This is a genomic window from Paenibacillus cymbidii (assembly GCF_004764705.1).
Lineage (GTDB): Bacteria > Bacillota > Bacilli > Paenibacillales > NBRC-103111 > Paenibacillus_AN > Paenibacillus_AN cymbidii.
In genome coordinates this window covers 1-57,671 of the sequence record NZ_SHLX01000006.1, presented here as the reverse complement: position 1 = coordinate 57,671, position 57,671 = coordinate 1, and the positions used below count along the sequence as shown (strand labels likewise).

General features: G+C 56.7%; 45 protein-coding genes and 2 pseudogenes (1 of these 47 running past the window's edge). 30 read left to right on the top strand and 17 right to left on the bottom strand.

Annotated elements, in window-relative coordinates:
* The 4 genes from EXY20_RS10130 to EXY20_RS10115 form a co-directional block, all read left to right on the top strand.
* A protein-coding gene (locus EXY20_RS10130) for an ABC transporter permease (protein ID WP_407944909.1) crosses the window boundary here: on the top strand, positions 1-248 show its final stretch. 706 nt of this gene lie to the left of the window's left edge; the window shows 248 of its 954 coding nt (coding positions 707-954); its start codon lies beyond the left edge, outside the window; it ends in the stop codon at positions 246-248.
* A gap of 61 nt (positions 249-309) precedes the next feature.
* Entirely contained in the window at positions 310-1,125 is an 816-nt protein-coding gene (locus EXY20_RS10125) for a carbohydrate ABC transporter permease (protein WP_135550835.1), read from the top strand.
* A gap of 51 nt (positions 1,126-1,176) precedes the next feature.
* Complete coding sequence (locus tag EXY20_RS10120) at positions 1,177-2,724, top strand: extracellular solute-binding protein (RefSeq protein WP_135550436.1); 1,548 nt, start codon at positions 1,177-1,179, stop codon at positions 2,722-2,724.
* Between the two features lie 89 nt (positions 2,725-2,813).
* Positions 2,814-4,307, top strand: a complete 1,494-nt coding sequence (locus EXY20_RS10115; protein ID WP_135550434.1) for a discoidin domain-containing protein — start codon at positions 2,814-2,816, stop codon at positions 4,305-4,307.
* Positions 4,308-4,379: 72 nt separating this feature from the next.
* Here EXY20_RS10115 and EXY20_RS10110 read toward each other — a convergent pair whose 3' ends face one another.
* A complete protein-coding gene (locus EXY20_RS10110) occupies positions 4,380-5,126 on the bottom strand; it encodes a carbohydrate binding domain-containing protein (protein WP_135550432.1) in 747 nt (248 codons plus the stop codon).
* Between the two features lie 93 nt (positions 5,127-5,219).
* Positions 5,220-6,221: a protoglobin domain-containing protein gene (locus EXY20_RS40405; RefSeq protein WP_135550429.1), complete on the bottom strand. Its 1,002-nt coding sequence runs from the start codon at positions 6,219-6,221 to the stop codon at positions 5,220-5,222.
* A 126-nt stretch (positions 6,222-6,347) separates the two neighbouring features.
* On the opposite strand from EXY20_RS40405, the gene EXY20_RS10100 reads away from it, so the two are divergent.
* The 9 genes from EXY20_RS10100 (at position 6,348) to EXY20_RS10060 (ending at position 18,668) form a co-directional block, all read left to right on the top strand.
* Entirely contained in the window at positions 6,348-6,743 is a 396-nt protein-coding gene (locus EXY20_RS10100) for a VOC family protein (RefSeq protein WP_167859165.1), read from the top strand.
* Positions 6,740-7,435, top strand: a complete 696-nt coding sequence (deoC, locus tag EXY20_RS10095) for a deoxyribose-phosphate aldolase (protein ID WP_135550425.1) — start codon at positions 6,740-6,742, stop codon at positions 7,433-7,435. The genes EXY20_RS10100 and deoC overlap by 4 nt, the downstream gene beginning before the upstream one ends.
* A 140-nt stretch (positions 7,436-7,575) precedes the next feature.
* Positions 7,576-8,604 carry an alpha/beta hydrolase family protein gene (locus tag EXY20_RS10090; RefSeq protein ID WP_135550423.1) on the top strand — a complete coding sequence of 343 codons (1,029 nt, stop codon included), beginning with the start codon at positions 7,576-7,578 and terminating at the stop codon, positions 8,602-8,604.
* A gap of 741 nt (positions 8,605-9,345) precedes the next feature.
* Positions 9,346-10,518, top strand: a complete 1,173-nt coding sequence (locus EXY20_RS10085) for an exo-alpha-sialidase (protein ID WP_135550421.1) — start codon at positions 9,346-9,348, stop codon at positions 10,516-10,518.
* 249 nt (positions 10,519-10,767) lie between these two features.
* Complete coding sequence (locus tag EXY20_RS10080) at positions 10,768-11,598, top strand: ABC transporter permease (RefSeq protein ID WP_135550833.1); 831 nt, start codon at positions 10,768-10,770, stop codon at positions 11,596-11,598.
* Between the two features lie 27 nt (positions 11,599-11,625).
* Positions 11,626-12,513, top strand: a complete 888-nt coding sequence (locus EXY20_RS10075; RefSeq protein WP_207671246.1) for a carbohydrate ABC transporter permease — start codon at positions 11,626-11,628, stop codon at positions 12,511-12,513.
* Between the two features lie 57 nt (positions 12,514-12,570).
* Positions 12,571-14,184, top strand: a complete 1,614-nt coding sequence (locus EXY20_RS10070; RefSeq protein WP_135550419.1) for an extracellular solute-binding protein — start codon at positions 12,571-12,573, stop codon at positions 14,182-14,184.
* 41 nt (positions 14,185-14,225) lie between these two features.
* On the top strand, positions 14,226-16,478 hold the full coding sequence (locus EXY20_RS10065) for a helix-turn-helix domain-containing protein (RefSeq protein WP_167859136.1): 2,253 nt from the start codon (positions 14,226-14,228) through the stop codon (positions 16,476-16,478).
* A gap of 177 nt (positions 16,479-16,655) precedes the next feature.
* Positions 16,656-18,668 (top strand): LamG-like jellyroll fold domain-containing protein, encoded by a 2,013-nt coding sequence (locus EXY20_RS10060; RefSeq protein WP_167859135.1) that lies wholly within the window; start codon positions 16,656-16,658, stop codon positions 18,666-18,668.
* On the opposite strand, the gene EXY20_RS10055 is transcribed toward EXY20_RS10060, so the two are convergent.
* Positions 18,663-19,703, bottom strand: coding sequence for a LacI family DNA-binding transcriptional regulator (locus EXY20_RS10055; protein ID WP_135550413.1), 1,041 nt, complete (start codon positions 19,701-19,703; stop codon positions 18,663-18,665). The genes EXY20_RS10060 and EXY20_RS10055 overlap by 6 nt on opposite strands.
* Positions 19,704-20,182: 479 nt before the next feature.
* Here EXY20_RS10055 and EXY20_RS10050 point away from each other — a divergent pair, with 479 nt between their 5' ends.
* Together EXY20_RS10050 and EXY20_RS10045 are read left to right on the top strand one after the other, a co-directional pair.
* Positions 20,183-21,157, top strand: coding sequence for a sialidase family protein (locus tag EXY20_RS10050; protein ID WP_135550411.1), 975 nt, complete (start codon positions 20,183-20,185; stop codon positions 21,155-21,157).
* Between the two features lie 120 nt (positions 21,158-21,277).
* Positions 21,278-22,201: a dihydrodipicolinate synthase family protein gene (locus tag EXY20_RS10045; protein ID WP_135550409.1), complete on the top strand. Its 924-nt coding sequence runs from the start codon at positions 21,278-21,280 to the stop codon at positions 22,199-22,201.
* A gap of 583 nt (positions 22,202-22,784) precedes the next feature.
* Here EXY20_RS10045 and EXY20_RS10040 read toward each other — a convergent pair.
* The 3 genes from EXY20_RS10040 to EXY20_RS10030 form a co-directional block, all read right to left on the bottom strand.
* Entirely contained in the window at positions 22,785-25,019 is a 2,235-nt protein-coding gene (locus tag EXY20_RS10040) for a hypothetical protein (protein WP_135550407.1), read from the bottom strand.
* Positions 25,020-25,057: 38 nt separating this feature from the next.
* A complete protein-coding gene (locus tag EXY20_RS10035) occupies positions 25,058-27,727 on the bottom strand; it encodes a right-handed parallel beta-helix repeat-containing protein (RefSeq protein WP_135550405.1) in 2,670 nt (889 codons plus the stop codon).
* A 103-nt stretch (positions 27,728-27,830) separates the two neighbouring features.
* Positions 27,831-29,177, bottom strand: a complete 1,347-nt coding sequence (locus tag EXY20_RS10030) for a DUF455 family protein (RefSeq protein ID WP_135550403.1) — start codon at positions 29,175-29,177, stop codon at positions 27,831-27,833.
* A gap of 134 nt (positions 29,178-29,311) precedes the next feature.
* Between EXY20_RS10030 and EXY20_RS10025 the strand changes: the two genes are divergently transcribed.
* A complete protein-coding gene (locus tag EXY20_RS10025; RefSeq protein WP_135550401.1) occupies positions 29,312-30,187 on the top strand; it encodes an AraC family transcriptional regulator in 876 nt (291 codons plus the stop codon).
* A gap of 432 nt (positions 30,188-30,619) precedes the next feature.
* Entirely contained in the window at positions 30,620-31,342 is a 723-nt protein-coding gene (locus EXY20_RS10020; protein ID WP_135550829.1) for an AAA family ATPase, read from the top strand.
* 539 nt (positions 31,343-31,881) lie between these two features.
* Here EXY20_RS10020 and EXY20_RS10015 read toward each other — a convergent pair.
* On the bottom strand, positions 31,882-32,343 hold the full coding sequence (locus EXY20_RS10015; RefSeq protein WP_135550399.1) for a GNAT family N-acetyltransferase: 462 nt from the start codon (positions 32,341-32,343) through the stop codon (positions 31,882-31,884).
* A gap of 163 nt (positions 32,344-32,506) precedes the next feature.
* Between EXY20_RS10015 and EXY20_RS10010 the strand changes: the two genes are divergently transcribed.
* Together EXY20_RS10010 and EXY20_RS10005 are read left to right on the top strand one after the other, a co-directional pair.
* Positions 32,507-33,376 carry an ankyrin repeat domain-containing protein gene (locus EXY20_RS10010; protein WP_135550396.1) on the top strand — a complete coding sequence of 290 codons (870 nt, stop codon included), beginning with the start codon at positions 32,507-32,509 and terminating at the stop codon, positions 33,374-33,376.
* A gap of 21 nt (positions 33,377-33,397) precedes the next feature.
* Entirely contained in the window at positions 33,398-33,790 is a 393-nt protein-coding gene (locus EXY20_RS10005; protein WP_135550393.1) for an ankyrin repeat domain-containing protein, read from the top strand.
* 7 nt (positions 33,791-33,797) lie between these two features.
* Here the strand turns inward: EXY20_RS10005 and EXY20_RS10000 are convergent, their stop codons facing one another.
* From EXY20_RS10000 to EXY20_RS09975, 6 genes and pseudogenes are all read right to left on the bottom strand, one after another.
* The gene (locus tag EXY20_RS10000) at positions 33,798-34,169 is read right to left on the bottom strand and encodes a DUF4180 domain-containing protein (RefSeq protein ID WP_135550391.1); all 372 of its coding nucleotides are present in this window, start codon (positions 34,167-34,169) and stop codon (positions 33,798-33,800) included.
* A 123-nt stretch (positions 34,170-34,292) separates the two neighbouring features.
* The gene (locus tag EXY20_RS09995) at positions 34,293-35,312 is read right to left on the bottom strand and encodes an SGNH/GDSL hydrolase family protein (RefSeq protein ID WP_135550389.1); all 1,020 of its coding nucleotides are present in this window, start codon (positions 35,310-35,312) and stop codon (positions 34,293-34,295) included.
* A 51-nt stretch (positions 35,313-35,363) separates the two neighbouring features.
* Positions 35,364-36,644, bottom strand: coding sequence for a DegT/DnrJ/EryC1/StrS family aminotransferase (locus tag EXY20_RS09990; RefSeq protein ID WP_135550387.1), 1,281 nt, complete (start codon positions 36,642-36,644; stop codon positions 35,364-35,366).
* Positions 36,645-36,978: 334 nt separating this feature from the next.
* Positions 36,979-37,182, bottom strand: a pseudogene (locus EXY20_RS40615) (helix-turn-helix domain-containing protein); the annotation flags it as partial.
* 538 nt (positions 37,183-37,720) lie between these two features.
* Positions 37,721-38,584 (bottom strand): phytanoyl-CoA dioxygenase family protein, encoded by an 864-nt coding sequence (locus EXY20_RS09980; RefSeq protein WP_167859134.1) that lies wholly within the window; start codon positions 38,582-38,584, stop codon positions 37,721-37,723.
* 121 nt (positions 38,585-38,705) lie between these two features.
* Positions 38,706-39,572 (bottom strand): AraC family transcriptional regulator, encoded by an 867-nt coding sequence (locus EXY20_RS09975; protein WP_167859133.1) that lies wholly within the window; start codon positions 39,570-39,572, stop codon positions 38,706-38,708.
* Positions 39,573-40,362: 790 nt separating this feature from the next.
* On the opposite strand from EXY20_RS09975, the gene EXY20_RS09970 reads away from it, so the two are divergent.
* The 10 genes from EXY20_RS09970 (at position 40,363) to EXY20_RS09925 (ending at position 53,874) form a co-directional block, all read left to right on the top strand.
* Positions 40,363-41,943: an extracellular solute-binding protein gene (locus EXY20_RS09970; RefSeq protein WP_167859132.1), complete on the top strand. Its 1,581-nt coding sequence runs from the start codon at positions 40,363-40,365 to the stop codon at positions 41,941-41,943.
* A gap of 102 nt (positions 41,944-42,045) precedes the next feature.
* Entirely contained in the window at positions 42,046-42,996 is a 951-nt protein-coding gene (locus tag EXY20_RS09965; RefSeq protein ID WP_235885543.1) for an ABC transporter permease, read from the top strand.
* Positions 42,993-43,877, top strand: coding sequence for a carbohydrate ABC transporter permease (locus EXY20_RS09960; RefSeq protein WP_235885541.1), 885 nt, complete (start codon positions 42,993-42,995; stop codon positions 43,875-43,877). The genes EXY20_RS09965 and EXY20_RS09960 overlap by 4 nt, the downstream gene beginning before the upstream one ends.
* Before the next feature lie 53 nt (positions 43,878-43,930).
* Positions 43,931-45,424: a hypothetical protein gene (locus tag EXY20_RS09955; protein WP_135550379.1), complete on the top strand. Its 1,494-nt coding sequence runs from the start codon at positions 43,931-43,933 to the stop codon at positions 45,422-45,424.
* A gap of 36 nt (positions 45,425-45,460) precedes the next feature.
* Entirely contained in the window at positions 45,461-47,626 is a 2,166-nt protein-coding gene (locus EXY20_RS09950; RefSeq protein ID WP_167859131.1) for a helix-turn-helix domain-containing protein, read from the top strand.
* A 252-nt stretch (positions 47,627-47,878) separates the two neighbouring features.
* On the top strand, positions 47,879-49,948 hold the full coding sequence (locus tag EXY20_RS09945) for a bifunctional aldolase/short-chain dehydrogenase (protein WP_135550375.1): 2,070 nt from the start codon (positions 47,879-47,881) through the stop codon (positions 49,946-49,948).
* 87 nt (positions 49,949-50,035) lie between these two features.
* Positions 50,036-50,410: a sensory rhodopsin transducer gene (locus tag EXY20_RS09940; RefSeq protein WP_135550373.1), complete on the top strand. Its 375-nt coding sequence runs from the start codon at positions 50,036-50,038 to the stop codon at positions 50,408-50,410.
* A gap of 58 nt (positions 50,411-50,468) precedes the next feature.
* The gene (rhaB, locus tag EXY20_RS09935; protein WP_135550371.1) at positions 50,469-51,974 is read left to right on the top strand and encodes a rhamnulokinase; all 1,506 of its coding nucleotides are present in this window, start codon (positions 50,469-50,471) and stop codon (positions 51,972-51,974) included.
* Between the two features lie 162 nt (positions 51,975-52,136).
* On the top strand, positions 52,137-53,015 hold the full coding sequence (locus tag EXY20_RS09930; RefSeq protein ID WP_207671245.1) for a prenyltransferase/squalene oxidase repeat-containing protein: 879 nt from the start codon (positions 52,137-52,139) through the stop codon (positions 53,013-53,015).
* A 94-nt stretch (positions 53,016-53,109) separates the two neighbouring features.
* A complete protein-coding gene (locus tag EXY20_RS09925; RefSeq protein ID WP_135550367.1) occupies positions 53,110-53,874 on the top strand; it encodes a DeoR/GlpR family DNA-binding transcription regulator in 765 nt (254 codons plus the stop codon).
* A 143-nt stretch (positions 53,875-54,017) separates the two neighbouring features.
* Here EXY20_RS09925 and EXY20_RS09920 read toward each other — a convergent pair whose 3' ends face one another.
* The 3 genes from EXY20_RS09920 to EXY20_RS09910 all read right to left on the bottom strand — a co-directional run bounded on the left by EXY20_RS09920 (position 54,018) and on the right by EXY20_RS09910 (position 56,285).
* Positions 54,018-54,203 carry a hypothetical protein gene (locus tag EXY20_RS09920; RefSeq protein WP_135550365.1) on the bottom strand — a complete coding sequence of 62 codons (186 nt, stop codon included), beginning with the start codon at positions 54,201-54,203 and terminating at the stop codon, positions 54,018-54,020.
* Between the two features lie 178 nt (positions 54,204-54,381).
* Positions 54,382-55,515, bottom strand: a complete 1,134-nt coding sequence (locus EXY20_RS09915; RefSeq protein ID WP_135550363.1) for an AbrB family transcriptional regulator — start codon at positions 55,513-55,515, stop codon at positions 54,382-54,384.
* Positions 55,512-56,285 (bottom strand): MBL fold metallo-hydrolase, encoded by a 774-nt coding sequence (locus EXY20_RS09910; RefSeq protein ID WP_235885539.1) that lies wholly within the window; start codon positions 56,283-56,285, stop codon positions 55,512-55,514. The genes EXY20_RS09915 and EXY20_RS09910 overlap by 4 nt, the downstream gene beginning before the upstream one ends.
* Positions 56,286-56,418: 133 nt before the next feature.
* Between EXY20_RS09910 and EXY20_RS09905 the strand changes: the two genes are divergently transcribed.
* Positions 56,419-57,339 (top strand): TetR/AcrR family transcriptional regulator, encoded by a 921-nt coding sequence (locus EXY20_RS09905; protein WP_135550360.1) that lies wholly within the window; start codon positions 56,419-56,421, stop codon positions 57,337-57,339.
* Between the two features lie 141 nt (positions 57,340-57,480).
* Here EXY20_RS09905 and EXY20_RS09900 read toward each other — a convergent pair.
* Positions 57,481-57,671 (bottom strand): annotated as a pseudogene (locus EXY20_RS09900) (IS256 family transposase); the annotation flags it as partial.

The following is a 57,671-nucleotide window of genomic DNA, read 5'->3' as shown; positions in this document are numbered from 1 at the left end:
TCATCATGTTCATCCTGAATGTCGGCCAAGTACTGGAGATCGGCTTCGAGAAGGTATTTTTGCTGTATAACGCGGCGACCTACGAAACGGCGGACATTATCAGCACTTATGTCTATCGGGTCGGCATCATCCAGGGCAACTTCAGCTACGCTACGGCAATCGACTTATTCACCGGCGTCATCAGTCTGGTCTTTCTTCTGAGCGCCAACACCATAAGCAGAAAGCTCGGAGACGAGAGTCTGTGGTAAAGGAGACTTCCCATTGCCCGCCAGAAAAACAAGCTTATTTCCGATTGTAAACGGAATCCTCATGCTCGTCGTCGTCGTCGCCACGTTGTATCCGTTTATCTATATGGCCTCGGTCTCCGTCAGTCAAAACGTGTTCGTCATGAAAGGCGAAGTTACGCTATGGCCGAAAGGCGTCAATTTCGATACTTACAAGTTGATACTTGGCGACGGGAGAATACTGACCGCATACAAAAACACCATTATATATACCGTTCTGGGCACTTTGCTCGCCCTGCTGGTTACATCGATGGGAGCATTCGCCTTATCCAAGAGGAACTTCTGGTTCCGCAAAGGCTTCCTGATCATGATCGTCTTCACCATCCTGTTCAACGGCGGCATGATTCCGACTTTTCTGGTCGTCAAGGAGCTCGGTCTGATCGATACCGTTTGGGCGATGGTGTTGCCCGGCGTCGTAAGCACATGGAATTTGATCGTCATGCGCACGTTTTTTTCTAATATCCCGCAGGATCTGGAGGAATCCGCACGAATAGACGGACTGAACGATATCGGCATCTTTGCCAGAATCGTCTTGCCGCTATCCAAGCCTGTCCTGGCGACAATCGGATTGTTCTATGCGGTGGGCCTGTGGAACAACTTCTATCTGCCGCTGCTGTATTTGCGCGACGAGAGCTTGTTTCCGCTGCAGGTCATTCTCCGAAACCTCGTGATCATCGGGTCTTCGAACATGAGCGAAACGACCCGGGCGGATTCGATCGTGGTTGAAGAATCGTTGAAATATACCGTCATTATGGTTTCAACCGTTCCCATTCTCTTGTTGTACCCGTTCCTCCAGAAGTATTTCGTCAAAGGAGTCATGATCGGGGCAATCAAGGGTTGATCATACAAGTTCACAGTGGGAAAATAATTCATCTGAAGGGGGAAGTGTGGAATGAAGAAATCGCTGGTTTTGTTTATGGCCGCCGTTCTTGCGCTCACGCTTGCAGCCGGCTGCTCCGGCAGCAAACAGCAATCGAACGCGCCCGGCGGAGCGCCGGCATCGAATTCGGCGAAGCCGTCGGAATCGCCGCAGCCTGGCGGGAAAGAGCCGATGAAAGCAATAACGCTTTCGATGCTGACGGAAAGCCACCCGACTTGGCCTTACAAGAAAGATTGGCTAATCTGGGACATGTACAAAGAAAAGACGGGTGTCACGCTCGACGTGCAGCTTCCTTCCGGCAAATTGTCGGAAACATTGAACCTGGTCGTCGCCTCGGGGAATATGCCGGACCTGATGTACATGACGACCCATCAGGAGGCGAACCGGTTCGGTCAGCAAGGCGCGCTCGCGAATATTCTCGATTATGTCGATCTTATGCCGAACTTCAAGGCGTGGATGAAGAAATATCCTGCCGCCGTCGAGCAAGCGAAGTCCTACGACGGGAAAATGTATATGTTCCCGAACGAAGGCTTCGGCGAGACCAACCGGATGATCTGGCATTATCGCGAAGATATTTTCAAAAAGCACAATATTGCCCCGCCCAAAACGTTTGACGAGCTCTACAACGTTCTCAGGCAATTGAAACAGCTCTATCCGAACAGCTATCCGCTCGCCTGGCGGGACGGTTTGGACAAACTGCTCAACATGGGACCGGAATTCAACACATGGTACAAGGAATATTACGATTTCGACAAGAAAGAATGGCGCTACGGACCGACAGAACAAAACTACAAATCGCTTGTTGAATACTTGCATAAATTTTACCAGGAAGGCTTGATTCCTCCGGAGTGGCTTTCCATCGATACGAAGCAGTGGCAGGACATCATCTCTACCAATAAAGCCTTCATCACAATCGATTATATCGGCCGTATCGACTTTTTCAACAGTGCGCTGCGTGCGGAGAATCCGGCGTTCAACCTCGCATTCATGGAACCGCCGGCCGGTCCGAACGGGAAGCAACTGAACGCATCCGTGCATTTTCTGGAATCCGGGCTGACGGTAGCCTCCACCTCGAAAAAAATACCGGAAGCGATGAAATATATCGACTTCTATTATTCGGAGGAAGCGAGGAATATGGCCAGCTGGGGAAAAGAAGGCGTCACCTATGTCGTCGAACAAGGCGTCAAGAAAATCAAATCCGATTATAAGGATATCGCGGATTTGCGAACGAAAACGGGGCTGGCAACGAACGGTGCCTATACGTGGATCGATTACGACGCGCATTTGTCCGTCGCTACGCCGGAGCTTCAAGCGGCTTACAAAAAAGCAAGGCAATTCGACGCGCCGTTCCAGCCGAATCCGCCGCTGAACGAAAAAGAAACGGAATCGGTAAACCTGACCGGCGAAGCGATCAAAAAGCACCGCGACGAAAATATCGCCAAATTCATTCTCGGGCAAAGAAGCTTAACCGAGTGGGACGCCTATGTAAGCGAGGCGAACAAGCTGGGGATCGACAAGATGCTGGATATTTACAAAACGGCCTATAACCGCATTAAATGATTGTTGCCGACTTCGATGCAGCCCTCCTAATCGGGGGCTGCATCGAAAGGCAACCTCGATTGCCAATCCATTAAAGGAGTGTGTGACTGATGCCAAAACGCATGAAGGTTGTTCTGGTGCCGCTTATCCTTTCGTTGATGACCGTACTTCTTGTTATGCCCGCCAACCGCTCATCGGCAGCGAGCACGAACGTTGCCCTGGGGAAAATTCCGACCAGCAGCGGGGCAATCTCGAGCCCTGCTCTCACGACGGACGGGAACACCGGTACGGGCAGCTATACGTCGGTCGCGACGGGAGTGACCTGGATCAAGATCGATTTCGGGGCGAGCTATGACATCGACAAAGTCAATCTTTGGCACTATTACGGAGACGGCAGAACGTTTCACGATGTCATCATCCAATTATCCAACGATCCGAATTTCAACACGAAAACGACCGTCTTCAATAACGATACGAACAATAGCGCCGGACAAGGAACCGGTTCGGACGCGGAATACGCCGAGACTGGCGCGGGGAAAGAAATCCAGTTCCCGACAGTGAATGCGAGGTATATACGCTTGTTTACGAACGGCAGCACTTCGAACGGATGGGGCTACTACGTGGAAGTGCAGGCATGGACGGCGGATGGCGCTCCGACCCCGACGCCAACACCGACCCCGACACCGACGCCAACACCAACACCAACGCCAACTCCAACGCCAACGCCAACACCAACACCAACGCCAACACCTGGAAACATCATTGTCCAAGATAATTTCAACAGCTATACGAACGGTCAAATTATAACCGATTATACGACATACGCAGGCGGCACGTTCCCCAATAACGGGACTTCGGGGCCGAACAATCCTTCCGCCATTTGGGAAGCGGATACCGGGAAATTCGTGGCCGACAATGGCTGGGGCTTTTCAGGCAAACCGAATGAGTGGGGGGATCGTTGGTTCTACCGCACGAATACGCGCAGCTTTGCCATCGGCAACGCGACGATCTCCTGGAAATACAAATCCGCCCCGTTCGGACAGGATGGTTATGCCGTTGATAGCGCGGATGCGGTAGACGTCTGGCTCAGATATCAAACCCAATACAATTTGTATGTCTTGCAATTCGACAGGACGAACAACGTCGTCGTGGCGAAACGCAAATTGCCGGCCCAGGGATGGAGCGGACCGTCGAATCTGGTCGCGAACAGCGGGGTTTATTATACGCTCTTTACGGATGCGGATCAGCCGAACTTCGGCGCCGGACAGCAAGCCATCTCCTGGGCCGGAGTCGGGATGACGAATTTGGCGCACGATTCGACTACCGTCTACGATTTCAAAGCGAAAGTCACGAATAAGACGGGCGGAACCGTTCAAATCCAGCTTTATCGAAACAACGTTTTGGTTGCTTCGTGGCTGGACAACAGCAATGGAACCGCGGCCAACGGCCAAACGCTAAGCAGCCATTTGTCCGCGGGCTACTACAATTCGGTGCCTGGCTGGCAAGCCTCGTGGGGATTGCCGATCACGAATCCGGGAGCTTCCGGGTTCAGGGCCGACAATATCAAATTCTGGATCGACGACTTCGTCGTTACCGCCAATTAATTGAGCGACGTAAAATAAACCCCCAAAACCCCCCTGTCACATCGCGACAGGGGGGGTCAACCGGAAGCTACTCTACTGCGAGATCAACTGCAGTTGGTCGACCTGGAACATGTCGGAGACGGCCGGATCGTTCGGCTGCAGGATCACCTGCAGCGTATGGTCATGGCTCGCGGGAGCCGTGAAGGACGCCGAGACGGTGGTCCAGGCGGTCGAGCTTACGGTTTCGTCCACGAGGACGGCGCTCGTCGAGGTGTCGACGATCTGCACCCGGCCTCCCGCCGCGCCTGCAACCTTGCCGTCGAAGCTGAACGTATAGCCGGCGCCCGGCATATATCCCTTCCACGTATAGATCAGCTCCTGAAGAGAACCGCTGCCGGCAGAGACGAGCTTCAGCGAGCCGAGCCCGGCCGACCGGTCCGCCGTGTCCAGCACCGCGTTGGCGGCAAGCGTCGTTGCGCCGCGTTTCCAGTAGCGGGGCAGCGTGGCATCCCAGCGGTCGGCGGTTTCGAAGCCGGCGTTGGCAAGCTGCGTGCCCGCCAGCGCCGGATAAGCATGCACGTTGTCGAAAGCGATCGACTGCCCCGCAGGCGATGCGGACAAGTTGTAGACGCGGATGCGCACGTCGTGCCCCGCTGCCGGCGTCGTGAAGCCGAACTCATGGCGGGTCCACGCCGTATTGGTGAAGTAAGCCTGGCCCGGAATCGTCCCGGTCGTATAGTCGTACGCCTGGGCCCGGTAGCCGACGGCCCCGTATCGTTTCCCCAGGTACGAAACCATGTATGGCGTATTCGGCTCGTAAGCGTCCACCTGCTGCTCCACCACCTGTCTCCATCGACAGCAGCGGAATTGCTGTACTTTCTGCAACAATTGCAGCCCGTTCGCGACTTCAACAGACCAATTGTTGGCAGGAGGCTACTCCTTGAGCGCCTCCAGCTCGAGCGTTACCTTCTCGATCATATGGACGAAAGCGGACAGCTGCTGCGAGCTGGCGGCCTGCGTGCGGGCGCTGTGCGCCGTGCGCTCCGATTCGCGCTCCACGTGCGTAAGCGCATTCGTAATCGCTTGCAGCTTGCTTTCGATCCCGGTCAACGCATCGTGCGAACGTGTCGCCAGCTTGCGAACCTCGCCCGCGACGACATTGAAGCCGCGGCCCTGCTCGCCGGCGCGGGCGGCTTCGATCGCCGCATTCAGGCCAAGCAAGTGCGTCTGATCGGAAATTTCCTTCATCAGCGAGCCCATCTCGTGAATCGCTTCGACTTCCTGCTGCAAGCCCCGCACCATCTCGTGCGTCTTCTGCTGCGACTCCGCCGTATGGATCGCGGTTTCCGCCACGGCCTGGCTGCTGCCGCTCAGCTCGACCATCATCGCGGCCAGCTCCTGGATGGCGGAGGTGATGCCGACCAGCAGGTGGCCCTGTTTGTCGGCGAGCCGCTGGATGCGCGCCTTCTCCTCGGCTTCGTACGCTTCGAGCACCAGCTGGCTGTCGAAGTTGAACAGCTTCGTGAGCGAATGCGTAATCGCCAGCCATTCCCCGGGCACCTTCTCCTTCAAATGAACGGTAGCGATATCCAGGTAAAGCAAATAAGTGCCGAGATACCAGTTGGTCGTCAAACCGATGCGGGAGTGCACGTTGCCGACGAACAGGCGGTGGGCGATATAGGCTTCGTCGATCGCGCCGTCGGCCAGCGACACGAAGTATTGGCGCTGCGTCATTTTTAACCGGTCGAGCGTACTATGCTTGTTGATGATGGTTTTCAGTTCGTCCTGCTTGACGATCTGCTCGTACAGCTCGTCCACCAGTTCGTCGACGATGGCAACAAACGTATCGCGGTGGCGCCTGAGCAGGGTCAAATCGTGTTCGGTAATGCGGCAATAAGCCAATTGCTGCTGTCGTGCTGCCGGGAGTTTGCTCATGCGGAGATTCCTTTCAGGAAAAAGGAGATTTCAGCCAAATGGCCGCTTTCGCTAGTATAACATGATAGATCGTAGCGGAGAAAATATGGTAAAATACGTTCATGCTCATGCGGGGAGGGAAACGATCTGGCAGGCAAAAAGGTTGAACACGTCGGGATCATGGTATCGAATCTGGAAAAATCGATCGCGTTCTACGAAGCGATTGTCGGCATGACGCACAAAAGCACGATGCTGCACACGGACGGCGTGATCCGTCTGGCGTTTCTCGGTTTTCGCATCGACGGCGAAACGGAAGTCGAGCTGATCGAAGGGTATACCGGCAAGCTGGCGATCGAAGGCCGCGTGCATCATGTGGCGATCACGGTCGACGACATCGAAGCGGAGCTTGTGAGGATTCGCGGGCTGAACGTCCCGCAGATCGACGAGGAGATTACGACGCTGCCGAACGGGGCGAGGTACTTTTTTTTCGCCGGCCCGGATGGGGAATGGATCGAGTTTTTTCAGCGAGAGGGAAGGCAATGAGCGACCAGGTAGCGGCGTTCGACGCCGTCATTGCAGGGATGATCGATCATACGCTGCTGAAACCCGACGCCACGGATGCGATGATCGTGCGGTTGTGCGAGGAGGCGGCGCAGTATCGGTTTGCAACCGTATGCGTGAACCCGCACTGGGTGCCGCTTGCGGCGAAGCGGTTGTCCGGCACCGACGTCGGGGTGACGACCGTGGTCGGTTTCCCGCTCGGCAGCACGACTTCGGCGGCCAAAGCGGCGGAAGCGCGGGAAGCGGTAGCGCTCGGCGCCACGGATGTCGATATGGTGCTGAACATCGGCGCGTTGAAGTCGGGCGATGCCGACTTTGTGCGGCGCGACGTTGCCGCCGTCGTGGAAGCGTGCCGGGGCGGCGCGATTGTGAAGGTAATTCTGGAAACCGGCTATTTGACCGACGAGGAAAAAACGCTCGCCTGCAGGCTTGTTGCCGAAGCGGGGGCCGACTTCGTCAAGACGTCGACCGGCTTCGGGCCGGGTACGGCGACGGTTGCCGATGTGGCGCTCATGCGTGCGGCCGTTGGCGACGCGCTCGGCGTCAAAGCCGCCGGCGGCATCCGCGACCTTGCGGCGGCGCGGGCGATGATTGCGGCGGGAGCTACAAGGCTCGGCACAAGCTCGGGGGTAGCGATTGTCACCGGCGCCGGCGGAAAGGCTGGCGGGTATTGAGCCGCCTGCGGAAATAAGCCATTTTTCATGGCTTATTTCCGCGGGGGGAGTATGTTGAGAGCGACGGTTCTCGCTTAAACCCGAAAAAGTAATCGATTACTAAACCCAACCACCAACTATTTCTCAAAAGGAGCAACACAATGGCGAACAGAAATTTCGGGATGTCGGCGTATTGGCGGCACATGGTGCAAGAATGGACACCGCAGCTTTCGTTTCGGGGCAGCGGCAAGGAAGAGTGGGCGGAATGGCGGGAACAGGCGAGCGGCAAGTTCCTCGAACTGCTTGGCGAATTTCCGGCGCGCGTCGATTTGGCTGCGGAAGTAGAGTATGCGGCAGCGGACGGCGATCTGATCCGCGAACGGGTTATTTTCGATTCGGAGGCGTTTGCGTCCGTGCCGTGCGTGGTCCTTCGCCCGGCTGCGATGCAGGCGGACCGCAGTCACGCGGCGATCATATGCTGCCACGGCCATCCGGTCGACCGCAGCAAGGACGCGGTAGCCGGCGTCCGTTCGGGGCCGGAGTACGACGCGCTGATTGCGCGGATGAATTACAACTACGGCGAGCAGTTGGCCAAAGCCGGCTTCCTGACGATTATGCCCGATCTGCGCGGGTTCGGCGAGCGCAACGATACGGCGAACAAGTCGGATGCCTGCAACCACAACTACGTCAAAGGTACGATTCTCGGCATCAACCCCGCCATGCTGAACGTGTGGGATATCAAATGCTGCGTCGATTACTTGCAGACGCGGCCGGAAGTCGATCCGGAGCGGATCGGCATGATCGGGCTCAGCTTCGGCGGCACGATGACGGCGTTTGCCGCGGCGGTCGAACCGCGAATCAAGGCGGCCGACATCAGCGGATACATCAACCCGTTCCGCGGTTTCGGGATCGCGCGCGGCAATTTTTGCGGCTCGCAGGTCGTGCCGGACTTGTACAAGTATTTCGACACCCACGACATCGCCGGCCTGATCGCCCCCAGGCCGCTGCTTGTGGAGATGGGGATGTACGACGATTGTTTTTATTTTCAGGACCTGATGAAAGGGTACGAAGGGGTCAAAGCGATCTATGAAGCGGCGGGAGCGGCCGATCGGCTGGAGGCCGACATTTTTTCCGGCGGGCACGCGTTTGCCGGCGGCAAGGCGTTCGCTTTTTTCAAGCGGTACTTATAGGCTTCGTCTCCGGACACAGCAAGAGCAGGCTTATGCCAATCGGCATAAGCTTTTTTGTATACATCGCGCGCTGCTGCAAGAAGCCTATCCTGACGAGTCGCCCCCAAAGTGGCCCGATTATTGCCGGGCAACCAAAATAGCCCATGAAAAATGGCCTATTTGCCTCATCTCGGGCGGCTTGTTGGAAATAGCCAGTGAAAACACTGGTTATTTGCCCCAGATCGCTTTCAAACAGGCACTTCAAGCGAAATAGCCAGTGAAATCACTGGCTATTTCGCTTGGGCGGCCCGTTTTTGGCGAAATAGGCAAGAAAATAGGGCCTATTTTGCAAGGGGGAGTTGGCGGATGGGAGGGGATGGCACATGAAGCAAAGTGTCTGCTCCATGATAGGCGCTCCTCACTCACAAGGCCTGCCTTCCTTGCATCGGCCCGGCCCCGGTTGCCGGCCAAGCCAGCTTTTCTCCTTCATCTTACCTTTCGCATATGGACTTGTTATTTCGCATATTGCTTGTTTCGCTCCCTTTATGCGCTTACTTAAAGAGGACGGATTACATTTGAAAAGGGGTGATTTTTAAACAAATTTGTTTATGTAGTTAATTTTAAAATTTAAGGATTATTATGGAAAATCTCCCACAATGAAAGGAAACGACAATGCCAAGACATCCAATAGCAGACGCTCCAACGATTGTTTTTGAATCGCCCGATCCGGCGCAACTTTATTGCTACAGCCCCGGAATTGCGATGCTCCGTAATGGACGCATGATCGCGACGCTGGATCTTGGGGGCAAAGGGGTAACGAATCTGGAAGGCCCCAAGGGCATTCGCTATGGCGAATATACGATGGGGAAGGCGTTCATTCGCAAGGACGGCACGGATCGATGGGAGCACGTGCTGGACTTCCCTTTTATGCATGCCCGTCCGTTCACGGCCGGAAGCTCGGTGTACATTCTGGGATTGACCGGCGATTTGACCATCGTGCGTTCGGATGACGACGGGTTGAGCTGGTCGGATCCGGTTACATTGACCGAAGGCGAACAATGGACGCAAGCCCCTTGCAATGTACATTATGCCGGCGAGTATATCTATCTGGTCATGAACAAAAGACCGTATCGCGATGTGACCTCGTTTCCGCCGTTTTGTGTGGAAGCCCCCGTGCTGATGCGCGGACATGTCGATGCGGATCTGACCGCAAGGGAGAACTGGACCTTCGCCTCGGAGCTGGTGTTCCGGGACATCGTTTCGATAGACGAGCTGGATTATTTTGGCGTTCCCTTCTATCAAACGCAAGAGGGCGAAAGCGTGGAAGCTGCACCCGGAAGGAAATGCGTGCCGATCGGCTGGCTGGAAACGAACGTTGTCCAATTCCGGGATCCCGCTCATTATTGGCATGATCCCGGCGGCCGTACGTTTCATTTGTGGAGCCGGGCGCATACGGGAGGAACGGGATATGCGGCGATCGCCAAGGTGGTGGAGCAGGAAGACGGAAGCATGACGACGATGCTCGAAACGGTGCCTTCGGGAAAAAAAGTCTTGTATGTGCCTTGTCCCGGGGGCCAAATGAAGTTTCACCTTGTATACGATGACGTGTCTTCCCTGTTCTGGCTGCTGAGCACGCAGGCAACCGACAGTATGACCCGAGCCGGGTTGCTGCCGGACGATCGTTATGGACTGCCGAACAATGAGCGGCAGCGACTGCAGCTGCATTTCTCCAAAAACTGCATCGATTGGTGCTTCGCAGGCTTGGTAGCCATGGCAGCCGGCAATAATCAATCCAGGCATTATGCAAGTATGGCGATCGATGGCGAGGACCTGCATGTGCTCAGCCGATCCGGCGACGAGCGCGCCAAAAATGCGCATGACGGCAACCTGATTACGTTTCATACCGTGCGCAATTTCAGAAGTTTGATCTATTAGCGAGCAAGTTAAAAATCGCATACGGGTATTAAGGACCGCGTATTTACTTTCCGCCGGGGAGTTACTAGTATGAATCATGCAAACGCTGTCAGAACATCGGAAGGGGGGGGCATACTCCGGGGATTCGGCGTAACTACTTGACACTGCCAAGGAGGGCTACACATCACAGCAACAGGCAGAAAAAGATGGCTTGGCGTCCTGCAGAATTATCAATTGTATTTGTTGTTTTTGCCTACTTTCCTGTATTTTATGATTTTTCATTACGGTCCGATGTACGGCTTGCAAATTGCTTTCAAGGATTTTAATGCGGCCAAGGGCATAACGGGCAGTCCATGGATCGGGTTTGACCACTTTGAGCGTTTTTTTCAATCCCGGCAGTTTTGGAAATTGATCAAAAACACACTGGGCTTAAGCGTGTATAACTTGCTTGTCGGCTTCCCGGTGCCGATCATACTGGCATTGTCATTGAATCAGATCACCAGGAATCGGTTCAGGCGGTTCGTACAAACGATTACCTATGCGCCGCATTTTATTTCGACTGTCGTCCTGGTCGGGATGATGGCTGTTTTTCTGTCCCCCTCTACGGGTCTGGTCAACCACTTGATAACGTTTTTGGGCGGAAAGCCGATCTATTTCTTCGGAGAAACCGGTTGGTTTCAAACCCTTCATGTTTTTTCGGGCGTTTGGCAGCATGCCGGATGGGGAGCGATCATTTATTTGGCCGTGCTTGCCGGCGTCGACCCGGGTCTTCATGAAGCGGCGATTGTGGATGGGGCGAATAAATTTCAACGGATTCGGCACATCGACTTTCCAAGCATCATTCCAACGGCAGTGATCCTCTTGATCTTGAATTTCGGATCTTTGCTAACCGTCGGTTTCGAAAAAACGTTTTTGCTGCAGACGCCGCTGAATATCGCTTCATCGGAGGTCATTGCCACCTATGTCTACAAAACCGGCCTGTTGGGCTCGCAAATCAGTTATTCGTCGGCCATTGGCCTGTTTGATTCCATCATTAACTTGATCCTGTTAATTGCCGTGAACCGGATCGCCAGAAAACGAACGCAATCCAGTCTGTGGTAATCCGTTTTGGCAAAGGGAGGATTAGGGTTGATTAAGGCAAGGAGTCGTGAAGACCGTTTATTCGATGCGCTCAATTATACGTTGACAATTCTGTTATGCGCCATCGTTATTTACCCGCTTTATTTTATTGTCATTGCCTCTTTCAGCGATCCTTATGAGGTCAATACCGGACAAATGTGGCTGTTTCCGCAAGACATTTCGTTCGAGGGGTATAAGCGAATCTTTCAAAATGACACGCTCTGGTTGGGCTACCAAAATTCGTTGCTGTATATGGCAATCGGAACGTGCATCAATGTCGTGTTGACGATTACGGGAGCTTATCCGTTATCCCGAAAAGACTTTTACGGGCGGGGCTTCTTTATGGCAATCATCGTGTTTACGATGTTCTTCGGCGGCGGGTTGGTGCCCACCTATCTGTTGGTCAAAGATTTCGGCATGGTCAATACGTTATGGGCCTTGATTATCCCCAATGCGATTGCCGTGTGGAATTTGATTGTCGCCCGAACGTTTTTTATCCAATCCATCCCCGAGGAGGTGAGGGAAGCCGCCTTCATCGACGGATGCTCGAATATCCGGTTTTTTATGACGATCGTGTTGCCCTTGTCGAAGGCGATTATCGCCGTCATGGTGCTTTTCTATGCGGTAAGCCATTGGAATTCTTTTTTCTCGGCCTTGATTTATTTGCGCGATGAGCATAAATACCCGCTGCAGCTCGTGCTCAGACATATTCTGATCCAAAATGAGGTGCAGGAAAGCTTCGATATGGGGGATCTCGATTCGTCGGTCATGCTGCAGCTGGCCGAGCAGATCAAGTACGGAGCGATTATTTTGGCAAGCATTCCGGTGCTCATCCTGTATCCGTTCCTGCAGAAATATTTTGTCAAAGGCATCATGATCGGGTCGTTAAAAGGATGAAGGCAGAGGTCCATTTTTTTGGTATAGTTAATCTTATTAAAGGGAGTGTCTTTAGTTATGAAAAAACGGATCGGCACACAGATGCTGATTGCTTTATCGGTAGTTTCCCTGTTATCGGCGTGTACGAAGAATAACGATTCCGCTGCCGTTGAAAGCGCGAAAAAAATAGAGAACTTCAATGCATCCGGACTTCCTGTAGTCAATGAGAAGATTTCCGTATCCGCCGCTATTCTGAAAGCCGCTCATCATGGCGATTTCAACGATATGGAGATGGTGAAGCGGCTTGAGAAGCTGACGAATGTCAATATTAAATGGGATCAAATTCCCACGGAAAGCATTGGCGAAAGAATCAATTTGATGTTTGCCAGCCATGAGCTGCCGGATATTTTCTTTGCCGGATTGAACTCGATCGATGTGGTGCGATACGGTTCGCAAGGCTTGCTGGTGCCGCTGAACGATTTGATCGACAAGTATGCGCCCAATATCAAGAGATTTTTGAATGAAAACCCGAATGTGAAGAAAGCGGCAACAGCACCGGACGGGAAAATTTATTCCCTGCCCTGGGTTTATAACCAGCCGTATTTTGAATATCGGAACAGCTTCTTCCTGAACCAGGAATGGTTGAAGAAATTGAATCTGAAGACGCCGACAACAACAGAAGAACTGTATACGGTATTGAAAGCGTTTAAGGAAAAGGATCCCAATGGAAATGGCAAGGCGGATGAAATTCCGCTCGGCATGATTTATTCCAACATCAACAATAGCCATCATGTTCTGTACGGCGCGTTTGGCGTCCTGGAGCCGACCGGAAGCAAGCTTGCCGTCGTTGACGGGAAGGTGCGCTACGAACCGGTTCAGCCTGCCTACAAGGAAGCCATTAAATATTTTCATCGCTTGTATAAAGAGGGATTGATCGATCAGGAAGCGTTCACCCAGGATCAGAAAAAATTCAACGCGAAGATTGACAATAAGGATGTCGCGCTGTACGGCTCCTTCACCAGCTTCAGCGGCAGCGAAATCGGAAATGCCCAAAGGCTGGCCCAATACGCCCCGATCGAACCCGTGGCAGGCCCCAACGGCGACCGCTTCTGGCGCAGACAGGACAATCGGGTGCAATTGAACTACTTCTCGATTTCATCGAGCAACAAGCATCCCGAAGTCAGCATGCGCCTGGCGGATGCGATGAACGAAGGCGAGCTGAAATATGAATTGCATCGCGGACCTTTCGGCACGCATTTGACCAAATCGGCCGACGGGAAAATTACGGAAGTAGCCCCGCCTGCCAACGAATCGCAAGCGGTATTTAAAGGGAAAGTGGCGCCGCTTAATTTCATTCCGTTAATGTTCAGCACCAAGGAAGCGTTGAATCTCGTTGAAAGCTCGCTCAATGCGGCCAGAGGCGTCGCTTACGAAACGATTTACAAGGACAATATCGTACCGGAGAAAAACACATATCCGTCAACGGTTTATTCGACTCTGGAAGAAGCCGACAAGCTGAAGGTATTGGATCTGGACATCGATTCCTATGTTTCCGAGATGGAAGTGAAGTGGATCGTTCGTGGCGGCATTGATGAAGAGTGGGACAACTATATCAAAGAAGTGAACAGAATGGGTCTCGCCGACAAGCTGAAGATTCATCAAGGGATTTATGACCGTTATATAAAAAATTGAGGTCTATGGCGAGATCGATTGCGAGCGAGGAGAAGGCTGAGATGAAGTTCTTGAATAAATTATCTTTGCACTACAAGTATTTCATTTCTTATACCATCATTCTCAGCATCCCTTTGATCCTCATAGGCGGAATCATTTATCAGTACTTCATCGAGACTGTCCGTTCGGAAGTCATCAAGAACAACAAGCAAATGCTGTCGCAAGTGCAATACAACTTGGATGTGAAAATGGATGAACTGGAGAAAATAGCGTTCCAAATTTCGTTGAACAATCAACTGACCCCGTATCGTGTGACCAGAGACGGCTATTGGGGAAGGCAGGCGCTGCAGGAATTAAACAAGTACAAAACGGGGAACAGCTTCATCTATGATCTTGTGCTTTATTACGATCAGCAGCCGCTCGTTTTTTCGTCTTACAGTACGTATCAGACAGAAGAATTTATGGAGGGGTTATTCGGCTATCCTTCATGGAACGAAGATCAATTCAGGCAGGATATTCTCCGTAATTCCCTGTCGAAAGTGTATGCGCCGCAACAGATGAAGCTGTTGGAGGATAATCAGTTTATTACCTACCTGGTTCCGATTCCCAAATCGGCGACCAGTTACGGGGCGGTCATGTTTTTCATCAAAGCGAGCTCCGTTCAGCTGCTGATCCAAAATATTCTGGAGGATGACGGCAAGGCGACCTTCGTGCTGGATCGGGAAGGGAAGCTGATTAATACGACGGAACCCGGCAGCGTATCCCAAATGGCCGTTATCGCCCCCTATCTGCAAGCCGAAGCGGATGAGGGCACGATGAAGCTTCCGATAAAAGAAGTCAATTTTCTCGTTTCCTATACGAAGTCGCCGCGAAACGGATGGACGTATGTGACGCTGGTAGAAGAAGACAAGATCATGACACGGGTAGTATGGATCAAAAAAATCGCTCTTTTGAGCTTGGCGGCAACCTTCCTGTTGGGGCTTGGCCTGAGCTATTTGTTTATGAAGTTGAACTATAGTCCGATTCGCAAGCTCAGGCAATTCATCGAAAGTGAAACCGGGGAGCCGCTGCAGCAGCATGGGAATGAATTTGAAGCTTTCCGTCATGTCGTCCGCCAGATGTCCAGCAAGAACCGCTCCATGCAGAGTCAAATTACGTTCAGCAGGCCGGTCTTGCGGAACTTTTACCTGCATGAATTATTAAGGGGGAATATTGAAGAGCTGTCCAAGCTGAACTGGTTGGTCAATGAAACCGGAATTTATTTCGATTTCGACTGGTTCCGGACGGTTATTCTGCAGCTGGACACATCGGAAGAATCGATTCAGGAACTGCTGCCCCACATGGCCCGCAAACTGGAAGCGGAGCTGGATCAGGAGCATGTCGGTTATGCGCTGGATACATGGGAAACCAATAAAATCGTGTTTATTATTTCCTCGGAAAGCGACAGTCCGGTCGCGTTTCTGAAACAAATGGAGAAATTGCAGCTGGCGCTAAGAACGGAATGGCAGGTTCATGCGACCATAGGCGTAGGCAACGCTTATGCGAAACCATCCGAAATCGGCAAATCTTATATTGAAGCCAATACCGCTTTGGATTATCGCTTGATCCGCGGGAAAAGGTCGATTATTTTCATCCACGAGGCGGTAGAAGGCGACAAGGCCTTGCAGACGGTGAATGAAATGGAGAATATCAGGCTGTACATTCATCGAGGGGAAATCGACCAGCTATCCAACTATTTGTCCGAATTGATTCGCGAGATCAAAGCGAAACACGTGTCGTTATTTGTCGTCCGGAGCATCTGCTACGATCTGATCCATCTGATTGCGACCACGTTGAACGAACTGCAACAGAATGATCACTATGAAGCCATGGGTTATCCGGATGTGATTACCTTGCTCGATTATGAAACCATCGATGAATTATCGGACATGATTACGACGATCAGTATTCGCATCTGCCGCCATATCGAAGAGAGCAAAAACCGTTCCTCCGTCCAATGGAAGAACGAGTTGGTCGCTTATGTGAACTCGCAGTTTACGAATCCCCAGTTTTCGCTACAGCTAATGGCGGAACAGTTTTCGGTTACGCCGCCCTATTTAAGCCGTATTTTTAAGGAAGAAACAGGAAAAACATTGACCCAATATGTCAATTGGCTGCGCATGGAGAAGGTCAAGAAGATGCTTGCCGACGGCGAAGACAATTTGCAGGAGCTGGTGGAGAAAGTCGGCTATGCCAATGTGTCAAGCTTTATCCGCAAATTCAAGGAAAGCGAAGGCATTACGCCAGGCGATTACCGGAAGATCTATACGAAGTAAACCGGATGGAAGGGCAATCAGAAGGAGGGCAAATCCATGGTTTATTTGGAAAAAAGCGTGCTGATCCGCGTGCTGCTCTTATGCATGCTGGTATCGTTAACGCCGTTAATCGGACCCGTCAAGCATGCATCGGCGGCAACAACCGTGTATGTCGCTCCGCAAGAGAACAACGATTATTTGATCAACCCGGGCAAAGGCTGGATCGTGTACAGCAATTTCGCCAACGCCAATTCCGCGGTTTGGGAGAAGGCTTCGGTGGCCTATTCGCGCTTCAATTGGAAAGATATTCACGTAGGAGACAACACGTTTAATTGGACGCCGATCGATAACTTGTACAATGCCGCCGTAGCCAAAGGCAAAACGTTTGCTTTCGGGGTGATGCCGGTTCAGGTTAATTCGTCCACGAGCTACACATCGATGCCGCAATGGGTGATTGACGCCGGGGCGCAGTTTTATTATGCCTCAGGTGCGCCGAATACCAAGGTGCCTGTTTGGAATGATCCCGTCTTTATCGGCAAAATGGGACAGTTCGTTACGGCCCTTAAAGATCGTTACAACGGGGATCCCAATATTGAATTCATTGATGCCAGAACCTTTGGAAACTGGGGGGAGTGGCATTTGGGCGGGCTTGGCGGAACGGACCCGGGGAATACGGTCAAGCGGCAGTATATCGATCAATGGTCCGGCTTCGATCAAACCCACATTATCGTGCCTATTTCCGGCGGAACGGGGATGAATTCCGGAGGGTACGGTTATTATGCCAGGGACACATACGGGTTCGGCGCAAGGGAAGATTCTTCCGATTATTCTCCGCGCTGGCAACAGGTTTTGCCATTTTATAATATAGGTCCGGCAGTGGCCGAATGGTCGTTTCCCTATGAAAAATTAAAGCTTGGTCAAGGGTGGACAGGCGAGATTTGGTATGACGGGATGATTCCGGGGCAAATCAACGGGTCCAAATACAGCTATCAGCCATTAGGCGAGTGGAATGGAACCGACGCCAACACCTTCCTGGCTGAAAAAGGAAATCTGGTCGACGAGTGGCAGAACAAGATGGGCTATTGGTTTAAAATGACAGAGGCGGCTTATCCCGACGATCTTGGCAACGGGACTGCCGGGAGTATCACCTTCAAGATGCGGAATGACGGAGTCGCTCCTATTTACATGAAAGGAAACACAGCCGTAGTCAAACTGGCCTTGCTCGACAGCAGCAACCAAGTACTTGCGACCGAGACATTGTCCGGTGTGAATCCGTTTGACTGGAAGCCCGGACAGACCGTGACGAATGTTGCCTACTTTTCATTCCCGTACGACGCAAATGCAACGAAGCTGGCGCTGGGCGTATTCTCGAAAGCTTCCCGGACAGAGCCGGATATTAAGCTGGGTATCGATAATGGCACGGCCAATCATTGGTATGTCATGTCCGATATGCCGATTGCTGCGTCCCCAACGCCGACGCCAACACCGACACCGACTCCGACACCGACTCCCGTTGTGCCTGCCAATGGGCAGGTATTGTGGTTAAAAGCGGATTCCATAACGGGCCTGAATAGCGGCGATAATGTATCCGCTTTCGCGGACAGCTCCGGAAACGCCAACCATGCCGTGCAGAATACTTCGGCCAAACAGCCGAAATATTACGCCAACGTTGTGAATGGAAAAGCGGCGGTACGCTTTGACGGAACGGACGATTACATGAGTATGGGCAGCCCGGCATCGTTGAACTTGCAGAATGATGCGACGATCGTTACGGTTGCCAAAAGTCAGGGAACTGCTGTCAGAGGCATATATGGCAGAGGAGAGGCGCTGCGAATATCAAGCTCGGACACCGCAGCAAGGCTTTGGGTAAGGAATACGAGCCACACCGTGCAGACGGTATCGGGAACGGTGTACAGCGGAACCTGGAATGCGCTTGGCGGCACCTATAGCCATTCGGACGGGAAGCTGAATTTTTACAAGAACGGGTCATTGGCGGGAACCGGTTATTTGGGCGGACAAATCAGGAATATTTCACCGGACGATCAACCGAACACGATTGGAGCCTATATGGCTTGGCATACCGGCGATCAGAAATATATCGATTCCTTCTTTCAGGGAGATATTGCCGAGGTAATCATTTATAACCGTGTATTGACGGCGAACGAAAGGCAAGACGTTTTTGCTTACCTGTCCGCCAAATACGGATTATAATACGCGATTCGGACCGCCTGCTGCGGCGGTTACGGTCGTCGCGCGGTGGACGAGCGGCATGTCGAAGGTGCGCGAAGCCTGTGCCGGCGAGCCGGGTACGATCCGGCCGAGCAGCATGCGCGCGGCGTGATGCGCCATCTCCTGGACGGGGATGGCGACGGTCGACAGCGGCGGCGACGTGTAGCGCGCGAACGGCAAATCGTCGAAGCCGATCAGCTCGCACGCCTCCGGCACCCGGATGCCGCGCTCCCGCAGCGCAAACAGGGCGCCCATCGCCATCTGGTCGCTGAACGCGACGACAGCGGTCGGCTCGAACCCGCTCTGCAGCAGCTCGGCCGCTGCCCGGTAGCCGCCGTCCTCGGAAAACTCGCCGAAGCGGATGACCGGCTCCGTCGCGTTTTCCGCGGCGGCGAGCGCCGCAAGCATGCCCTGCAAGCGGCGGTTGATCGCGTCCGAAGAGAGCCGCGGCACGAGTACGACCAGCTGGCGGTGGCCGCGGGCGATGAAGTGGGCGGCCACGTCGCTGCCGGCCTGCGTATTGCGGCAGTCGACGTAGGGGTACAGGTCGGATTTGCGCTGGAACAGGACGGCGGGCAGCACGAAGCGGCGCTCGTGCGCATACGCTTCGTCGCGCTCCGACAAATTGGCCAGCAACGCGCCGTTGAACCGCGTTTGCTCCCATAAGCCGCTTACCTCCGCCAATTCGCCTGCCCGGTACATTTCCACGGTGAGCGAACATTTGGCCGGCGCGTCGCCTTCGAGCAAATAGCGCTGGATGCCGGTAATCAGCTCGCCCATGATCGACACCCGCGAGTCGTGCGGGAGCAGCAGCGCGATCGACAGCGTGCGTTCGCCCTGCCGCCGGAGCTGCCGGGCGGATACGTTCGGCACATAGCCGAGCGCCGCCGCCGTTTCCAGCACGAGTTTCCTGGTAGCCGCCGATATGCGCACAGCGCCGTCCTTGTCGTTCAGCACCAGGGAAGCGGTCGTTACCGATACTCCCGCCCGGGCCGCTATGTCTTTGATCGTTACCATGCCGCGGTCGCTCCTCGTTTGCTAAAACGTTACTATTACTCATCATTATCGATGATTTTTTTCATCGATGCAAATCAGCGAGGCGGGCCCGGTTACTATTCACAGCCTGCAATAGTCCCGCGTGGAGCAATAGCGGAACGGATTTCCACTAAGGAGTGTTGGAAGGCCAACTTTGGAGGAATAGCGGAATCTCTTTCCGCTATTGGGTACTTAAAAGGTAACGATGGCGTCATAACAGAACCTGCTTCCACTATTCGGTGCTCAACAGCCAACTTTGGAGCCATAACGGAATCTCCGTCCGCTTTTTACATGGAATCGTGTCTCAGGAGCAGGGTGACGGTGAATAGTAACGGGCCCGGCGCAAATCAGCGCAGCAAGGGATTTAATTGTATTGACATTTTGCGCGGAGGGCACTACCATTTGGTTTAGTGTAACGTTTTAGCATACGAAAGATAAATTGCATTGTGGAGGGGAATGACTTGAACCTCATTGGGGCAACGAAGCAGTTTGTATTTGCGGCGGACGACAAACCGACGGCCAACTGCCATGCGACTACGCTGGCCGCGCTTGCGGACGGCACGATCGTCGCTGCCTGGTTCGGCGGCACGGAGGAAGGGAAGGCGGACGTCGATATTTGGGGAGCGATTCGCCAAGATGGCGTCTGGTCGGCGCCTTTCCGGATCGCGGGGAAGGAAGGCGTTGCGCACTGGAACCCGGTGCTGTTCGCCGATTCGTCCGGTACGGTCCACTTGTATTACAAAGTGGGGCACGTTATCCCCGAGTGGGTGACGTGGCACTGCGCTTCGCGCGACGGCGGGCGCACCTGGAGCGAGCCGGCTGTGCTTGTCGAAGGCGACGAGAGCGGCGGAAGAGGGCCGGTGAAGAACAAGCCGATCGCGCTGCAGGACGGTACTTGGGCCGCGCCGGCGTCGATCGAAACGGCGACGCACTGGGACGCGTTCGTCGATTTGTCCGCCGACGGCGGGAAGAGCTGGACGCGCAGTGCGTTCGTGCCGATCGACCACGCCGCGCTGGCCGGCAAGGGCATCATCCAGCCGACGCTGTGGGAGCCTGCGCCGGGGCGCGTGCACATGCTGCTGCGCAGCACCGAAGGAGCGGTTTACCGCAGCGATTCGGGCGACGGAGGCGCAACCTGGTGCGAGGCGTACGCGATTGCGCTGCCCAACAACAACAGCGGCATCGATCTGACGCAGCTTGCGGACGGCGGGCTTGCGCTGGTGTACAATCCGGTGCCGGGCAACTGGGCGGCACGTTCGCCGCTTGTTGTCGCCTGGTCCGCCGATAACGGCGCAACGTGGCGCGACATGCTGACGCTGGAGGCGGAACCGGGGGAATACTCGTACCCGGCGATCGTGCGCGCGGGCGAGCGGCTGTTTCTCACGTATACATGGAACCGGGTACAGGTGGCGTTCTGGGAACTGACGCTGGAGTAGGATACGCTGTAGTAAGAACGGCGGCGGTCAAGACAAGATGACAAGATGACAAGATGACAAGATGGCAAGATGGCAAGATGACAAGATGACAAGATGGCAAGATGACAGGGGAGAGCGAAGATGGCGGAAACGAATGGTTCGATTGCGGATGGCGTTTGGCCGACGATGGTGACGCCGTTTGCCGATAATGGCGAGATCGATTACGGCGGGTTGGAGCATTTGATCGAATGGTATATCGGGCAAGGGGTGAACGGTTTGTTCGCCGTCTGCCAGTCGAGCGAGATGTTTTATTTGTCGCTGGAGGAGCGGGTGCGGCTGGCGGCGTTTGTGGTTGAGCGGTCGCGCGGGCGTGTGCCGGTGATCGCGTCGGGACACGTTTCCGATCGGGCGGAAGACCAGATCGAGGAAATCAAACGCATTGCGGCGACGGGCATCGAGGCGTTCGTGCTCGTCAGCAACCGGCTGGCCGCTGCGGACCAACCGGAGGAGCTGTGGAAGGAGCGGGCGGAAGCGATCTTGCGGCAAGTGCCCGACGTTTCGTTCGGCATTTACGAATGCCCGTACCCGTACAAGCGGCTGCTGTCGCCCGAGCTGCTGCGCTGGTGCGCGGATACCGGACGCTTCCTGTTTCTGAAAGATACGTGCTGCGATGCTTCGCAAATCGCGGCGAAGCTGGACGCCGTGCGAGGCAGCCGGCTCAAGCTGTTCAACGCCAATGCGGCGACGCTGCTCGAGTCGCTGGCGCTGGGCGCGTCGGGCTTCAGCGGCGTGATGGCCAATTTTCACGCGGACTTGTATGTGTCGATGCTGGCGCTGCGGGAGCGCGAGCCGGAACGTGCGGCGCGGCTGCAAAACTTCCTAGGCCTGGCATCGGCGATCGAGCGGCAATATTACCCGGTCAACGCCAAGTTTCATTTGCAGTTGGAGGGCGTGCCGATCGGTCTGAACAGCCGCACGGCGAAGCCGGAGGGGCTTACCGTCGCGATGCGGGAAGAAATTCGCCAGCTGCGGGCGACGGCCCAGTGGGTTCGCGAGACGGTGTAGTCGCGCAAGTAGTTGCCAAAAAGCCGCACGCCTTCAGCGTTGCGGCTTTTTGGCAGGCGGGTAAGCGCTCGGATGCGCTTCCGCCGAGCCGCTGCGTTTCCGCGCCAGTTGCACGTCCGCGCCAGGAAAAGTAGCTACTTTTTGCACAGGTTGTTTCGACTTGCACCATTCGTGCGTTTCCGCACCAGTTGCACGTCCGCGCCAGAAAAGTAGCTACTTTTGCACCAGTTGTTCCGTCTCGCCTCAATCGCTGCGTTTCCGCAACCGCCCCAGCCGCCCACGCCCAAATAGCCCATAAAAAGTGGCCTATTTATCGAAAATATCGACTCAACTCAAAAATAGCCAGCGATTTCGCTGGCTATTCTGCAAATATGTTCAATTTTGCGGCGGTTTGGCCCAAATAGCCAGTGTTTTCACTGGCTATTTCCAGCATCGAAGGAGAAATAACACAAATAGTCCATTTTTTATGGGCTATTTCAAAGATGCAAGCGGAGCGAAGGGTTGCACCGCCCGGCAAGCCAACGGCACGATTCGCTTGCGCCAGCAAGTGTGTCGGACGGAACGGGCACGGATCAGCCGCGGCTCATTCCCGCAAATACCGGCGAATGCCGTCCGCCTTCTCGCGGAAGCGGCCGGCGATGTTCCGGCCGGGCCGCAAGTCCGCGCCTGTGGCGCCCAGCTCCGCGAACAAGGCGGCGAGTTGCTCGCTCGCCTCCAGATCTTCGCGCAGCAACGGCTCCGCCAGCCGGCGAAACGCGGCGTCGCGCGCCGCTTCGCCGTCCGCTTCCGCAGCCGCGCGCAGGTAAAGCGCGCATAGCCCAAAATGCAGGCCGATATCGCGGCCAAACGCGCCGCCCGCGCGCACATACAGCAGCTGCCGCTGCAAATGCAGCTTGCGCGAAGGCGAGGGCGCGGCACCGTCCCACCAGTGCCGATAAAACAACTCGCCGTCCGCCACCCGCTCGATCGCTTGCTCCAGACAGGCGGCGGCAGCCGCAAAGCCGGGATACGCTTCGCGCCAGGCATCGTGCACCGCCTGAAACAGCTCCTGCGGCTCTCCCCCGTTATACGTGATGCCGGCGGCCGCTTTGGGCGGCAGCGGTTCGTTGTCGTGCCTTGAGATCAGCGGCTCGAAGCCGCCCGGCACGGGAACGCGCATTTTCGCCATATACCAGCCAGGCCACTGTACCGGCGCCCAGGTGCAGGCGACAGACAGGCAGCGATGCGCCCGCTCCAGCGCGCTCCAGGCGGCGAACACGTGCGGTCCGGCTTCGTCGCCGAATTGGCGATGCGCGATGTCGCGGCACACGGCTTCCGCGTCGGCCAGCGGGTTCAGCATAAACGCCCGGCATGCGACCGCGTTGCTGGCGATGTCTTCGCCCCAGCCGCCCCAATGGTCGAACACGCCGTCGGCCTGCAGCGCGAACCAACGCTGCAGCTTCGCAGCGATGCCCAGCGGGAAATCCTGGATGTCGCGCAGCCCGTGCACGGAATCGTCGCCCCAGTGGAAGTTGTCGTAGCCGATGAACAGCTGCCCCCGCTCGCGGCAAATCGCACGCGCCTCGCGCAGCAGCTCGTGCGACTGCCGTTCGGCCTGCCAGCCGTCCTTCTGTGCGGCCATGTAAAGCCCGCTGCCGGCGGGCAGCTGTCGCTGGTGCGCGAGGAAAGCGGCCGGATCGTGCTCCCAATGCCACGAAGTCGTCAGCACGCGCAGTCCGGGCCGCACGCGGCCGCCCTCCTCCAGCAGGAAACGAATGAGCCGGTCGCGTTGGGCGATCGGGCTCATGCCGGCGCAGCGCGGGCACCGGTCCGGGTCGCACAGCTCGCCGCCCGAGTCCATGCCGAACAGGAAGAGCGTTCCGATCTCGGGGAATGTGCGAAAAAAGGAGCCGATCAAGTCCCGGTAATACGCCCGGACTTCCGGATGGGCAAAACAGAGCGTCATCCCTTCGTACGTGCCGCTGTCGCTCAGGCATTCTGCGGAGTAGCGCGTCAGAAACCGCTCCCGCTCCGCTTCCGGCACCCACGGCCCCCCTTGGCAGGGCAGCTCCGTCATCCACAGACACGGCTCCAGCGCGTAGGAGGTACACCAATCGATGGCGGTTCGCAGCTGCTCCGCGTTGCGGCGCACGACGTCGGCGTCAACCGCGTCCGGGAACCGCTGGCCGACGACGAATTGCTGGAAGTTGCGCTGCTTGTGCCAATCGTGCGACAACAGGCAATGCGATGCCCCCAGGCGGCTGATATGACGAAAGTCGGCGCGTTCGCCGGGCCAGCCTTCGAAGCGGGGGTGAAAGATGCGCCGCGGAATGCGAAACGTGCCCCGCTCGGACCAGCTGGAAGGCAGCTCGCGCGACGCCCGCAGCCGGTCCTGCAACTGATACGCGCCCTGCAGCAGACCGCGCGGCGTGTTGGCCCAGATATACAATGTCTGACCGTAAACAATCAACTCGAACGCGTCGAGGCCGGGGTCAACGTTGGGCAGGTCGATCAAGCCGCGCACGATGAATTCGCGCGCGTGCGCGGATTCCGCCAGCGTCGCGGCGAATATGCCGCCCGGCTGCGGCCGGTCTTCGCGCACAACAAAGGACGGCAGCCGTTCGCCGCCATCCTTCGTCCTATTCGGCTCGTTTCCCGCCGCCGTCCTGTCCTGCCCGGTCCCGGCACCGATCGCGCCGATCGCCAGCAGCAGTTCCGCCGCCACCGTGTCGTGCACGGCGCTGCGGCCGGGCACGGACAGCGGGGCGTCCGCTCCAAGCCGCAGCCCGCCCGGTGCGGCTTCCGCCGCTTTTTCCACTTCCCGATCCTTGTGTTCCATCCGATGAGCAGCTCCTTGCTCCTTCAGATATTGTCGATTCAGCTCAGCACCGGTTTCCACAAGCCGCAGTCGTCGACGGACACGTTATGCTTGTGTGCGCCGAGGTTGCCTGCGCCGAGGTTTTCGATCGTAACTATGGCCGACGTGTCCGTTGGACCGGTGCGGAAGGCTACCTTGTCCATTTTCGTATCCCAGTTCAGCCGCTTCACTTGGCGCGACGCGGTAACGCCGCTTGGCGTCGTAATCGTAATCAGCACGTTGTTGCAATGGAAGGCGTGGTAAAATTTAAAGCTTTCGATCAGCAGCTGTCCTTCGCCGGCCGCTACGAGATAGATGTCGTGCACGCCTTTGACCGTTTTGATCGGGAGCGTAAAATAGCGCCAAACGCCGGAATAGTCCTCCAACTGGCTGACCGCGCCGATACGTGGGCCGTCCGGGCTGTCCAGCCGAACTTCCAGAACGGCAGGCCCGACGATCTTGTTCAAGCCGGCGGCAAAATGGTCATAGTGGCCGTTCGCGAAATCGACGCCTTCATACTTCAGCCAGTCGCCGGCGCGCATGGCGCCCACGTAACGCACGTCGCGATAAATCGCCGCTCCGCCGTCCGGCGCCCGGTCCCAGTCCGCCCGCGAGCTGGCGCCGTCGTATTGCTCGGCGTTGCGGTAATAACCTTCCCCTTTGACGCCGGCCCAGAACTCGTAGTCGGTGTCCGGCGCGAGCGTTTCGGTCGTTTGCCGGATCTTGTCGCCCGGCTTCAGCAAGGCGGTATACTTGTTGCTGCGAACGACGGAAACGTAGCCGTCGCGGCTGTAATCCCAGGCGCAGCCGAATACGATTTCCGGCTTGCCGGCTTCGACCGTCCACGGCTCCCAGCGGCCGGTTTCGAAGCCGCAGTTGCCGATGCGGATGCTGCAGGCAAGCGGCGTAAACGCCAGCGCCACCTCGGGCGGCGCCGCAAAATCGTGCCCCGCCCGCCAAGGCTCGGCCCCGTACGGATAAGCGCCAAGATCCGGCGTGTCGCCGGTCGTCACGGCCGTAATCGGCACGCCGGCGCCGCGAGCCGCCGAATTCTCGCGCAGCCGGAAGTCGCCGTTCTCCGGATCGACGAATCCGCCGTCTTGCTGCATCAGGTTGTTGCTGAGCAAACAATCCTCGCCCCACTTGATCAGCCGGCCATCGGCAAAAATATTGTTCACCACCTGCGTGCCGTACATATCGTCCAGGCAGAACGCGGTGGAGTCGCCGTCGCCGCTGCGCCAGAACGTGTTGTTGTAGATGAGCGTCCGCTGCAGCGGGCGGTTCAGGTGCAGCCCGTGATGCGGAATGTTCCAGACGACATTGTTGAAGAAGTTGGCGCCGCTCGTCCACGCGTCCATGTAGAAGCCGAAGCTGAGATGCGGAGACAAGTTGTCGTGCAGCCAGTTGTGATGAAACTCGGAATTGTCAAAATCGTGATTGAACAAATAGATGATGCCCGAATCTTTGGTCAACGCGTTGGCGTGCGAAATGTCGCAATACTGCACGACGCACCGTCCGAACACGCCGGACACGAGCGTACGCCCGGCTCTGGCGATCGTGCAATGCGATACGAAATGCCGCTGGCCGGTCATCCACAGCAGGCTGGCGTAAGAAGCTTCGAAATTGCCGTCGTGAATGTGGCAGTTGATGACGCTGTTGCGCTGCCCGGACACATTGACGCCGATCCCTTCGAAGAGCGATATTTCGCTGTCGCGGATCGTGTTGTCGCTGCCGCCGAGCTCAATGCCTTTGGTCCGCCCGTAAATCGTCTGCCGATCGGTAAAATAGCGGTCGATCCCGACAACGCGGGAACGCGCGATTGTGCAGTGGGACGCGTCTTCGGTCGTGATCGAGGCGCCGCGCACGTCGATACCGGCGATCTCGATATAGGCCAGCCCGCGCAGATCGAAGGCGTATTCCCGGCGCTTCGCTTCGACTTCGTGGCCGTCCGGATGATCCTCGCCGGGTGCGATGGCGTAGAGGATGCCGGCTTTGACGTCATGGTACCATTCGCGTTCCGCCGTAAGCGCGTTCAGCGTACGCGTAATGAAATAATGGTCGCCCGGCGCTGCGTGATAGAACGGAGCGGCGCTGAGGAACGATTCGAACGTGACGCTGCCACCGCCCGACTCCGCAATCGTGCCGGTCGAAATAAAGTAGCCGACGCCGTGCACGCACGCCACCATGCCGCCGTTCCAGTGCCCGTCGGGAAAGGCGAGCAGCGCGCTATCGCGAAGGACGGTGCGGTTCGTGCCGGTTTCCGCGGTGGCGACGACGCCGTATTGGGAGCGGTCGAGCCGGTCGGTAATTTTCGGCCACATCGCTTCGTGCGAAAGCGCGCCGTCCATAAACACGATATCGCCGTTGCCGTCGCCCATGCTCCAGTCCATCGGCGCCTTGTAGACGTTGCCTTCGTGCCGCGTCCAGCCGGTCACCAGATCGCAGCCGCTGACGACGACTTTTTCTCCCTCGTAAGCCTCGAAACGAATCGGAGCCGCGGCATTCCCCGAATGAGCGGGGGCTACGGTCTCCCGGTATACGCCTTCGCGGATGACGCAGCGGTCGCCCGCCTGCATCAAGGCCGCAGCGCGGCCGATCGTGCGAAACGGCGATGACGGCGTTAAGCCGTCATTGCCGTCATGTCCGTCCCGTATGGAAACATAATAGGTGCAAGTGGTGCCTGCTGGCATGTCGTTTGCTCCTCGCGTTTGTAGTTGTCGTTGTTGGTAAAAGCGGTCGGTTGCTACGGATGGTTGTCCGTACTTGTCATCCGTATTTGTATCAGTATTTGTATCAGTATTTGTCGTATTGCAGCTCGGTCGTCGTAAAGCCGCAGAAGGCGGGGAAGTTTTTCAGCACATCCGCTTCTTCCTGCTCGCCGAGTCCGAAACGCTCCAGCCGGCGGATACGTGTCTTTTTCGCCATTTCCTGGGCGGTGACCAGATCGTTCTTGAACGTTTTGAACAGCTCCGGCCCCCACTTTTTGCCGAAATTGACGTGCATTTGCTCATCCGCCATGTCGAACTCGACGTGGGCGGCCGACAAGGCGTCGCCGAATTGGCGGAAGGCGACGGCGGACTTGCGCTTTTTGAGGAAGGAGCAAGGTTCGGCTACCATCGTCAGGCTGGCGTACATGTCCGCGTACCAGGATTCGTCGGCATCGTGGCCGGGACCGCCCTGGTAATAGCGGAAGTCTTCGGTGCGGAAGCCGAGCTGCTTCACGCGGCGCACGCCCATGACGGAGTGGCGCGCTTCGTCCCACATATGGCGGGACAAGTCGTAGTAAAACTCGCGCGGCATGCCTTGAATCGCATAGAACATGTAGGCCAGGTTCTCCGCGGCGCTGATTTCGGTTGCGTTGATGTAATGCATCTGCTTGACGCTGCCGGTGAGCGGCGAGGCTTCCGGGTCGGCGTACATTTTGCGCGTGGCGGCATGCTCGTACAGCGGGAAGCGCGGGTCGCACGACGCTGCGATCGGCACAGGGCCGGCCGGCTCGGCATCGGGCACCGCCGGCCATACCGGCGCGTCAGGCAGCTCGCCGAAACCGCCGTCGATGGCGCCGCGCAATTCGGCGACATACGGCTTCCACTCCGCAAACGTGCCGTTTCCGGCGAACCGGGCTTGCTCCTTGATCCAGGCCAGCTCCTTGCGCTTCAGCAGCACGATGTCGAGGATGTCGCCGGTCGGCGCGTCCAGCACCGGGTCGATGTGCAGCGCAAGCGCCTCGTAGCGTTTCACGAGGGCGCCGAACAGCAGCTCGTATCCGGCGAAGAAGCTCGCTTCGTCCGGCGCGAGCGCCGCCCGCTCGTACAGCTCGCGAACCGGCTCCGGCGTCCGCTCTTTGGCGGACAGGCCGCCCGGCAGCTCTTCGATGCGTTCGTTCAGCATCCGCATGTCGCGGATATGCAGGTAGGACAGGCGAGCCAGCTTCGTTTTCGTTTCGAAGACGGTTGCGGCCGGCATCCAGCCTGCAGTCATCCGCGACAGCTCGAATTCGTGCCACAGCAGCCGCTTCAGCGCGAATGCGGTATCCGCCGGCTCATAATACAGGGCGCTGCCTCGTTTGACCTCGGCATGCCCGGATAATTCGACTTCGTCGAGTTCTTCCATCAATACGTCATCGATCGGATCGCTCATCGGTGACTCTCCTCCCCTATTGTAAAGCAAACGTTTTGTTTCTTCTACAATAGCGGAATGGCTTCATTTTCGATTGCCTGTCATTGTGGTAAAATGTCGTTGTATTGTCATCTTGGCGGAAGGTGCGATCTGTCGTGAAACACATCGAGTATATCCAAATGGATCGGGACTACTACCGCTTCTCCTATCGACGGTTGACGGCCGATTATTTTCCCGGCTTCTACCATTACCATCGCGGGTTCGAATTCAACTATATCCATGAAGGCGAAGGGCATGTGACGATCGATCAGCGGTTTTACGAGCTGCGTCCGAACACGCTGATCTGGTACAAGCCGTTCCAGCTGCACCGCATTCATATCGACGTTTCGCCCGCGCGGCCTTACGTGCGGACGATTCTGATGTTCGAGCCGCCGGTGTACGAGCGGTTTCTGGCGCCGTATCCGCGGCTGTCGTCGCACCTGCAGACGATGCTCGCGGCGGACAACGCAGCGCAAGTGATCGCGTTCGACGAGGAGCCTCGCCTGCTGGCGGCGCTGTTCGACTATTACGAGCAGCGATTCGGAGTCGTTTCCGAATTCGAGCGCAAAGAGACGTTCGGTTTGCTGCTGACGCAGCTGCTCGACTACATCCAGCCACGCCAGCAATTGGAGGCGTCCGCCGCTTCGGCCGCGGCTGCCGCGCCGCGCAGCGTGCGCTACTCCGAGCGAATCATGCAGTGGATCGAGCAGCGGTACGCGGAAGGCTTCGAGCTGGACGCGCTGGCGGACGAGCTGCATTTGTCGAAGCATTACGTCTCGCGCATTTTCCGCAAGGAAACCGGCAGCTCGATCACCGACTACTTGCTGAACCGGCGCATGCGCCAGGCGTGCTGGCTGCTGATTACGACCGACGCGTCGGTGCAGAGCATCGGCCATCAGGTCGGATTTGCCAGCTTCTCCCACTTCTGCCACAGCTTCAAAGCGATCATGAACGTGACGCCGCAGAAGTTTCGCACGCAGGCTAAAACGTAAGTCGGGCAGGGCGCGAGAAGTTGCCGAAGTAAGGGGAGTTGGGGGAGAATAGGCCGAAAAAAATGGCTTATTGCCCTCATTTCGGCCGTCCCATCAAAAATAGCCAGCAAAAACACTGGTTATTTCGGTCAAAGAGCCTCAATCCGAGAAAATTGACACGAATATCCAGTGAAATCACTGGCTATTTTGAGGTGACTGCTCATTTTGGATGAAATAGGCCACAAAAAATGGCTTATTTCGCCATTCCCTTGTGGTTCCGCGTTAACCTGACAACATGTTTGGGGCGTAGCGGACGGTAAGGCAGGGGGGAGGGCACAGAGGGCGAGCTGCGGAGTCTGGCCGTAGTAAGGAGAGCTGCGAATTGTTTGTTGCCGACTATTTCGAGGGGGAGGTGCAGGGCGGGTGCGTTCGTCCGAAGCGTATTTACGAGGCATGGAGCTGCAGAGACACCTTGTTCCTTCTTTTCGCGAATACCCGTTTCATCTTCCTGCGGTTCAGCATTTGAACAAATTAAATTTTCACCCGAAAGTGACGTATATTGCCGGCGAAAACGGGATGGGCAAGTCGACGCTGATGGAGGCAATTGCCGTGGCATGGGGGTTTAATCCGGAAGGGGGAACGATCAACTTTTCCTTTTCCACCCAGTCGACGCATTCGAGGCTGCACGAGTACATCCGGCTGATCCGCAGCCCGTATCGCCCGAGGGACGGTTTTTTCTTCCGCGCGGAAAGCTACTATAACGTCGCCACGAATATCGACGACATGGATCGCGAAGGCGGGTTCGGCCCACCGATTCGAGACTCGTACGGCGGCAAGTCGCTGCATGAGCAGTCGCATGGCGAATCGTTTTTTGCGGCGTTCGCGCATCGATTCGGCGGGCGGGGGCTTTACATCCTGGACGAGCCCGAGGCGGCTTTGTCGCCGTTTCGCCAGATGGCGATGCTGGCGCGGATCCATGAGCTGGTCGGGCAGCAGTCGCAATTCATCATCGCGACGCATTCGCCGATCGTGATGGCGTATCCGGAGGCGACGATTTATTATTTGACGCCGGACGGCATCGAAACGCGCACGCTCGAGGAAACGGACCACTACATCGTCATGAAGCGGTTTCTGGGCGACAAAGACGGCATGCTCCGGCAGTTGTTTGGCGATTGAGCCGAGCGGTGGCGGCGGGGAAGCGCGTCGGCCTCGCGACAGCGCCTTTAGCGCATGAGACTTGCGCTAAAGGCGCCGCGAAGGGCCCGCGGAGCTGCTGCAGCGCATGAGACATGCGCTAAAGGTGCGCGAAGGGCCTGCGTAGTAGCCGGAACGCGGGCGTAGCGAAATAAGGCTGAAATCAGCCTTACAGCGGGGTTTGGGAGAGTAGTGGGCGGAATAAGGCTGAAATCAGCCTTACAGCGGGGTTTGGGAGAGTAGTGGGCGAAATAAGGCTGAAATCAGCCTTACAGCGGGGTTTGGGAGAGTAGTGGGCGGAATAAGGCTGAAATCAGCCTTACAGCGGGGTTTGGGAGAGTAGTGGGCGGAATAAGGCTGAAATCAGCCTTACAGCGGGGTTTGGGAGAGTAGTGAGTGGAATAAGGCTGAAATCAGCCTTACAGCAAGCGCCTCGGGAGGTAGTGGGCGGACAGCTACTATTGCTCAAGCCCAGCCCCTCCAGCCGCCGCTTGCAAGGCCGACCGATTGCAACGGGCACTTTACAGCTCCAAGGTCATGAAGCTGCTGTACGGATCGGGGGCATACTGCGCAAACGGGCCGCAGTAAGCGAACCCGAAGCGTTCATACAATTGCCGCGCGGGCGCAAAAGCCGGCAACTGCTCCGAGCCCGTCTCCAGGCTGAGCCGGCGGTAGCCTCGCTCCTTCGCCGCGGCGATGATGTGCGCCAGCAGCTGCCTGCCGGCCCCGCGGCGCAAATGCGCGGACGAGGTGCGCATCGATTTGATCTCGCCGTGGGCGGCATCCAGCTCTTTAAGCGCTCCGATGCCCAGCAGCTCGCCATTTTCCCAGGCGCTCCATAAGGTCACGTCCGCTTGCTTCAAGCCGCTCAAATCCAGCGAATGCACGCTCTCCGGCGGCGACGATGCAAACATGCCGCGACGATGCTCGTCAATGAGCGCAATCACTTGCGCGTCGGTCAAATCATCCACTCGTATGTCCACCCAAAAGGCCCCCCGTCATCGGAATTCACTAGTTTTCCCGCTGAATAATCCTATTTTAGCAAAACCTTGATGAAAGATATATTCCCCTCGATTGACAACTTCCTCATTTCAATGATAAGTTCACATTGTAATAACTATTACAACAAACAAGGTGCCCGAACTCATGAGCAAAAAATCAACCCGAAGCGTCGTCATATCCGTCCGGCTTGACGAAACGAACCTGGCCGCGGTCGACTTGCTGGTGAACGCCGGCCTGGCGCAGAGCCGTTCCGAAGCCGCGTCGCAGTTCGTCGGATTCGGCGTGCAAGCCTCGGAGGAGCTGCTTCGCAAGGCGAAAGCGCTCGAGGAGTCCGTCCGGCTCCTGAAGAACGAAATGCTGGACGCCGTCAAGCAGCGCGACCTCTCCAAAGTGGAGCGCCTGCTCGCCTTCGACGACAAGCTGAAAAACGCCGCCGCCGAAGACGGTCAAACCGCCGTCCTGCTTGCCGCCTACACCCGCGCGAACGAAATCAAAGACCTGCTGCTGCAAAAAGGGGCGGAGCTGAACTTGTACGAAGCGGCGACGGTCGGCAGCACGGCGCGCATTCGCGAGCTCATTTCCGAATCGCCGGACCTCGTCAACAGCTACAGCTATGACGGGTTTACGCCGCTTGGGTTGGCGGCCCATTTTGGCCACGAGGAGGCGGCGCTCTTCCTGCTGGGGAACGGAGCCGATCCGAATCGGAAGGGTCGGGACGGCAATCTCGACAATACGCCGCTGCATGCCGCGATCGCGGGCAATCATCTGCACGTGGCGCAGCTGCTGCTGCGGCATGGAGCTGACGCGAACGCGTTATGCGAAGGAACGTGGCGAAAAGGATTTACGCCGCTGCACGTGGCGGCGCATTTCAACCGGGGCGAAATCGCCCGGCTGCTCCTGGAGAGCGGAGCCGACGCCGGCATCCGCAACGCGGACGGGCTCGCGCCCGCCGAATACGCGCGGCGCAAAGGCAACGAAGCGTTGGCGGCCCAGCTCGAAGCTGACGCCAAATAATCGAAGAAGGGACGACGGTCAATGTCCGAAACGCACACGCCCGAAACGGTAAAAGAGTTCGTCGCCAATGCCCATGGAGATTTGAATCGTGTGAAAGAGCTGCTGGAACAATACCCTGGCTTGCTGAATGCGGCATGGGATTGGGGCGGCGGCGACTGGGAAACGGCACTGGGGGCGGCCGCCCATACCGGGCAGCGCGGGATTGCCGAATATTTGCTGGGGCAAGGGGCGCGAATCGACCTGTTTGCGGCGGCCATGCTGGGCAAGCTGGCGATTGTGCGCGCCATTCTCGAAGACGACCCGCAAGCGCTGCATGCTCCGGGGCCGCACGGCTTTCCGCTGATGGCGCACGCCAAGGCCGGCGGCGATGCAGCCGGGGAAGTGGTTCGGTACCTCGAAGCGATCGCAGGTTGATCGCGCCTTACAGCGTCCAGGCGTGCAACCGCTCCAGCGCCGTCCGCTCGTCCGGGACGAAGCATACTTGTTTGCCTTGATTGCATTCGTAAATGAAATCGCGCAAGCTTTTGCTGGTGTAGCGGTCAAACTCGCCAACAATGGCCAGCTTCACGTGATAATTGACGTACTTCTGCAAAATATCGCCGGCCACGCCGCTGCTCAGCTCAAAAAAACGTTCCGTCAGCTGCGATTGGCGAAGCACGATTTTGCGGCAGTCGTGCTCGTACTGGATCGTCGCCATCAAATCGAGCGCGTCTTGCGCGCTGTCGACGACGATGCCGCTGCTATCGATGAGAGCGGCTTTGGAATTGCCTTGCTGGTCGATACGAATGTCCATGCTCGAATCCTCCTGTGCTTGTGGTAAGAAATTTTACCATAAGCGGCATCGGTCCGCCAGCCGCAGCCCCAGCCGGCGCCGGAGCAGCGGCCGGATGCAAACCGCGCCGGTCAAGCTGCGGCGTTACCGCCCCAAAGCGTGCAGCGCGTGCTTGTACAACCCGGCGGCGTAGTGGCCGAAGCCTTCGTCGGTCGGATGCAGGCCATCGGCATACAAATATTCGAACGGCGGCACCAGTTCGAGGCCGTCCACGACGCGAACCTGCGCGAATCCGCCGACCGCGTCTGCTATGGCGGTACGGACGTCGGCGACCGTACCCGAAGCTTTGATGTCGCCCGATTTGGAATACCAGATCGGCGTAGCAAGCAGCACGGGCACCCCGGAATAACGCGCCGTCAGCCGCTCGAGCAGCCGTGTTGCATTGGCGGCGATGGTTGCGGCCGTTTTATCTTTGGCCCAATCGTTAATGCCGTAAGCGATTGTGATCAAGTCCGGCTCATACGGAAGCTCGGGATCGAAGCTGTCCGGGTCAAAATCGTGGCCGCCGACGCCCTGGTTCAGCAATTCGGCGTTCAGCAGCCGCGCGAGCCTGACCGGGTACGTGCCGGCCGGATTGCGCGAATCGGCGCCTTGCGTGATCGAATCGCCGAGGCACAACAAGCGCAAGCTCGGCCGGTCCTCCGCCGGAGCGACGGATGCGCCCGGAGTCAGCCGGACGTCGGTTACGGTCAGCCAGGCGTACTGCGGCAAAAACACTTCCACCTTGCACGCCACGCCACTGCTCCCTTCGGGCATGCGCGGCTGCAGCTGAAACCGAAGCGTAACGCTGCGGGGCAGCTCGCCGAGCGGATCGCATCCGATCAGACTGGTCCAGCGGTCGTTGACGGTAGCCATCGCATGCAGATGAGTGCGCACGGTGCCGTCGACTTTCAGCTCCAGCTCGAGCCATTCGGCATTCGTCATAAGCGCGATGCTGACGCCGGCCGGGCACAGGGAGCGCACGCGGTACACTTCGCCGATTGCGAAATGATCGAGCTGCTGTTGCGTGAACCGGACGGGTCTTACGCCTTCGGCGGTTTCCTCCAGGCGCAGCAGGTTGCGGTAATAGTCGCGATTTTTCCAAAATGGCGTTTGATTGCTCATCTTCGTTTTCCCTCTCCTCGTCGCATCATACACGCGGTGTTAATCTTCCTCTTACAACACTCTTGCCTGTTCTCTTAGGGAATGCAGGACCTTCGTTGCTCCTTCGATTATTTCTTCTACGTCCTGCTCGGTTAACGTCGGGGCAATTGGCAGGAACGCCGCTCTGGGCAGCAGGTCAATGGCACGAGGGCATAGATCTTCCGTGTATATAACCGGATTTTTGAAAGGGTAATTGAACGGGAAATTGTCTTTATCCGCTGTCCTTTGATTGAAAATGGCTGCTGTCCGATAGGCAGGTTTGCCTGCATACAAGGCGTGAGTGCCGATATTTTCGGCATGCATCGCTTGATTGAACTTATTGGCCGCTTCAGCCGATGGGAATAGGAAGCCCAGATTAGAACCGATTTGGCCATCGTCCGGGTCGGGACAATTGCGAAATTGCAGCTCAGGAAACTGGACGGATAACGCTTGTTTGATAATTGCATGGCTTCGGCGCATAGAGGCGACAATCTCATCAAGCTTGTTGAATTGCTCGAACAGAACCGCGCCTGTGATGTCGCTCATTCGATAGTTTTGCCCTACGAATGCGAACTCTTCATCGGGAGAATCGATACCGTAACGATCCCGATGGCGGACAATGCCTTGGTCATGATAACGTATGGCACGCTCGAACAAGTCAAGATCCCGTGTAACGACGGCGCCGCCTTCACCGCCGGTAATGATCTTGTTCATCTGGAAGCTGAACGCGCCGATATTTCCGATCGTACCGCCATATTGCCCCTTGTACGTGACACCGCACGATTGGGCCATATCTTCGATGACCGCTATGTTCTTGCTCCGAGCAAAAGCCAGGACAGGGTCCATATCGACCGGATTGCCGAGAATGGGCACTACGATGATCGCCTTCACATCTTCGTCGTACACTTGCTCCAGCGCAGCCGGGTCAAGGTTGAGACTTTCGTCGATATCGCAGAATACGGGCACGGCATTGCAGCAGACGACGGCTCCCGGGGTAGCGAGGAATGTATTGGCCGGCACAATAACCTTATCGCCATAACCGATGCCGAGCGCTTTCATGGCTACGATCAAGGAGGCTGTTCCGGACGTTACGCCAAGAGCGTAAGGGATGTTCATCTTGGCGGAGATGGCGTTCTCCAGTTTATCGACTGCCGATTGCGGGTCGGGTGAATAATATCGGAATGGAGACTGCGCCAGAATGACCTTGGATGCGAATTCGGCCTCCTCCTGGCCCATGACCACCGCGCCAGGGTAGTTGGGAGGCAACGGTTTGTTGCGGGCGGGAGTGCCGCCTTCGATAGCCGGCTTTTTCATCGTACAACCTCATTTCATGGTAGATAGTAGGAATTCCCACCCATTGTAACGATTTTCCCGAGCCATGACAATTCAAAATTTTACTGCACATTTCATACTATTTATAGTAGTAAATAGAATTTTCTTGGGGACGATAAGCCGGTTCATTGTTTCTAAAAAACCCAGGAAAGATGAGGAGTCAGAAGGGAAAAGAGGTGCCAGCGGCGTTGGTGTTATGGGCAGCGATGTGCCGTTCTTTCGCATATTCGCTCGGTCAAATGTGCATCTTGCCGGACATGGTTGCGCTAAAGATGTCCCGATCTGTCCTATTCGGTCGCAAATAGGTCAGATACAATTATGGCGTGGAGATTACCTGCGACTGCTGCATGGCTCTGAATTGTGTCGGAGTTAGTCCCGTCCTTTTGGCGAACAAGGTGCAGAATGTTTTCTTGTCGGCATAGCCGACCTCTTCAGCTGTTTGCTGGATGGTAAGGTCGCTTGAGCGCAGCAGCTCTTTGGCTACCTCGATCCGTGTTTCAAGCCGTTTCTGCTCGAAAGAGGTGTTGGAATACTTTTACAAGATGCGGTTCGTTTGTTTCGTACTTACATACAGCTGCCAGCCAAACGCATAGTTAGGTGTGCCAACGGGGCAGGTGCAATGCCGCATGGCAATCTGGCTTGGCCGGCAGCTGCCATGCCGCCAGTGGGGCCGCGCCCGATGCAAGAGAAGCCGGCCTTGTGAAGAAGAGTCGCCTGTCACGGAGCAGGCATTTTGTTTCAAACGCGCCATCCCCTCGTCCGCCAACTAGCCCCATGTAAAATAGGCCCTATTTTCTTGCCTATTTCGCCAAAAACGGGCCGTCCATACGAAATAGCCAGTGATTTCACTGGCTATTTCGCTGGAAGTGCCGATTTGAAGGCGATCGCAGGCAAATAACCAGTGATTCCACTGGCTATTTCCGACAAGCCGCCCGAGATGGGGCGAATAGGCCATTTTTCATGGGCTATTTTGGTTGCCGAGCAGTCATAACCGCCGGCTTTATCAAAAAAAAGCCCGCATTCGCATGCGGGCTTCTTTCCTTCCTTCGCAAATCCAATCAGCACTCCGCGCCTGTCATCTCGTTGGTGAACATGCGCTTGTATTCCTGCGGCGACAGCTTCTTCGCCGATGCCGGCGCGTAGTGGAACTGCAGCGCGCGGCGGCGTTTGTTCGAGAAGTTCGGCGGTGTCCCGTGATGCAGCAGCCCGGAGAAGATAAGCGCCCCGCCCGGCTTCAGCGGCACGGCGACGTCGCGCTGCACGGACACGCTCGTATCGCACAACTGCCAGTCGCGGACGACGAAGTGCGGCACGCCGCCCTCGCGGTGCGAGCCCGGGATCACGTGCATGCAGCCGTTGTCCAGCTCGGCCGGATCGAGCGCGATCCAGATGCCGATGACCTGCCTGTCGTAGGCAAGATTGCCGTAGGCCATATCCTGGTGCCACGGCTTCTCGGCGCCGCCGGTCGGCGGCTTCAGAATCGCCTGGTCTTGAGCCACGACGACCGGTTCGCCGCTAAGCTTGGCCATGGCGTCCAAAATCCCTTGCTGATGCGCAACGTTGTAAAGTCTCGGCTCATGGTCGATGTATTCGGATATTTTGCGTACGGCCAGCTCGCGTTCTTCGTTGGAATGCAGTTCGCTGGACGGCTTGACGAACTGCACGCGCGGACCGGTCACGCGTCCGAACAAAATGTCCATCAGCGCCTCCGTCGACGATTCAATCTCTTGCGGGCTGATCGCATTGTCGACGACCAGATAACCTTCCTGCATAAACTGCCTCACATGGGCGTCCGTAATATCCTGCAAGGTCGCAATCTGCGGGACCGCAACGTTGTCGTACTTGTACAGCGTATCGGCGATGGTGCGCGCGGACTGCGCTTCGTCGCCTTCGTATGCGTAGTAATATTTTCTTTCCTTCATAGCCAACCCCTCCGGCAGGAACTCGTTTGCTTGCATGTTAATCGTAGCATGCCGTTCCCGCGGCGAGGAATGAAGCCATCCGGCGATTGTTTATACTTATCCCGATAAAAGCGGCGCGAAGCTATCGTTTCGGCCCGCCGCCGACATGCGGCCGGGCGGCCATCGCCTTAAGATGGAAATGCGACGGCGGCTGGCCGAAGTGCTCCTTGAACTGTTTGCTGAACAGCGTCACGTTGGCGTATTCAAGCGCATCCGACACTTGCGAAACGTTCATCGCCGTTTCGGTCAGCAGATGCATCGCCCGCTCCAAACGCACTTGGGTGATGTAGGTTTTGAGCGGTTGGCCGGTTACTTTTTTGAATAGCACGCTCAAATAAGACGGGGCCAGTCCGACCGCCGCGGCCAGCTCGTCCAGCGCCATCCGGCGGCCGCCTTCCTCGCGGATGCGCGACATGACGCGCCCGATCAGCTGGCGCTGCTTCGGCGAATGCGCTTGCGTTTCCCGGCTTTCGTTCTGCAGCCGGTACAGCTGCATCAGCAGCAGCTTCAGCCGGCAATCGAATTCCTGCGCCGCCCATAATTTTCCGGCATGGTTGCTATCGAGCGCGCCGTCCAGCATCGTTTCGAACGCAAACGTATCGGGCACAAGCGTGCGGCGATCGGGCAGCTGTCCGGGAACGAACGATTCGCCGCTTTGCGCGTCATGAATGGAGAAGTGGATATAGATCACCGTCAGCCGATCGTCCGGATCCTGTTCGGCAACCGGTTGGTCGCCGGGACGCACCAGCACGCACACGCCTTTATGGATCTCGAACGATTGACCTTCGATGCGCATGCGTCCGGAGCCCGACACCACATACCACATGTCAAAATCGGCCAGCGGCCGCGGCTGCCAGTTCCAGCCCGGCTCGCAGCGCGCTTTGCCGGCGCTGTTGCAGCGGTACAGGACAGTATGGTCAAACGGATGCGGTTGCATGCGATTGTTCATGGAACGGGCCTCTTTTCCGATCATAGTGCCGTTTGGCGCAATGCCCGCGGGCGGTTACACAAATTCGAGCACCTGCGCAGGGCGGTGCAGCTTGGGGTAGTTACTGGCGATGTATGTATTGTACCAGAACGCGTGCAGCGGGCGCAGTCCCGGGCGTTCCATTCGCGTTTGAACATGGCGTCGTTGATGCCGAGCGGCTGTCCGCCGCGGCCGGAGCTTGGGGCTATTCGTTTGCCGTCTGCAAATTCGGAGATCAACGTTTCATACAAATCGAACATAACCGCACGAACGGACATCGTCATCCCTCTCCCGTGATAGCTCATTTGGCAGCGCCAACCAACCTTAACTCCTAGTATTTTACCACATTAGAATTTATAAGTTTCCGGATTTAGCGGAAAAGTCGAATTCTAATTGGCGATAAAACTTACCTTAAAACGCGGTCGCTCATCTTCGATAGGCCTCGATTAGAGTTTTCTCACCACATTAGAATTTATAAGTTTCCGGATTTAGCGGAAAAGTCGAATTCTAATTGGCGATAAAACTTACCTTAAAACGCGGTCGCTCATCTTCGATAGGCCTCGATTAGAGTTTTCTCACCACAATAGAATTTATAAGTTTCCGGATTTAGCGGAAAAGTCGAATGCAGGTGCTGTATGTTCAGATTGTTACACGGATTATGAACATCCTGTTATTGAATTGCCGGCTCCAGCCGGGCAAAGTAAGAGATAGATTGCGGCGCAACGATTCCGCAACCTGCCGCAAGACAGCATCCATTTCAGGGAGGGTAAAGATGGGGAACAGAAAAGTTTTGCTGTGGACAGCCGCAGCGGCATTATCGGTATCCGTGATCGGATGCAGCTCGTCGTCCGACAACAATTCGGGGGCGTCGCCAAGCGCGAGCGCAGGGACATCGCCGAGCGCAAGCGTGGCGCCGGCCGCCAAAAAAGATCCGGTGAAAGTAACGGTCGTCCGGAGAAACAACGGCTACGACAAAAAAAATGAAATCGTGACCAAGGTTCATCAAATCATCCAGGACAAATCCGGCGTCGATCAGCAGATGCTCTTCATTCCGTCCGATCAATACGAAAACAAAGTCAATTTGATGCTGTCATCGGGTGAAGAAGTCGATCTTATTCCCGAGATGACGTACGTCAAATCGGCGGACTTGTACCGCAACGGCGCGATCATTGCGCTTGACGAGCTGATCGACAAATACGGCCCGAATTTGAAAAAAAATATGAACCCGAAATTGTGGCCGCAAGTGATGGTGGATGGCAAAATAGTCGGCATTCCTTCGGAAATTGCCTTCAACGCGCCAAACATCCTGCAAATACGCACCGATTGGCTGAAGAAGCTCAATTTGTCGATGCCGACAACGATCGCGGAGTTCGAGAAGGCGATGGATGCATTCGTGAACGGCGATCCGGACGGCAACGGCAAAAAGGATACGTTCGCCATTTCGACCGGGTTTAATAATCTGGACGAGCTCCAGAACGTATTTGCGCCTTTCTTTATGCCGAACGGCATGTACAAATGGCTGGACGAAAAAGGCGATCTGCAGCCGGCCGAATTGCATCCCGCGTACAAGGACTTGATGGCCAAGCTGCAGGAATGGTACAAGAAGGGCTACATCTGGACGGACGTCATGCTTGCGCAAAGCCAGCAGAAGAAGGAGCTTGTCGCGCAGAACAAGGTCGGGGCGCTTGCCGGCTGGTATTCGGCGATGTTCTCGGGCGGTATGGACGCATTGGTCAAATCGGTGCCCGAAGCGAACTATGAACCGCTGCTGCTTAAAGGCAACGGCGCCAATAAGCTGCAGACGAATCCGGAACTGGTGAATATGATCGTCATCCCCGCCAAATCGAAAAAAGCCGAGGCGGCGATCAAGCTGCTCGATTATTTGGCAACCAACGAAGGCGGCAATATGGCGCTCTTCGGGATCGAAGGCGAAAGCTTCACGAAGCTTGCCGACGGCACGTACGAATTTATCGGCGACAATAAAACCGATACCACCACCGCCAAATACTACGGGACTTATTATTTGTTCGATCGCAGCAACAACCTGGATCGAGCGCTATGGCCGCTTAATTCGTGGGCGTCCAAGCAATATAACACTACCGTGGACAAGGCAAAGAAGTTCCCGACGTTCGACCCTGTCGACAGACTGGTCATTTACGACACTTCCAAATTCAAGTCAAAAGATAAAATCAACGATTTGAACACCTTTATGACGGAACAGAAGGCCAAATTGTTCACGGGAGAAACTTCGGTCCAGGATTGGGACAAAGTGATGCAGAAATGGCTCGATATGGGCGGCAAAACGAACATGGAAGACATCAACGAGCAATATAAGGCGGCAACGAAAAAGTAAGCTTGCGTTTACGTCTGCGCCCTGCCGCCGGAAGGCGGCGGGGCAACAAGGCATAAACCCCGAGGCAGCCGCGATAGCGATAACAGGCAGGAGGGAAACGGTGTGAACAGCAGTTCGGCAGGTGCTGTCGCGCTTAAACGCGGCTTCTTCTCCAACATGTGGAAATACAAGTTTTTATATGCGTTGATACTGCCGGGAATGATCTTTTTTCTCGTGTTTGATTATGTGCCGATGTATGGCGTCGTAATCGCATTTCAGGATTACAAACCGTTCGGCGGCATCAAGGGCATGTTTATCGATCCGAACTGGGTAGGGCTGAAGCACTTCAACGACTTTTTCCATTCGTATTATTTCGGCAGGCTGCTCCGCAACACGGTCGTCATCAGCCTGTACAAGCTCGTTTTCGGCTTTCCCGCCCCGATTGTACTTGCGCTCATGCTGAACGAAGTGAAGCGGGCAAAGTTCAAAAAAGCGGTGCAGACGATCTCTTATATGCCCCATTTCCTGTCGTGGGTTATTATTTCCGGTCTTGTCATTACGATTCTGTCGCCGACCAGCGGGGTCGTGGGCGAATTGGTGAAAAGCTTCGGCGGGCAGCCGATCAGCTACCTCGGTTCGCCCGATTACTTCCGCAGCATTCTGGTCGGCAGCTCGATCTGGTCCGGGATCGGCTGGGGCAGCATCATCTACTTGGCCGCACTGGCAGGCATTAATCCCGAGCTGTACGAAAGCGCGGAAATCGACGGCGCCAGCCGGTTTCAGAAGATGCGATACATCAGCATACCCGGCATTTCCAACATTATCGCCATCCTGTTCGTGTTTCAGATCGGCGGCATTCTGAACGCGGGCTTCGAGCAAGTGCTGCTCCTTTATTCGCCCACCGTGTACCAGGTAGGCGATATTATCGATACGTACGTGTACCGGGAAGGGCTGCTCAACACCAAATATTCGTATTCCGCCGCGATCGGATTGTTCAAAAACGTGGTGGGACTGCTGTTTTTGATCATCGCGAATGTGGTCGTCAAGAGGATGGGGAAAGAAGGCATCTGGTGAAGATAAAAGCGTTCGACATCGTCAATATTATGCTGCTGCTTCTGTTGTCCTTATCCATTATGGCGCCTTTCCTGCTGCTGCTGAACCAATCGCTCATGACCAGCGACGACATTCTTAAATACGGCTATACCTTCATCCCGAAGCATATCGTGGCGGATGCTTATCAATACTTGCTTGTCGAAGAAACGTTTGTTTGGAAAGGGTTTGCCGTCACCTTGTTCGTTGCCGCGGCCGGCACGTTTCTGTCCCTGCTGTTTACATCCAGCCTCGCATACGGCCTGTCCAAAAAGTACTTGCCGTACCGGGGGCCGCTGACCATCTTTGTCCTTGTGACGATGTTTTTCAGCGGCGGATTGATCCCTTCCTACTTGCTGTTGACGAATCTCGGACTGAAGGATTCGCTCTGGGTATTGATCATTCCGGTGCTGATCAGCCAGTGGAATATGTTCCTGATGCGCAATTTTTTCATGGAGCTGCCGGGCGAAATCGAGGAATCGGCGTCGATCGACGGCGCCAATCAGGTGACGATCCTGTTCAGGGTCATCCTGCCCATTTCGCTGCCCGTCCTTGCGACGATCGGCTTGTTCTATGCGGTCGCCTACTGGAACAGTTGGTTTACGGCGTCGATCTATATCCATTCGCAGCATAAGTGGCCGCTTCAGCTCATTCTGCGGCAGATGATCGTCTCGCTCGATGTGACGACGATGGCGGGCGCGTCGGAAGGCGGCGGGTCGCGGTCGGACACCTTGCTGGAGAACGTGCCGAAGGAAGCCGTCAAGGCGGCCACCATTATGATCAGCTCGCTGCCGATTATGTGCGTTTATCCGTTCATTCAGAAATATTTCGTCAAAGGCATTACCGTCGGCTCGCTGAAAGGATAAGCGGCAATCGGAAAGGGTTCGATTCAAAATTCAACCGTTGAGGAGTTTATTTCGTGGGCAAATGGTTATTTTTCGACAGCAGTCGGTTGGAAGAGCACCGGAACATTGAGTTTATGATGCATCAGCCGCAGAAAGCGGCCCATGCGCCGATCTATTGCAGCAACCAGGTGCTCGATATGCCGGTGAGTCTGCATTATGACGAAGAAGAGCAGCAATTCAAGCTGTGGTATATGGAAAATAACGCCGACAAGACGGTGGTGCTGACTTATTGGACGTCGGCCGACGGCTTGCGCTGGGAGCGGCCGCCGCTGCATTTGTTCGGCGAAGCGGACCCGTGCAATACGGTGATGAAAGGGACGGGACAACAAGGTACGTACGGCGTATTCAGTCTGCACCGCGTAATCGTCGACAAGCAGGAGAAGGACCCGGGCAAGAAGTACAAGATGCTGTATTGGGACAAGCCGCGTCTGACCCCGAGCGGCGCTCTTGCCGCCTTTTCGCCCGATGGCATTCATTGGGTCAAGCATGACGAAGACCGCGCGCTGTTTGGCGGCCACGATGCGTTCAATCTGATGCAGGACGCCGATACCGGCCAGTATCGCTGCTACCAGGTGCTGACGCAACGAAGGGAGCCGCAATCGTTCACTGCGACCGACAACATGCCGGGATTCAAGAGACTGGTGCATGTGCGAACGAGCGGCGACTTTGCGACATGGAGCGGCGAACGGCTGCTGTTCGATACGGACGGAGACGATCCCGAGGATATGCAGCACTACTTCTTCCAGGTGACGCGATACGAGGGACTGTATTTGGGCTATCTGACCGCTTACTATTCGGGTGAGCAGAAGGGCGACACGAAGCTGTATTACAGCAACGACGGGTATTCGTGGAACAAGACGCACGGCAGAGCCAGCTTCCTTCCGCACGGCGCGGACGGCGAGTGGGACAGCTGCTGGGCTTCGCTCATCCAGGATCCGATCCGGTTGAACGGCAACCTGATCTTCTACTATCATGGGGTAAACAAGCCGCATAATTGGATTTCATGGAAGCTGGACGAGACGAAATTTCTTCACAGCCACCTGGGGTGGTATACTAATGAACTAGCCAAGGTGGACAACCTGGCCGTCATCGCCCAGGATCGGATGCACGCGCTTGTCAATGATTTGCAGGAGTTGATCGGCGAGCGGCTGAACCGGGAAGAGAAATCCTTTATCAGGGGATTCGGGCTTGCCGTGCTGCGCGAAGACGGATACGTGTCCGTTCGAAGCCGCGGCAAAGAAGGCATGTTCGTCACCGAACCGGTAACGCTGTCCGGTCGTATTGCCGTCAACTGCGATTGCAGCGGCGGGTGGATTTCCGTCGGCTTGCAGGACGAGTCGGGCAACTGGATTGAAGGTTATGAGCCGGAACGGTGCGTGATCGAACGGCAGGACGGCACGGAGCTTGTTTTGCGCTGGAATGAGGACGGGAAGCTGCCGGAACGAAGCGGGCCGGTGAAATTGCTTGTTCGTTTGTCCAATTGCGATCTGTATTCGATTTCTCTGTAGGCAGGCACACAACATGCAATGGGGCGGGTGTTTCGGATGCCTTCCAGGCGCAACGCCTATTTTTATCAACTGACGATCATCTTGCTGCTTATTACGATTCTCCCCTTTCTGGTCGTCAATATGTATACGGTCAGTTCGTTCGTCAGGCAGTCAACGCAGCTGGTGGACGAAAAGAACGATCACGAGCTGATGCGAACCGGGTTTCTGATGGAGCAGACACTGCAACAGATCAAAGAACTGGTTTTGTCCGCCCTGGGCAACGAATTTCGCGCGACGGACGAATCCGCCGCGGGAATCGTAAGCAGTATGAAGCGATCGGATAAATTGAATCGATTGCTCTCCGGCAACAAATACATGAGCTCGATCTTTTTTTACGACGGCACTGACCATTCGATTATGGAAACGGGGTACGGGCTTGTACGGGATTTGCAGACACCGGCTTACGCCTGGGTTCGGGATGAAATCGCCGGCATCGCCAACAATCGCGAAATGAAGGTGACCAGTACGCGCGTTTCGGCCGATCATAGCGGGAAGCCGTACACCATAGCGGTCATTCTGAATATATCTTCCACCTATTTGCTATCCGACTATTTGATTTTCAACATCAATATCGAGAAGCTGTACAACGACTTCCTGAAGCAGTTGAACGTCAATGAGGACATTTACAACTATTACATTGCAGGCGACACAGGGGACATCGTCTTTCACAGAGATTACGCCCGGATCGGAGCCGAGGCGCCAGGTCGCGACACGTACGACATTGCCGTTAATCGATATCCGCTCGGCAGCATGCAGTGGCAGTTGATCGGCGAAGTAAACACGCAGAAGCTGTACAACAAAGTCGAAGCCTACAAGCGGCGCATGCTGATCATGTTGGCCGTGCTGGCGGTCGCACTGCTTGCGCTCGTTCTGCTTGCATCGAAGCAGCTGTACAGACCGATTCAATATATTATGGCCAAATTGCGCAGCGGCGCGCCGCACGGCAAGTTCGGCAAGCAAGGGGAATTCGAATATATCAGCTCAACCTTCGATCACATGATGGACAGAACGGCGCGGCTGGAGAGCCATCTGGAGCGCAGCGAGCAATTGCTCAAGCGGACGCGTCTGTTCAATATGATCAAGAACAGGCATAAGCTTGCGTCTCCTCTGACGGATCGCGAAACGGGCGAGTTTGACCGAAATTTGATTGTCGCGGTATTCAAGATCGACAAGCGAAGCGAAGAAGCCTGGGATGAAGAAGCGTTCCCGCAATATGTTTCCGATCATGTTTCAAGCGTATTCCATACGCTATTTTTCGCATCCGATCCGCATGAATATATCGCCTTGTTTCATCTGCCGGACGAGGATGTGAACCGGTTTGTCGTCGATTTGATTCTATGTTTCGACGAGCCGATGCTGGAGCGTCTGACGGTCGGTATCGGCAACATGGCGGCCGGCATCGATCAGCTTCACCAATCCTATACCGAAGCGCTGTATGCCGCCAACATCGGGAGGATCTATTCCGGCTCGAACCGGATCTACTGCTATAGCAAGATGCCGGCGGATTACAATGCCGCTGCGCGGCACGCGAAGGAATCGACGCTGGACGAACTGGAGCTCGCGATCAGGCAGCGCAACGAAAAAGCCTATACCGGCCTGCTTGAGCAAATGTTCGCCGACAATATCGGCATCGCCGAGTACAATCTGAACTTCTACATGACGGTTTCCTTGCTGATCAAATTATACGAACGGGACAGCGCGCACTTTCTCGACGAAATCAACGAGCATATGGCGCACAACGGCATTATGAACGCAGCGTTCGTGAAGAACTTTTTTTTCTCCAAATTCCATGATTTTCATCGCGAATATAAGGCTTTCAAGGAGGTCAGTCCGTATGTGGCCCAAATCGACGGCTTTATCGAAAGCCGTTATCACGACAACGTCTCGCTGGACGACTTGTCCGATCATCTGGGCATTACGAAGCAGTACATTTGCAGTTTGCTGAAACAAAGCTGCGGCACCACTTTCGTCGATTATTTGAACCAATACCGGATCGAAAAAGCGAAGCAGCTGCTTGAGCAGCAGCCGGCGAAAATCGGCGAAATATACGAAAGCGTCGGTTTCAATAGCAAAAGCTATTTCGCTAAAATATTCAAGCTGTACACCGGCATCAGCCCGAGCGAATATCGCGAGCTGGCATTGAACCGGAATCGATCGAGCTGAACGACGAAGCGCAAGATCGCGCATATCCGTCACGCCCTGCGGCATAGCCGTCAGGGCTACGCCCGTTTAGTCATCTCCTGCAGTGCAACTTCCGAACCTCCAACGTCTGAAATCGGCAAGGTGTGGTTTGTTTTTTACTGTTTCGGCTATTCAGGACGTGATTTCTGTGCTAATATAAACACAAACAAAGATAAACAAACGTAAAACCAACATCATCGCAACAATCGCAAAAACTTTTAGGAGGTAACAAGTATGGTAGCGAATTTGTGGGACAACGGTAAAGCGGCGCAGCTGAAAGGCGGCCTGGACGAGCTGGTGTACCGCTCGAATCTGCTCGGCACCGATCGTGCGGTGGCGAACTGGGGCGGCGGCAATACGTCGATGAAGACAACGGTGCAGGATTTCCGCGGCCGCGACGTGGAAGTCATGTGGGTGAAAGGCAGCGGCTCCGACCTCGGCACGATGAAGGCGGGCAATTTTACCGGGCTGCGCATGGACGACATCAGGCCGCTGATCGAGCGCGACGAAATGACCGACGAAGAGATGGTCGCTTACCTCGCCCATTGCATGATCGACGGCAAACATCCGCGCGCCTCGATCGAAACGCTGCTGCATGCGTTCCTGCCATTCAAGCATGTCGACCATACGCATCCGGACGCGATCATCAGCCTGTGCTGCGCGGATAACGGCAAGGCGCTGGCCAAAGAAATTTACGGCGACCGTTTCGTGTGGGTGCCTTACGTTCGTCCCGGCTTCACGCTGTCGAAGATGATCGCCGAAGGCGTGCGCAACAATCCGCAGGCCGAGCTCGTGCTGATGGAGAAACACGGCCTCGTCACCTGGGGCGACACCTCGGAGGCGGCTTACCATAAGACGCTGGCGATCATTCAGGAAGCGGAAAGTTTCATTGAAGCGCGCGTGAACAAGGATACGCTATTCGGCGGCCGCAAGTCCGCTCCGCTCGCGGAGGAAACGCGCCGCGACATTCTCGCGCAAGTGATGCCGGTCATTCGCGGCGAAGTGAGCGCGGACAAACGCATGCTGCTCACGTACGACGACGCGGACGACGTGCTGGAGTTCGTCTGCAGCAACGGCGGAGCCGAGCTGTCGCAAGTGGGCGCCGCTTGCCCGGACCACCTCGTGCATACGAAAATGACGCCGCTGTTCGTCGACTGGGACCCGGCCTCGGGCGACATCGAAGCGCTCAAATCGGCGCTCAAGACGCAAATCGCCGCGTTCAAGGAAGAGTATGTGCGCTACTTCGAGCGCAACAAGAACGAAGGCGATGCCCTCGGCGAGACGGCGCCGCGCGTCATTCTTATTCCCGGCGTCGGCATGGTCAACACGGGCAAAACGTGGTTCATGGCGCAAATCAGCGGCGCGCTGTATCATCGTGCGATCGCCGTCATGCGCGGCGCCACGGCGCTCGGCTCGTTCGTGTCGCTCAGCGAAAACGAATCGTTCAACGTCGAATACTGGCCGCTTGAGCTGTATAAGCTGACGCTGGCTCCTGCGGAAGCGGAATTTTCGCGCCAGGTGGCGTTCGTTACCGGCGGCGCCGGCGGCATCGGCAGCGTGACGTGCAAGCGGCTCGTTTCGGAAGGCGCGCACGTCGTGATCGCCGACCTCAACCTTGAAGGCGCGCAGAAAACCGCGGCCGAAATCAACGCGAAGTTCGGCGAAGGCCGCGCCGTTGCGGTGAAGATGGACGTCACGCAGGAGGATCAGGTGGCTGCTGCATTCCGCGATTCCGTGCTCGCTTACGGCGGCGTCGATATTATCGTCAACAACGCGGGTCTCGCGACCTCCAGCCCGTTCGACCAAACGTCGCTGAAGGAATGGAACCTGAACATGAACGTGCTGAATACGGGATATTTCCTCGTGGCGCGCGAAGCGTTCGTACTGATGAAGAAGCAGGCGATCGGCGGCAGCATGGTGTTCGTCGGCTCGAAAAACTCCGTCTACGCCGGCAAAAACGCGTCCGCCTACAGCACGGCCAAAGCGGCGGAAGTGCATCTGGCGCGCTGCATCGCGGCGGAAGGCGGCGAATTCGGCATCCGCGTCAACACCGTTCTGCCGGACGCGATTCTGCAAGGCTCGCAGATCTGGAATTCGAACTGGCGCAACGAACGCGCCGCGGCATACGGCATCGAACCCGATCAGCTCGAGGAATACTATCGCAAAAGAACGACGCTGCTCGTCAATATTTTTCCGTCCGATATCGCCGAAACGATTGCATTCCTTGCCTCCTCGCGTTCGGCCAAAACGACAGGCTGCATGATTACGGTCGACGGCGGCGTACCTGCGGCATTCACCCGCTAAGCCGGATCGGCGGCGCGATCCCGCGGTCCCAAGCTGCTGGAAACGGCGTTGCCGCTTATATATATCATTCGAGGAGGAAATAAGACGATGAGCGCCAAAGCGAAAGGACATTTGCTCTGGATGTTTCCCGACGGCTACATCCCGCCGACCAGCATGGGGACACTGACGAGCCACGAATCGATCTGCATTCTGAACTGCAACGAGCAGGCGGCGAATTTGGCGATTACGATTTATTTTGAGGACCGCGATCCGATCGAACGCATTCCGGTCGTTTGCGGCGGCCGCCGCACGTATCACATCCGCACGGCATCGCTCGAGAAGAACGGCGAAAAAATTCCGACCGACGTCCCGTACGCCATCGAAGTGGAAAGCGACGTGCCGGTCATCGCCCAATACAGCCGTCTCGACGCGACCCAACCGGCGAATGCGCTCATGTCCGTCGTCGGCTATCCGATCGTCTAAATTTTCGATCACAGCATACAGACAAAATTCAAGCGCGTGACAAAGGCGGTGTGAGCTGGTGAGCAGCCGACCAGACAGTGGAAAAGAAAGCGGCGCGACAAGCGTGCTCGCGTTCGATCTCGGCGCGAGCAGCGGCCGGGCGATCGTCGGCCGGCTTGCGGACGGCAAGCTGACGATGACGGAAGTGCACCGGTTCGCGAACGAGCCGGTGGCGGTAGGCCATCATTTGCATTGGGATATTTTGCGGTTGCTGCACGAGATCAAACAGGGGCTGCTGAAAGCGAAGCTTGCAGGCTATCATGACATCGACGGCATCGGCATCGATTCGTGGGCGGTCGATTTTGGCTTATTGTCCGCGACAGGCGAGCTGCTCGGCAATCCGTACCACTACCGCGATCGCCACACCGAAGGTTTGATCGAGGAAGTGTGCGGCGTGCTGGGCAAGGAGCGGATTTATCGTTCGACGGGCATTCAGTTTCTGCCGTTCAATACGATCTATCAGCTGCGCGCCATTCAGAAGGCCGGCAATCCGATTCTCGGCCAGGCGAAGCATCTGCTGATGATCGCCGAGCTGTTGCGCTATTTCCTGACAGGCGCGGTGAAGAGCGAATACACGATCGCCACGCACAGTCAGCTGCTCGACGCGACGGCCCGCACGTGGGACGCCGGGCTGCTGGAAGGGCTCGGTTTGCCGGCGTCGATTATGCCGGACATCGTCGAGCCGGGCACGATCGTCGGCGACTTGCTGCCGTCGATCTGCGAGGAGCTTGGCGTGCCGTCCGTGCCGGTCATCGCCGTGGCGGAGCACGATACCGCTTCGGCGGTTGTGGCGGTGCCCGCGGCGGAAGGCGACTTCGCGTACTTGAGCAGCGGCACCTGGTCGCTGCTCGGTACGGAGCTGCCGGCGCCGGTGCTCACGGACGAAGCGATGCGGCTCAATTTTACGAATGAGGGCGGCGTGGAGCGGACGTATCGGCTGCTCAAGAACATCATGGGCTTGTGGCTCGTGCAGGAATGCCGCAACGAGTGGGAGAAAGAAGGCAAGCGGCGCACATTCGCGGAACTGGTGAAGGAAGGGGAGCAGGCGGAGCCGTTCGTCAGCCTGATCGATCCCGATCATGCCGACTTTATGAACCCGCCGCATATGCCGCGGCAGATCGAAGCGTTCTGTCGCGCTACCGGGCAGCCGGTACCGGAGACGGAAGGCGCGATGATCCGCTGCGTGCTGGAAAGTCTGGCGCTCAAGTACCGTATGGTGCTAGACTATACGGAGCGGCTGTCGGGGCGGCGGTTCCCGGTGCTGCATATCGTCGGCGGCGGGTCGAACAACGAGCTGCTGAACCAGTTTACGGCGAATGCGATCGGCCGCAAGGTCATCGCCGGACCGACCGAAGGCAGCGCGATCGGCAACATCGCTGTGCAGTTGATGGCGCTCGGCGCATTGAACGGGCTTGCCGAAGCGCGCGCCGTCATTCGCGACTCGTTCCCGCTGCAAGCATACGAGCCGCGCGAAACGGAAGCGTGGACAGCCGCTTACGAGCGGTTCCGGCGGCTGGTTGGGTAAGCGCGGAGGGCAGGCAGGGGCTCAAGTGTCCGGGAACAGGGAGCTGCGAGACTATTGGCACGGGACGACTTTTGATCAAAATCAGGGGATCACCGAATGGGAATTCAAATATCGGTTATACAATGGTTGCTTGATTCCGACCCTTCCATCCGGTGGCAAGTTATGCGCGACCTGCTCGGTGCCCCCGAGGAGGAGGTCGCAGCCGAGCGCGCGCGTGTGGCCACCGAGGGCGTTGGCGCTCGGTTGCTCGCCCTGCAGGGAGCTGACGGGTTGTGGGCCGGCGTCGAGTGGAACCACGGGTGGAACTCCACGATGCACGTCCTGTCGCTGCTGCGAGAACTCGGTCTTGATCCCGCGAGCGATGAGGCGCATCGAGCAGTGGGTCTGGTCCGCGAACGAGTGACGTGGCGGGAATGGGGAGACAATCCCTTCTTCGCGGGCGAAGTCGAGCCGTGCATCAACGGGCAGGTCGCTTCAAGCGGCGCCTACTTCGGTCAGGACGTCCAGCGAATCGTCAACCGACTGCTCGGCGAGCAGTTGCCCGACGGCGGCTGGAATTGCGAGGCTGCCAACGGTTCGATGCGGTCGTCGTTCAACACCACGATCTGCGTGCTGGAAGCGCTGCTCGAGTATGAATTGGCCGGCGGGAGCAGCGGCGAGGTGACCGGGGCCAGACTCCGCGGGCAGGAATACCTTCTCGAGCGCCGACTCTTTCGGCGGCGGTCGACGGGTGAGCCGATCGAGCGAGATCGCAAGGGCGGAGCCGACTGGACGCGTTTCTCTTTTCCGACCTGGTGGCACTACGACGTGCTGCGGGGACTCGAGTATCTGCGCAGAGCCGGCGCCACCCCGGACGAGCGTGTGGTCGAGGCGATCAAGCTGGTAGAGGCGAAGCGGGATGGCGACGGCCGATGGCCGCTCGAGTACCGGCATTCCGGTACGATGGCGGTCGAGGTGGATGAGGGCGTGGGCCGACCAAGCCGGTGGAATACACTGCGCGCTTTGCGGATATTGGATTGGTATTCGGCAGGCAAGTCATAACTTGCCGTTGCAGTCAACGCGCCAAATCGATACACACGGAACTGCGAAACAGGGAAACGAGACTGTGGGACATACAGGGGGAGGAGGGAGCGTTATGCTCGTAGCGGAACGGCTTCACAAGATCGTGCAACTGGTCAATGAGCGGGGCAGCATTCGCGTGTCGGAGCTGAGCGCCATATGCGAGGTCACCGAAGAAACGATTCGCCGCGACCTCGACAAGCTCGAGAGCGAAGGGAAGCTGCTTCGCAGCCATGGCGGGGCGATCAGCGTGAAGGATACGCAGGCGGAAACTCCCTACTCCGAACGGGAAATCATGAACGCCGAGCAGAAGGAGCGGATCGCCGAAGAAGCGATCACGCACATTCGGCCGCATGACCGGATTGCGCTGGACGCCAGCACGACGGCGTGGTGGATGGCGAAGAAGCTGCCGGACATCCCGCTCACCGTGCTGACCAACTCGATCAAGGTGGCGCTGGAACTGATCGGCAAGCAGCAGATCGAAGTCATTTCGACCGGCGGCATCCTGACGCCGCGGTCGTTGTCGTTCGTTGGCCCGCTCACCGAGCGGTCGCTCGATATGTATCACGTCGACAAGCTGTTCATTTCGTGCAAAGGCGTGCATCTCGACCGCGGCTTGAGCGAGTCGAATGAAATGCAGGCGCTCACCAAACGCAAAATGATCGCCCACGCCGACACCGTCTTTCTGCTCGCCGATTCGAGCAAGTTTGGGGTGCAGGCGTTTGCGCAAGTGGCAGCCTGGCAGGCGATCCACCACGTCATCACCGACGAGCGGATCGACCCGGCCAGCATCGATCGGCTGCGCGACCTGCAGGTGCAGGCACATGTGATTAAGCTGTAGGCCGGGTAAGCGGCAAATAAGCGAAGGCCCGCATCCTTTCGGGATGACGGGCCGTTTTTTGTGAGCGCAGGCGTGATCCGGTAACTCCAGCCACTCAGCCACTCCAGTAACTCCGGTAACTTCAATAAATCCAACTACTCTAGCTACCATAGTAACTCCTGCGACTTCAGCGACTCCAGCAACTCCAGCAACTCCAGCAACTTCACCAATCCGAGCAACTCCTGCCACTCCAGCCACTCCCAAACCGCCGCCCCTTTCAAAATAAGCCACATTTCATGGCCTATTTCACCAAAAATAGCTACTCTCACCAAAATAGCCAGTGAAATCACTGGCTATTCCGCTAAAAAAGTCGATTTGGCGGCAGTTTGGGCCCGATAGCCAATGTTTTCACTGGCTATTTTCGTTGGCGCGCGTGAAATCGGGCAAATAAGCCATTTTTCATTGGCTATTTGGCTGACGGGTCTGGCGCCGCGGCCGACCAACCAGCGCCACCCGGCTCCGGCTCCGCTAACCGCCGGAAGCCGTCGCCTCCGGCTCGACAGCATTGTTGCCGCCGGTCGCGGCAGGTTCTGCCGCGGTTCGCTCCTTCGGCAGCAGCCGTTTGAACAGCAGCTTCAGCAGCGGCGGCACGGCGAAGAAGATGAACCAGGTGCGGAACAACTGGTAGCAGCTGACGATGGCGATGTTGGCGTCGATTTCTTTGGCGATGATGCCCATCTGGTCCATGCCGCCCGGCGCCATGCTCAGAAAAGCCGTCGCCGCGGAAATGTGGTGCATATGCGCGAGCAGCGCACTCAGCCCAAGCGAACCGGCGATCAACACGACGCTGCTGACGAGCGCCGACAGGATGACACGCGATTTGTTCGCCAAGCTTTCCGGCTTGAGCATCAAGCCGACATACGCGCCGATCAGCAGCTGCGCCCCATCCAGGATGCCGACGGGAAGCGCCGGACCGTGCAGCCACGTCAAATGCACGACGGCCGTGCCGATCATCGGCCCAAGCAAATAAGCGGCGGGAAACCGTATCCGCTGGGCCAGCGCGGCGCAAACGACACAAACGACGGCGAACGGCACGATGCCGGGAAACAGCTGCGCCCAACCGGCGCCGACAGCAGGGGCGGCCGCCTCCACCGCCTGGCGGGAAACGCCGAACAGCGGGCTGAACACAAGCTGCGGCACGCAGAAAATAATCATCATCAGCCGCGACACTTGCAGGAACGTAATAACCGTCAGGTCGGTTCCTTTGGTTTCTTCGCCGAGGATGATCATCTGCGACAAGCCGCCGGGGATGCTGCCGAGCAGCACGGTCGGCAGCGACTGTCCGGACAGTCTGGCGATGAACAGGCTGACGATGCCGCAAAACAGCAGCAGCAAGCTTGTCATGAGCAGCATCGTCGGCAACTGCCGCCCCATCTCGCCAAGCGTGCCCGGCGTAAAGGAAAGGCCAAGCGAATAGCCGATGACGATCATCGCCGTGTTGCGCATCGCGGATGGCCATAACGGCTTCACCCGCTTGATGGCGCGCGTGCCGATGAAAGCGAACACCATCGGCCCGAGCAGCCAGGGGAGCGGGGAATGGATGAGCGTAAAGACAACGCCGCCCGCAAGCGAAATGAGCAGGGTAACGAGAAAACGCGTCATAACGACGCGGCCAGCTTGGAGATCCGTGCGTTGACGCCGGTTCGCAGGCAGCCGCCGTGATAGCAGATGACGGTGTCGACATCGAATTCCGTCAATTTCCGCAGCGACTGCAGCGCTTGCGGCAAAATCGGCGTATACGCCGGAATCGGTCCCTGCAGCTCGCCGCCTACGATCACCATCGCGTCGCCGGCGATCAGCGTTTTGCTCGGGCGATGGTACAAGCTGACATGGCCGGGCGTATGGCCCGGAGTATGAATGACTGTCAAGCCGCCGGCGATCGGCAGCTCATCTCCGTCTGCGAACGTACGCGTCACGTTGGGAGCGTTCGGATGCAGAAACGTCGCCTCGAACCCGCTTCGTACTTGCGCAGGCATCGATTCAAGCAGCGTCGCGAGCCGTTCCGGCGATACTTTCAGCATCGGCCCGGTGCCGTCGATGGCGGAGCGGTCTTCATTATGGGCGTAAACGTCCATAACGCTGCCCTCCGCATTCCGAAATCCGGGCAATCCGCCGATATGGTCGATGTCCTGATGCGTCAGCAGGATGGCGCCGAGCGGGCGGTCGCCCATCCCGGCCGCTTGCGCCAGGTCGCAGATAAGAGGCGCGTTTCCGGGCAAGCCGGTGTCGACCAGATACCACCGTTCGTCGTCGTACAGGATCGTCGGGCACAAAGTTCGGTTGCCCGCGTTCAATTCAAGCATATCGATGCCGGCAGCTATTCGCATCCGTATCGCCGATTCTACCGCGTGCGTCAAGCCGAAACGCAGCACGGAGATTCGGCCACCTCCTTCGCGCATGAATAAAAACCGTTAAGTTCATTATAGAACTGAGCAGTTTTTAGTGTCAATGCGAAACGTTGACGTTCCGCTTTCGTTCGTGTAAATATGGAATGGGGGGATCGCGATGGAAGAGGCGAAAAAAACGATCATTTTGGAAACGGCCATCGACTTGTTCCGGACCAAAGGGTACAGCGCCGCGTCGATGCAGGATATCGCCGAAGCGTGCGGGATGGCCAAAGCCAGCATTTATAAGTTTTATGCGTCGAAGGAAGATCTGTTCACTGCCGCCTTCGTCGCGTGCCATCAGACGATGCTCGATCAGGCGGCCGCGCTTGACGGCGACGATAGCGGGACAAGCCTTGCACCGAAAGAGAAGCTGCGCCGGAAGATCGAATTCCAGCTGGGCTACACGATCGCCAATCACTTGTTTATGATCGACTTCAAGGAACTGCCAATCGCGACAAACGAACATTTCATCGCCGTCTGGAAACGCAAGAAAGCGGCTCTTCACGCCTGGCGGCGCGAGCTGCTGATCGAGGCGTACGGGGAGCGGATCGAGCCGTACATTTGGGATGTGGTGGCGATCTTCCGCGGCATTCACATCGAATATTTGGCCTACGTGCAGCAGAAGGTGATCGCGCTGCCAATGGCGGAGCTGGCGGCGTTCATCGTCGACCGGCTGGACGCCCTGGTCGCGGACTTGCTGCGAACGAAGCCGAAGCCGATTCTCGACGCGGGCAACGCGCAAGTCAACTATTTGAACCCGAGCGATCCGGCGGCTCGCCGCGATACGGTCCGCCGGTTGCTCGAAGGCATGAAGCGGATCGTGCGCGAGCTGCCTAAGCCGGACGATACGCGCGCCGAGCTCGGGCGTGTCGTGACGATGCTCGGCGAGGAGTGCGGCCGCGAGCAGGCGAACCCGACGCTGATCCGCGTGCTGGACGCCTACTTGAACGCCGTGCCGGAGCTTCGCCCGTCGCTGCGCCATTTGCGCTACTTGTTGGGAGAGCCGGGGGAACAGGAACAGCGCCCGTCAACAAAATAAGCCATGAAAACTGGCTTATTCGCCCCATTTTCGGTGCCGTCAAGTAGTTTGTGTAGTAGGTTCTTCCATCGGGACGATGGAGGTCATTTGTTTGGTGTAAAAGGTTGTGGGCGGCCGTAGCCCAAGCGAAGGCGCGGGAGGTTATTTTTTTGCTCCGTAGCGCGCGGTGAACATTTGTTCGAGCGCGGCTTTCGTGTCCACATCTGCGAAGCCGCGAATCGCTCGACCACACCATGCCTCGTTGTAGTCAATGGCTTGCAGGTAAATGATCTTCTCCGCAGCTTCGATGTTCGTGAGGCTGTTCATGGGCTTTAGTCGCTTGCGGATTTCCT

Excerpts from the sequence above, each read along its gene's own strand:
- EXY20_RS10125 (WP_135550835.1), top strand. The coding sequence starts at position 310 with ATGCTCGTCGTCGTCGTCGCCACGTTGTATCCGTTTATCTATATGGCC.
- EXY20_RS10120 (WP_135550436.1), top strand. The coding sequence starts at position 1,177 with ATGAAGAAATCGCTGGTTTTGTTTATGGCCGCCGTTCTTGCGCTCACG.
- EXY20_RS10115 (WP_135550434.1), top strand. The coding sequence starts at position 2,814 with ATGCCAAAACGCATGAAGGTTGTTCTGGTGCCGCTTATCCTTTCGTTG.
- EXY20_RS40405 (WP_135550429.1), bottom strand. The coding sequence starts at position 6,221 with ATGAGCAAACTCCCGGCAGCACGACAGCAGCAATTGGCTTATTGCCGC.
- deoC (WP_135550425.1), top strand. The coding sequence starts at position 6,740 with ATGAGCGACCAGGTAGCGGCGTTCGACGCCGTCATTGCAGGGATGATC.
- EXY20_RS10090 (WP_135550423.1), top strand. The coding sequence starts at position 7,576 with ATGGCGAACAGAAATTTCGGGATGTCGGCGTATTGGCGGCACATGGTG.
- EXY20_RS10085 (WP_135550421.1), top strand. The coding sequence starts at position 9,346 with ATGCTCCGTAATGGACGCATGATCGCGACGCTGGATCTTGGGGGCAAA.
- EXY20_RS10080 (WP_135550833.1), top strand. The coding sequence starts at position 10,768 with ATGATTTTTCATTACGGTCCGATGTACGGCTTGCAAATTGCTTTCAAG.
- EXY20_RS10070 (WP_135550419.1), top strand. The coding sequence starts at position 12,571 with ATGAAAAAACGGATCGGCACACAGATGCTGATTGCTTTATCGGTAGTT.
- EXY20_RS10065 (WP_167859136.1), top strand. The coding sequence starts at position 14,226 with ATGAAGTTCTTGAATAAATTATCTTTGCACTACAAGTATTTCATTTCT.
- EXY20_RS10055 (WP_135550413.1), bottom strand. The coding sequence starts at position 19,703 with ATGGTAACGATCAAAGACATAGCGGCCCGGGCGGGAGTATCGGTAACG.
- EXY20_RS10045 (WP_135550409.1), top strand. The coding sequence starts at position 21,278 with ATGGCGGAAACGAATGGTTCGATTGCGGATGGCGTTTGGCCGACGATG.
- EXY20_RS10040 (WP_135550407.1), bottom strand. The coding sequence starts at position 25,019 with ATGGAACACAAGGATCGGGAAGTGGAAAAAGCGGCGGAAGCCGCACCG.
- EXY20_RS10035 (WP_135550405.1), bottom strand. The coding sequence starts at position 27,727 with ATGCCAGCAGGCACCACTTGCACCTATTATGTTTCCATACGGGACGGA.
- EXY20_RS10030 (WP_135550403.1), bottom strand. The coding sequence starts at position 29,177 with ATGAGCGATCCGATCGATGACGTATTGATGGAAGAACTCGACGAAGTC.
- EXY20_RS10020 (WP_135550829.1), top strand. The coding sequence starts at position 30,620 with ATGGAGCTGCAGAGACACCTTGTTCCTTCTTTTCGCGAATACCCGTTT.
- EXY20_RS10010 (WP_135550396.1), top strand. The coding sequence starts at position 32,507 with ATGAGCAAAAAATCAACCCGAAGCGTCGTCATATCCGTCCGGCTTGAC.
- EXY20_RS10005 (WP_135550393.1), top strand. The coding sequence starts at position 33,398 with ATGTCCGAAACGCACACGCCCGAAACGGTAAAAGAGTTCGTCGCCAAT.
- EXY20_RS10000 (WP_135550391.1), bottom strand. The coding sequence starts at position 34,169 with ATGGACATTCGTATCGACCAGCAAGGCAATTCCAAAGCCGCTCTCATC.
- EXY20_RS09995 (WP_135550389.1), bottom strand. The coding sequence starts at position 35,312 with ATGAGCAATCAAACGCCATTTTGGAAAAATCGCGACTATTACCGCAAC.
- EXY20_RS09990 (WP_135550387.1), bottom strand. The coding sequence starts at position 36,644 with ATGAAAAAGCCGGCTATCGAAGGCGGCACTCCCGCCCGCAACAAACCG.
- EXY20_RS09980 (WP_167859134.1), bottom strand. The coding sequence starts at position 38,584 with ATGAAGGAAAGAAAATATTACTACGCATACGAAGGCGACGAAGCGCAG.
- EXY20_RS09975 (WP_167859133.1), bottom strand. The coding sequence starts at position 39,572 with ATGAACAATCGCATGCAACCGCATCCGTTTGACCATACTGTCCTGTAC.
- EXY20_RS09970 (WP_167859132.1), top strand. The coding sequence starts at position 40,363 with ATGGGGAACAGAAAAGTTTTGCTGTGGACAGCCGCAGCGGCATTATCG.
- EXY20_RS09950 (WP_167859131.1), top strand. The coding sequence starts at position 45,461 with ATGCCTTCCAGGCGCAACGCCTATTTTTATCAACTGACGATCATCTTG.
- EXY20_RS09945 (WP_135550375.1), top strand. The coding sequence starts at position 47,879 with ATGGTAGCGAATTTGTGGGACAACGGTAAAGCGGCGCAGCTGAAAGGC.
- EXY20_RS09940 (WP_135550373.1), top strand. The coding sequence starts at position 50,036 with ATGAGCGCCAAAGCGAAAGGACATTTGCTCTGGATGTTTCCCGACGGC.
- EXY20_RS09930 (WP_207671245.1), top strand. The coding sequence starts at position 52,137 with ATGCGCGACCTGCTCGGTGCCCCCGAGGAGGAGGTCGCAGCCGAGCGC.
- EXY20_RS09925 (WP_135550367.1), top strand. The coding sequence starts at position 53,110 with ATGCTCGTAGCGGAACGGCTTCACAAGATCGTGCAACTGGTCAATGAG.
- EXY20_RS09915 (WP_135550363.1), bottom strand. The coding sequence starts at position 55,515 with ATGACGCGTTTTCTCGTTACCCTGCTCATTTCGCTTGCGGGCGGCGTT.
- EXY20_RS09905 (WP_135550360.1), top strand. The coding sequence starts at position 56,419 with ATGGAAGAGGCGAAAAAAACGATCATTTTGGAAACGGCCATCGACTTG.